The sequence below is a fragment of the Clostridium sp. Ade.TY genome (genome assembly GCF_000498355.1).
Classification (GTDB): domain Bacteria; phylum Bacillota; class Clostridia; order Clostridiales; family Clostridiaceae; genus Clostridium.
The window spans coordinates 1-57,671 of sequence record NZ_AVSV01000011.1; the positions used below are offsets into that span (position 1 = coordinate 1).

Genomic DNA, 57,671 nt, shown 5'->3' on the forward strand with positions numbered 1-57,671 from the left:
ATGATTTATATTAAAAGTCTCGTAACCACTAGGGTATATAACACCAGGTATAATTAAATACCGCGTTTGTTGACGTTATATTTTAAACTACTCCCTTTTAAGAAGCTTATTAACTTGTTATATAAAGGATAATACTTAGATAGTTAAATGTCAATATTATAGTGAAATTTATAATGTTAAATGTACGTAAAAACTAATATATATAATAATATTTATAAGTTTAACTGTTGCTGATTTTATGAAAAATTATTCTTTGCTAGATTCTAGTTCTTTATTTAAAAAGTATGAAATAACAGTTCTAATAATAACTATTGATGCTAAAACTAATATGTCTTGAATAGATGGATTTAATATTGATTCTATAATATCTGCACAAATTAAAATTTCAAGTCCTAATAAAATATATGTACCTAGATAATTTTTTATTGTTGTAATTTTTTTTACTTTATTAAGTCTGTCTTTTTTTGTTAATTCCAATTTTATAAAAGCTACAAAAGCTAAAAGAACTCCCCATACAATAATAAGTATTGAACAACAATTTAATATAAAAGTTAATGTTTCTAATATTTCTTTAAACAAATTAATCCCTTCTTTTGTAAATGTTAGTTATTAAATAGAGTTATATTAATTATATATCATTTATAGTATAAAAAGGTGAATAAATATTTATTTAATAATAAAATAAATATTTTGAATTATAAATATTTTAAATGTTAATAATTAAAATTGATAAATTAATCTAATTTTTATAATTCAGGAGAATATTTTCATGAAATTAAAGAATAAAATAAAAGAATCACCAATAGTTATTTATACAATTATATTTCTAATTTTATTTTTAGCTTTTTACTTAATTTTTATTATATTAAATAAAAATATAATTTGGTTATCTGATGGTATAAATCAACATTATTCCATATTACATGATTTTAATGAGATGATTAGAAAATTTTTAAGTAATCCATCAGTTGGATTTAGTGAGTGGGATTGGTCTATAGGATATGGAAGTGATGTTATTGGGACATATTCTTATTATATAATAGGAGATCCAATTTCATATTTATCATTATTATTTCCTTTAGATAAACTAGATTTAGCTTACGATGTATTAATAGCACTTAGATTATACTTAGCAGGATTAGCTTTTATAATATACGTAAAAAGCTTAAAGTTTTCAAATAAAGGGGGAGTGTTAGGTGGATTATCTTATGCTTTCTCAAGTTTTGTAATGATGACTGCAATTAGACATCCATACTTTATAAATCCATTAATTATATTGCCTATAGTATTCATAACAATAGATAAGTTAATAATAGATAAAAAGAAATATCTATTTTCATTAATGGTAGCAATTTCTATGATATCAAATTTTTATTTTTGTTATATGATTGCAATTATAAGTATAGTTTATGCCTTTATTAGATATTTTGATTATAAAAGATTTAGAGAAATAAAATTTAGTAAGTATTTATTTAATTTAATTATATATTTTTTTATAGGAATATTAATGTCTAGTATTATATTATTTCCAACATTATACTCAATATCTACTTCATCTAGAATAACAAGTGATAATACTCAAACAACAATATTGATATATCCAATTGTATATTATATAAATTTAATATACTCTTCAATATCAAGTGGAAGTTATCCTTTTTGGACAATAATAACAGCGCCTATTTTAACATTTATTTTTTTACCTTTATTTTTTAGAAAAAGAAAAAAATATTTTATATATTTTTATATGTTAATAATTTTTTCTGTTATGACTTTGGTTCCCATATTTGGATCAATAATGAATGGATTTTCATCAATCTCTAATAGGTGGACATTAATATTTGCATTTATAGCTAGTGTAATAATATGCATCGGCTTTGATGAGTTAAAAAATACAAATAAAAAGGATTATTTATATGCAGTTTTTATATTAATATTTTATGGTATATTTGCATTTATAAAGATAGAATTACCTATAATAAAAAATGAAATGTTTCCAGTTTTATTTTGGGGAATGGTAATGATTTTTATAATTTTTTATTATTCAAGTAAGAACACTTCAATAGAGAAAAATAATAAATTTTTCATGTTTATACTTATACTACTTTCAATTAATATAGCTTTTAATAATTACTATAGATATAGTCCAAATGGTCAAAATTTATCAAAGCAATTTATAGAAAAAGGAGAATCTTTAAAATATTATACTGAATCCTTTGGTGGAGCAGAGGAGTATATAAATGAAATGGATAATAGTTTTTATAGAATATCAAAAACTGATGATATATCACGTGCAAAAACAAGAAATAATTCGTTAATATTAAATTATAATGGTATAGATTCTTATCTATCAGTAAATAATGGCTATATTTCTGAATTTTCTAGATCATTAAATAATAGATCTTATACTCCTAATAGTCCAATAATTAATTTTGATAATAGATTTATAGTAAATAATATTATGGGAGTAAAATATTATATTGGATATAAGAATAAAGATGCAAAGTTACATACATCAATCGAAAAAATACAGGATATAGGGAAATTTTCTGTATATAAAAATAAAAATGAAATGCCTTTTGCATATGTTTATAAAAATATATTATCTGAAGATGAATTTAGTAGGTTAAATGGATTAGAAAAGGAAGAATCATTAGTATATGCAGCTTCAGTAAGTGATGGTAATAGAATTAGTAATATAACTAATTTAAAATCAAGTATAGAAAGTTTAAAATTTGATACTAAAGGGACGACAGCAATTATAGAAGATAATAAAATTATAGTTAAATCACTAGAAGATAAAATTGTTTTAAATTTAAAGGATAATAATTTTAGTAGTGGTGAAATTTACCTTGATATAGCTAATTTGAAATATAATCCATTATATAGTGACTTGAAATCTAATAATAATTTAATTCAAAGATTAAAAGAAAAAATAAAACCTTTATTTAAATTTAATAAAGGAGATGAATTTTCTTTAAAAGCAGAATATGATGGTAAACAAAAAAGTTTTAAACAGCCAGATTCTCTGGATGCATCTGGATATTTTAATATAGATTCTGTTCTTATTAATCTTGGATATTATAAAAATATGATAAAAGAAAATAATAAAATAACAATAAAATTTAATAAAATGGGAGAGTATAGTTTTGATTCTTTAAAAGTATTAAATCTACCAATTGATGAATATTTAGATGATCTTAGGAATCTTAAAAATAATAAAATGACTATAGAAAAAATGGATCAAGATATTGTTGTAGGTAATATAAATTCATACGAAGATGGAGTTATAATGTTTCAAATACCTTATTCAAAAGGATGGACTTTAAAAATAGATGGTGATATAGTAGAAACTTTTCCAGTAAATAAAGCTTTCTTAGGGGCTAATTTAAATAGTGGAGAACATAAAATAGAATTAACTTATAAGACTCCATTTTTAAGGATAGGAATAGTATGTACTTTAATAGGGTTAATTATATTTTTAATAACAATAATTTTAGATAAAAAGCAAAAGAAATAAAAAATATCCCCAAAATTTAAACACTAATATTAAAGTTTGGGGATAAATGATTATAAAGGTTCATTTTTCAGTGAATAAATTTGATTACCAAAATCCTCAAGTGCATGAAGTACTGGACATAATGATTTACCAAGTGGAGTTAATGTATATTCTACCTTTGGTGGTATTTCATTATATTGTTTTCTAGAAATTAATTTATTTTTACATAATTCATTTAGACTACGTGAAAGCATTATACTAGATATTCCTTCTAAATTTCTTTGAAGTTCATTAAACCTTACTGTTTTTAACTTAGCAATTTCCCATAAAATTTGTAGTCGCCATTTTCCGTTAAGTATATTTAAAGCATATTTTATTGCAAATTCTCTTTTTGAATAATCCTTATTTAAATAATCGCTCATTAAATACCTCCATTACTAACATTTTTGTTAGTTGCTTAATAATTTTTCAGTACTTGTATTACTTTAATCAAATTACTATAATAGCTTATAGAAAAAAAGTGTCATTGTAAAGCTAGCTATACAACTTTGTTATCTACAAAATAAAAATTATAATATGTTAAGGGAGAAAAAGTTATGATGAATGTGAATAAAGATAAATGTATAGGATGTAGTCTTTGTGCCAAAGATTGTATTGTTAATGATATTGAAATAATAGATGGAAAAGCAAATATAAAAAACAAATCTTGTATAAAATGTGGACATTGTATAGCTATATGCCCAAAGAAGGCTGTATCAACAGATGAGTATGATATGGAAGAAGTAAAAGAGTTTAATAAAGATTCATTTAATATAGATTCAGAAAACTTATTAAACTTTATTAAGTTTAGAAGATCAATTAGAAGTTTTAAAGATAAGGATATAGAAGATGAAAAAATATTAAAAATTATAGAAGCAGGAAGATTTACTCAAACAGGAAGCAATATGCAAAATGTTTCTTATGTAGTAATAAAAGATAAAATAAATGAAATTAGAGAACTGGCTTTAGAAAGTCTTAAAGAAGCTGGAGAACATTTACTTAATAATTTAAGTGAAGAAAATGCTTATTATGAAAGATATGCTAAAATGTGGATAGATATGTACAATGAACATAAAAATAATCCTAATAGCATTGATAGATTGTTTTTTAAAGCACCAGTTGTAATTTTAGTTGTATCAGATTCACAAGTAAATGGAGCACTTGCATCATCAAATATGGAGCTTATGGTTGATTCATTAGGTCTTGGAACTTTTTTTAGTGGATTTTTTATAAGAGCTATTCAAGGAAATAAAAAGATGCTAGATTTACTTGGACTTAAAGAATATGATCAAATAGTTACTTGTATGGTTATTGGATATCCAAATAAAAAATATTTAAGAACTGTACCAAGAAAAAAGCCACAAATAATATGGAAATAAAATCCAATAACTTGTATTAAAAGTTTTAATAAAAATGTATAGCTTAATTTATTTTAAGCTATACATTTTATTTTTATTGTCTTCTTTTCTTTGAAGTTTTTTTGTATAAAAGATATATACAAGCTACAATTATTAATCCTATAACAACAAAACTATAGTCCTTAAGTATTTGGCTAATAAGTGCTGTATTTTCTCCAAGAAAATATCCTATAACTATTAATAATGTATTCCATAAAACTATTCCACCTAATGAATATAAAATAAATGGAACAATATTAAATTTCAATGTTCCAACAACTAATGAAATATAAGTTCTTGTAAGTGGAACTAAACGAGTTAAGAAAACAGATGATTTTTCATATTTCATTATAAAGTGATTTATTTTATTTATACTTTTTCGTGAACTTGGAAATTTTCTTTGAAGTGATTCTAATATTAATGAGCCTCCAAAGTATCCTAGAGCGTAACAAGTAAGAGAACCTAATATACCAGCAATTACACTAACTAATATAGCTGAAATCAAAGAAATATTTCCTGTTGCAGCAAGTAATCCTACAAAAGGAAGTAATACTTCACTAGGTAATGGCAAACAAGCATATTCTAAAAATACTGCTACAAATACTCCTATGTAACCAAAGTTATCTATTAAAGAAACTATAGTATCAACAAAATTATTTAAAATGTCCATAGTTAATCCTCCATATATATATTATGAAAAGTATAGCTTTTATATGTTAAAAATAAGTTAGATTAAGGTTAAGAATAATTAATTTATATTACTATTATTAATATTTTAAACATTTGTAAACATTTTAAAAGAAGATTAAAATATTAAAAAAAATATTGATATAATCTAGTGTGGATAAAATTTATAAAAAGGAGGTATTATAATGAAAATTTTGGTTGTTGATGATGAAATTAGTATATTGAAAATGTTAAAAATAACTTTAGAAGTTGCAGGATATGAAGTTTTATTAGCTGAAAATGCTGTATCTGCGTTAGATGTTATTTTAACTGATTTACCAGATATAATAATTTTAGATGCAATGCTTCCTGATATTGATGGATTTGATTTAATTCCTAAAATTAAAAAAATCAAAGATATTCCTATAATTATGTTAACAGCTAAATGTAATATGAGTGATAAACTTTTAGGATTACAGTTAGGTGCTGATGATTACATAACAAAACCATTTAATAGTACAGAACTTTTATTAAGAATAAACATAATAAAAAAGCGTAGTTTAGATAATAAAGTAAAAAATGAAGATGAGGAATTAATAGTAGGAGATCTTAAGTTATTTTTAAAGGAAAAAAAGCTTTCAATAAATGGAGAATATATTGATTTAACATATAAAGAATTTCAAATATTAAGTTATTTATCTAAAAATCATGGAAAAGTTTTTACTAGAGATGAACTATTAATAAAAATATGGGGATATGATTTTGAGGGAACAACAAGAACTGTAGATATGCTTATACAAAGATTAAGAAAGAAATTAGGCAATTATCAAAGTTATATAAAAACTATTTATGGATTAGGATATAAGATAGATGCAGATTAAGAAATTAAGTATAAAAAGAAAAATAGTTATAACTAGTATTTTTATTTTAGTTCCTATAATTATTTGTATTTGTATAATAACTTTTAGAATATTAACGACTAATTTATTGAATAGTTCAGTAAACTCATTAATTGCTGATAGTAAATCAGCGCAAATATATATAGAAAATATAATTAGGGAAAACAAAGATGAAAATATAGATACTATAATAAAAGATTATGCTCCATACATATGTAATGAATTAAAAGAAAGATTTGGTTTTAGGGTTCAGTTTTTTGATAATTCTAATAAATTAATCTATGATACAACAGATAATAAAGATATTTTAAGGTATTACAATGATATAAATGAAGCATCAAATGGAAATAAGGCATATACTCTAGAAAAAATAGATGGAGTTCCATATATTTTTATATCATCACCAATATTTTATGATGATAATACATGTGGCGTTGTTAGATTTATTTTTAAAGATATTCAAACATATACAATTGTGAGACAAGCATTTTATATTGTTTTAATTGTAGCAGTAGTATTTATGTTAATTGGAATAATATTATTTTATACATTTGCAAAAAAAATAACAAATCCTTTAATTAAGCTTACTGATTATTCAAAAAAAATATCTAAAGGAAATTATGAAGAGAGAATAAATATAGAAAGTGGCGATGAACTTGAAGTGTTGGCAACAACATTTAATGAAATGAGTGAAAATATAAACATATATATAGAAGAAATTAAAAAGGCTTATAAAAATCAAAAAGAATTTTTTGATAATATATCTCATGAGTTTAGAACGCCATTAACTTCTATAATTGGATTTTCATATATATTACCTAAAATACATGATGAGGAACAATTAAAAGAAAGTTCAGACTGTATAAGACAAGAGGGTGAAAGACTTCTTGATTTAGTAAATGAAATATTAGCAATAGCTAAAAATGAAAAGGAATCTTTTCAGATTAATAAAGAGTTTATTAATATAAAAAAAATATTAGATGAATGTGTTTCTATATTAAAGCCTAGATTTGATAATTATCATATAATTGTTGAAAGTAATTATAATATACATTTTGTATATGGAGATTATAATAAGACAAAACAAGTTTTTTTAAATATTTTAGATAATGCTATAAAATATAGTGGCTGTGAAATATTAACAATTAATTCTAAAAATTATAATGATAAATTTGAAGTAGTAATAAGAGATGATGGTATAGGTTTTGATACAAGTAACCCTATAAGTGAAAAGAGTACAGGCTTTGGACTAAATATATGTAAAGATATAATGAAAAATCAAAATGGTGATTTTTATGTAGAAAGTGAAATGTACTCAGGAACAGTATGTAAAATTACATTTTATAAGTACTATTCCAAATAATTTTATGAAGGGATATGAACATGAAAAAATATAGTATATTTTTTATAGTTTCTATTTTTATAGTAACTATAATAACATTAATGTTTTTTAGAACTAATTCTAATACAGTTTATGGGAGAACTTTTGTTGTAGAAGATAAAGAAACTGCAATAAAATCTTTAAATATTTCTATACCAAAACAAATAGTAATACATACAAATTTTTATAGAAATACAATTATTACAAGCAAACTAGAAATAGATGAAATATTAGATTTAATAAATACAATAAAAACTTCTTCATCAAAAGATAATGTAATACTTGAAAGCAAAAATTCATCATATACAATAATGGGAAAAATAATATATAACAATAAAGTAGATGAGTTTTCATTAAATAATAAGCTTGTTTTTGATAATCATATTTATAATTCAAATTCATATTTAATAAATAGCTTACATAAAAAACTTATTAATTATTTTAATACATATGAACATTTAATTGACATATTAAACACAAATGAATCAAATGTACTTTATGAAGGCAATAATAAAAGTTTTTATTTAAACAAAAATGAGCAAAAAAAACTTGCAAGAAGTTTATCAAAGTTAAAATTAATGAATGATGAGACTAAACTAAATAAAGTAAAAATAGAAGATAAAAAGCTTTATACATTAAAAATAAAGATAAATAAAAATATAAATAATAAAACTAATAATTTAATATTCATTGATGTTTATAAAGGATATGTTGCAATTCAGTTTTTAGCTGATGATAATGGTAAGAAAATATATATGGAAGGGAATATATATGAAAATTAAAATAAATAAAAAAAGTAAAATAATAGTTGCCTTTGGTGTGTTGATTTTTATATTAATTATAGGAATAGTTTATTTCGATAATATTAGTAAAAAATCAACTCCAGATCTTAATGGTAAGCATATTGTTGTTTATTCATGTCTTAGAGAAGAGGAAACTAAAGCCATATTAGAATTATTTAAAAGTAAAACAAATTGTTCATATGAGTATATACAACTTCCAACACAAGAGGCTATTTCAAGAATAGAAGATGAAAAAAACTCTCCTAAGGCAGATATATTTTTAAGTGGAACTAAATTAAGCTTACAAAAGTTAGATAAGATAGATTCAATAAAAAGATATGTATCTAAAAATAGTAGAGGATTACCGGATGAATTTAAATCTTCAAATGGTAAATGGGTTGCTTTTGAAGTACATCCTTTTTCAATTGTAATAAATAAAAATGTTTGGGAAAAAGATTTTAAAGATACTCCATTACCAAAAAGTTTTGAAGATTTAAAAAATCCTAAATTTAAAGGGAAAATAGTATTACCAAATCCATTAACATCAGGAACAGGATATAGTTTTATAAATTACTTAAATGAATATTTAGGTGACGAAAAATATAAAGATATAATAAAAAAAATAAAAGATAACACAGGATTATTATCAACTAGAGGGTATAATGTAGTGCAAAATGTTGCATCAGGGGAATATCCTATAGGAATATCATATTTAAGTAATATAAAATTAATGGAAAAGACAGTATCTAATCTAATTGTAATAACTCCTAAAAATGTTGGAGTAGATTTGCATGGGGTTGGAATAATAAATAAAAAAGATAATTTAGATGCAGAAGAAGCATTTGTTGATTTTATTATTTCAAAGGAAACACAGGAAAAACTTAAAGATATTTCTTTTGCATATCCAGTTTTAGATTATAAAAATTTAAATAATTACTCAATTATTAAAAACCAAAATAATGAAGATATTGCAATTGATACATGGAAAAAATCATAAAGAATATATAAAAACATCACAAATTGTTACATTTCTAATATATTTGTGATGTTTTTCTAATATGTTAATCATTTAACATAAACTCATGAAAATAATTTCAAGGAGGTTTATTAAATGATTTCTTTTTTACAACCAGCCAAAGCAATTAATCGTTTACCAAAGGACGAAATTAAAAAGACTTATAAAAGTTATCGTATAAGAGTATTTATTATGATAATGGTTGGCTATATGTCTTTCTACTTAGTAAGAAAGAACTTTGCTATAGCATCACCGCTATTAATACAAAACTTACATTTTTCAAAAACAGAAATAGGACTTATAAGTAGTGCATTTGCAATTTCATATGGACTAAGTAAATTTATATTAGGAACATTAGCAGATAAGTCTAATGTTAAAAATTACTTATGTACAGGGCTTTTAGCATCAGCTGTAATTAATATATGTTTAGGATTTACAAAACATGTTTGGATATTTGTAATCCTTATGATATTAAATGGTATATTCCAAGCAATGGGTGCACCAGCTTGTCATATTGTAATAGGAAAATGGTTCAGAAAAAATGAACGTGGTCTTAAGATGAGTACGTGGAATACTTCACATAATATAGGTGGAGGTCTTGTAGGACCACTTGGAACTTTATCATTATTTATCTTTGGTGCAAATTGCTATCAAAGTATATTCTTATTACCAGCAGTTATATGTATTGGAATAGTTATTTTTATGTTTTTCATTGGAGCAGATACACCAGAATCAGTAGGATTACCTTCAATACAAGAATATTATGGTGAAGAAGTTCTAGAAGAAGAAAAGAATGTTGATAAAAATTCTCTTTCAATGAGAGATATAATGTTTAAATATGTTTTAAGAAATAAATATGTTTGGATATTAGCAATAACAAATATATTTATATATATAGTTAGACAAGGTATGGTTGACTGGATTCCAATTTACTTAACACAATCAAAGCATTTTTCATTAGCAGATGCTAACTGGGCAATGATGTTATTTGAATATTCAGCAATTCCAGCAACTATATTAATAGGTTGGCTATCAGATGTTGTATTTAAAGGAAATAGAGCGCCACTTGGAATAATATGTATGATTGGCGTTTTAGTAGCAGTAGTAATATACTGGAAAACTGATAGTTACTTAGTATCAATGCTTTCAGTTGCATTCGTTGGATGCTTTATATATGGACCAGCAATGTTAATTAATATGAGCTTAATAGATCTTGTTCCTAAATTTGCAGTAGGTTCTGCAGATGGATTTGCAGGATTAACAGCTTATTTAATTGGACAACTTAATGCAGACCTTTTAATTGGTTATTTTGCAGATAAATTTGGATGGAATGGAGCATTCATATTTATGCTAATTGGTGCTGTATGTGCATTAATTGGATTAGTAATTCTTCAAATAACAGTAAAACGTAATAATTACGAAGGTGCTGTAGATTAATAAAATAAAAATAGAAACTAACTAAAAAAACTAACATCCTAAAATACAAACAACAAACAATAAATCTAGTATAAACAAATAAATCGAGATCCTAAAAATAGAATTATAAAAAAGTGAGTCCTAATTATAAAAAATTAGGACTCATTTTACTTTTAATAACCTACATTATCAGCAACAACCAATATAGTAAAGCGGTTTGCAAACTTCCTTCCATTATTAACTACAGACATGTAATTGCATATTCTACCTTTTACATCACAATCTGAACAAGTACCTGTAGTAGTACATGGAGCTTTATGATTTATTCTTTTAGCATTTAATATTGCAATTTTCTTTAAACGTTTAAATGCTTCATCCAAATCTTCAACTATTTTATTTACTCCAACGACTACAATAACTTTTCTTGGACCAAATATCATCCCAGCAGCTCTATTACCTGTTGAATCCATATTTACAAGTTCACCATTTTTAGTTATTGCATTTGTACTTGTAACTAAGAAATCAGCTAGCATTGATTGACGCATTATTTCAACTGTTTCTGAAAAAGGAACATCTTTGTATCTATCAAATAAGTTATAATCACCATTTCTAAATTCATCAATTATATCCATTTGATTTAATGTTACAGAACCACCTAAAGCTATTGAAGAACCTTTTGGAATTAATTCAAGCACCTTCTCTCTAGCATCCATTAAAGTCTCGCAATAATAAGCATCGTAATATTTCATTTTAAGAATTTTTACAATCTCATTAGCATCACATTGTTGTTTCCATTTTATTGTTTTATCCATATAGATCCCCCTCATATGTATAGTTATAATAATTTTAGTAAATATTATACAAATATAGTTTAACACAATAGATTGAATATATTAATATTAAATAGAATTTATTATTAAAAATAATTATAACAATATAGAATAAATGAGGTGTTAAGGTTAATGTATAAAGATAAGGTTGTTTTTGTAACTGGAGCTAGTAATGGAATTGGAAGAAGCATAACAAAAAAGTATGCAGAGGTTGGAGCAAAAGTAATAGCAACAGATATTGTGGAGAGAGAATTTGAAGAAGATAATATAGAATTTTATAAAATGGATTTAAAGGATAAAAATTCAATAGAAGAAGTATTTAAAAAGGTTATAAATAAACATAAAAAGATAGATATATTAATAAATAATGGTGCAATAAGCAAATTTAATAAATCAATATTTGATATAGAAATAGAAGAGTTTGATGAAGTTATAGCAGTAAATTTAAGAGGAGCTTTTATTTGTTCTAAGGAATTTTTAAAAGCAAATAAAGGAGAAAGTTATGGAAGAATAATTAATATAGCATCAACAAGGTGGAATCAAAATGAAGCAGGTTGGGAAGCTTATGGTGCATCAAAAGGTGGATTGGTTTCTCTTACAAATTCTATGGCAATATCATTAAGTGATACAAATATTACAGTAAATGCAATAAGTCCAGGGTGGATTCAAACTACTAATTATGAGAAATTGTCAGATGAAGATCATAAAATTCATCCATCAGGAAGAGTTGGGAAAGCAAGAGATATAGTTAATGCTTGCTTATTTATAACCAATGAAGAAAATGACTTTTTAAATGGAGAAAATATAGTTATAGACGGTGGAATGACAAAGAAAATGATATATTAAATTTAAAGAAAAAAAGCTGTGCTATTTATGTAGTATAGTTTTTTTATTGCACAAAGTATTAAAAAATAACATAGAATACACTATAGTATTACATGGAGTTGAAAAGGTGTGATATACGGGCTTATTTTAGCTGGCGGAAAGGGGAGTAGACTTTATCCTTTGTCAAGAACAGAGAAACCTAAGCAGTTTCTTAAAATAATAAAAGAAAAAAGCTTCTTAGAAAACACTGTTGACAGAATAACTCCTCTAATAGAAAAAAATAATATTTACGTAGTTACAAATCAAGATTATAAAGAAAAAATAGCTGAAGAACTTAAAGATATAAAAAGAGAAAATATTATTACAGAACCTATGAATAAAGAAACTGCTACATGTATAGGGCTTTCAGCAGTTAAATTATTAAAAAAAGATAGAGATGCAGTAATGATAGTTTTACCATCAGATCACTATATAGAAAATGAAAAGGAATATATAGAGACTCTTGCCCAAGCTGTTGAATTAGCAAATAGGAGAAGATGTATAGTAACCTTAGGGATAGATCCAACAAGACCAGAAACTGGGTATGGATATATTGAGATGGGCAATAGAATTGGCGGAAATAGGCCAGCATATAAGGTAGCTAGATTTACTGAAAAACCTAACGTAGAAGTTGCAAAAGACTTCATATATAAAGGAACCTATTTATGGAACTCAGGAATGTTCATATTTAGGGCGGATGTAATACTAAGAGAAATAGAAAAATACCTTCCATTTATGCATAAGTCTTTAATGGAGATATATAAGTATATAGGCGAAGAAAATGAAGAAGAGGTAATCAATGAACAATATAAGCTAATAGATGGTATATCAATAGATTTTGGTGTTATGCAAAAGACTAGAAAAGCTTATGTGATAAAATGCGACTTCACATGGGACGATATAGGCAGTTTTAGTGCTTTAAGTAGATTTTTAGATAAACAAAATAGTAATTCAGTATCTGAAAATGTATATTTAGAAGGCTGTGAAAACTGTTCTGTATTCGGTAAAAAAAGTTTAATAATAGGATTAGGAGTAAAAGATATAGTAATAGTTGATGCAGGAGATGTACTCCTTGTTATGAATAGGGAAAAAGATCAAGAGATAAAACATCTTTTAAATGAACTTGAAGGTGAAAAAGATTATAAAAAGTATTTATAAAAAATATTAAAGAAGGTGTAAAAGCCTTCTTTTATTTATATTAATAAAAAGCAATTAAAGTTTTATTTTTATTATAAGGAATTAAGTTACATTCTGATGAAGGGTTAAAATCAAATTTATTTAATGATTCATTATCAAGATAAACTTTGAATAAATCATATCCACTATCGTCTATAACAACTATAGGTTTAATAATTAAACCATTATCAAAAATATCATAAACTATTCCAAGGTTGTAATCATAGTCATTTTTATAATTATTCATATAATAAATCACCTCATAAAATGAAAATATTTAAAATCAATAAAATATATGTATATATAAAATATAACATTTATTTATAAAAAGTTAAATCATTATTAAAAATAAATTTTAATAAGAAAATACTTATTAGAACAAAATAAAACAATTTGAAAAAATGTAAAAATATTGTATAATATAAATTGATTGTATAACAAAATAAAGATATGGAGGAATTAAAGATGATAAAATTAATTTTATTTGTATTTTTATTTTCAATATTTATTACAAAGTTATTAAAAGATGTAAAAAAAGATTTAGCTTATTTAGAAGAAAAAATTTAAAAATAGTTATAAAACTTTCTTGCGAAGATTCATGTATAAACTGAATCTTCGCTTTTTTTATGAAAAAATACTGAAAATTAAAATCCATTAATTTGAAAATTATTTTCTAAAATGAAAAATAATTTTCAAAAAACTATTGAAATAGTAAAAGAAAATGATTACAATATAATCATAAAGAAAATAATTTTCAGAAAAGGTGATTTGATGTTAGATGTAGTTAAGGGAAAATTGATAGTATCTTGTCAAGCATTAGCGGACGAGCCTTTGCATAGCTCATTTATTATGGGTAGAATGGCTAAAGCTGCAAAAGAAGGCGGGGCAGTAGGGATAAGAGCTCAAGGAGTTAGTGATATTAACGAAATAAAGAAAGTAACAGGATTACCTGTTATTGGGATACTGAAAATAAATTATGATGATTCAGATATTTATATAACACCTACGAAGAAAGAAATTGATGATCTTCTTACTACTGAATGTGAAATGATAGCATTAGATGCAACAGGAAGAAGAAGACCACATGATGAAAAACTTAAAGATTTAGTAGATTATATACACAAAAATAATAGATTAGCGATGGCAGATATATCAACCTTAGAAGAAGGAATAGAAGCAGAAAAGCTTGGGTTTGATTGTATTTCAACAACTCTTTCTGGATATACACCATATTCTAAGCAAAGTGATGAAGCAGATTTTGAATTATTACAAAAGTTAATAAAAACAGTAAAGATTCCTGTTATTTGTGAAGGAAAAATAAATACACCAGAAGATTTGAGACAAGCTTTTGATTTAGGTGCGTACTCAGCTGTAGTTGGTGGAGCTATAACAAGACCACAACAAATAACTAGAAGATTTACAAATGTTTTAAAATAAATTAAAAAGGTTTTATTGGGAGGTTTTATATTATGAAAGGTATTTATTCAGCTTTATTAGTTTCATTTGATAAGGATGGAAACATAAATGAAAAAGGATTAAGAGAAATTATTAGACATAACATTGATGTATGTAAAATTGATGGTCTTTATGTAGGTGGAAGTACTGGTGAAAACTTTATGCTTTCAACTGATGAAAAGAAAAAAATATTTGAAATTGCTATGGATGAAGCAAAAGGACAAGTTAAATTAATAGCTCAAGTAGGATCAGTTAATTTAAAAGAAGCTGTTGAACTTGCAAAATTTACAACAGAATTAGGATATGATGCAATATCAGCAGTTACACCATTCTATTACAAATTTGATTTTAATGAAATTAAACACTACTATGAAACAATAATAAATTCTGTTGATAATAAACTTATTATATATTCAATACCATTCCTAACAGGAGTAAATATGTCAATAGATCAATTTGCAGAGCTTTTTGAAAATGAAAAAATAATAGGTGTTAAGTTTACAGCAGCAGATTTCTATTTATTAGAGCGTATGAGAAAAGCATTCCCAAATAAATTAATTTTTGCAGGATTTGATGAAATGATGTTACCAGCAACAGTACTTGGTGTTGATGGAGCTATAGGTTCAACATTTAATGTTAATGGAGTTCGTGCAAGACAAATTTTTGAAGCTGCTCAAAAGGGTGATATAAAAACAGCATTAGAAATTCAACACGTAACTAATGATTTAATTACTGATATATTAAATAATGGATTATATCAAACAATTAAGTTAATGTTACAAGAACAAGGGGTGGATGCAGGTTACTGTAGACAACCAATGAAAGAAGCAACAGAAGAAATGATTGAAAGAGCAAAGGAAATAAACAAGAAATACTTTTAATATTTAATAATTAAAATAAAATTTTATAGCTTAACTAATTAATTAGTTAAGCTATAAATTAAAAAATCAAAAGGGGAGAAAATGAGATGCAAGGTTTTACAAAAGTTGATTTAGTTGTTTTAGTTGTTTATTTAGGACTTGTACTATTTGCTGGATTAAAATTTTCAAAGAAGGAAATGAAGGGAAAGGAATTCTTTAGAGGTGACGGAACAATTCCTTGGTGGGTTACTTCAGTTTCAATATTTGCAACACTTTTAAGTCCAATTTCTTTCTTGTCATTAGCGGGTAATTCTTATAAAGGTACATGGATAATGTGGTTTGCTCAATTAGGTATGTTTGTAGCAGTACCACTTACAATAAGATATTTCTTACCAGTTTATAGCAGACTAGATATAGATACAGCTTATGAGTATTTAGAAATAAGATATAAAGATAAAGGTCTTAGAATACTTGGAGCTATAATGTTTATTATTTATCAAATAGGTCGTATGGCAATTATAATGTATTTACCATCAATGGTATTAGCAAATCTTACAGGAATAAATGTTTATTTACTTATTATAGCAATGGGTGTTATTGCAATAATTTACTCATATACAGGTGGATTAAAGTCAGTATTATGGACAGACTTTATTCAAGGATGTGTACTTATAGCAGGTATTATATTTTCATTAATATTCTTAATTTCAACAATAAATGGCGGATTTGGAGCTATTATGAATGAATTAACTGAAGGTGGAAAATTCTTGGCTTCAAAAGAACCAATATTTAATCCAAATATATTTAAAACAAGTGTATTCTTATTGATAGTTGGAGGAGGATTAAATACTTTCTCATCATATATTTCAAGTCAGGATATAGTGCAAAGGTTTACTACAACTACTGATATAAAACAATTAAAGAAAATGACTTATGGTAACTTAGTTTTATCATTATTTGTAGCTACTATATTCTACTTAATAGGAACAGCATTATTTGTATTCTATAGACAAAATCCAGAATTATTACAAACTGCTCAACAAGACCAAATTTTTGCATCATATATAGCATTCCAATTACCAGTAGGTATAACAGGTGTAGTTTTAGCAGCTATATATGCAGCAGCTCAATCAACACTTTCAACTGGATTAAACTCAGTTGCAACAAGCTGGACTTTAGATATTCAAAACTTTATTACAAAAGATATGTCAATGGAGAAACAAACAAAGGTTGCTCAATATATATCTTTAGGAGTTGGTATAGCTTCAATTGGGATGGCAATAATACTTGCAAATGGTGGAGTAAATTCAGCTTACGAATGGTTTAATGGATTCATGGGACTTGTTCTTGGAGTTTTAGCAGGAATATTTGTATTAGGTATATTCTTTAGAAAGGCAACAAAGGCTGGAGCATATGCTGGATTTATAGCATCAGCAATAGCTGTTATAGTATGTAAATACGGCGGATTTGATGTAAGTATATGGTCATACTCAATTATTTCAATTGGAGTATCAGTAATAGTTGGAATGATTGTATCATTAATGACTCAATCACAAGTAGTTGATGAAAAGACTCAAAGAGAAGCTACAGTTTACTATAACAAAAAAGATAAAGTAGAAGAAGAAAGAAAAGCAGCTTTATCATAAAATTTTGAAATTAAATTAGTCTCTTTATATTAGGAGGAAGATGAAATGATATTTGGAAATTTAAAAGATATAGAAAAATATGAATTTTTACAAGGTCTTGTAAAGGAAGCATTAGTTCATGCAAAAGAAAATGATGTTATAAATTATGAGGCAGGAAGTCATGAGATTGATGGGGATAGACTTTTCTTAAATAGAGTTAATTATACTACGAAAAATAAAGAGAATAGATTTTGGGAAGGCCATAAAAAATATATAGATGTTCATGTAGTATTTGAAGGTAAAGAAAGAATAGATTTAAATTTTAAAGATAATTTAAATTTTAAAAAATATGTTGAGGAAGATGACTTTCTTGAATTTGAAGGAGATGAAAACTCAACAGTAGTTCTTGAAAAAGGTGACTTTTTAATATGCTATCCAGATGATATTCATATGACTTGTTTAAAGGCAGATGAAACACCTAGTGATGTTAAAAAGGCTATTTATAAAGTTATATTATAAACTTAAATATTAAAGATTTTATATACCCTGTAGTACATTAAATGTGCTATAGGGTATTAAGCTATTTGAATTTAAAAGGAGAGAGTAATATGAATAAACCTTTAATTGATGTGTTTTTGTTGATAGGACAAAGCAATGCCCTTGGAATGGGAGATGCAGATTATGCAAAAACCCCAAATAGCAAATGTTTTGAATATATTGAAATAGATGAAATTATACCTATGAGAAAATTTTTAGAAGTATCTAGGGGAAATGGAACAATAGCACAAAATTTTTCGTTAAAATGGAATGAATTAACAGGTAGATACGTATGTTTTATACATAGTGCTGTGGATGGTTCTATGATAAAAAATTGGGGACATGACCGATATAGTTATTTAGTGAATGCTCTAGATAAATATAAAAGTGGAGTTGAAAAGATAAAAAAAATATATGAAATAAATAGTCAAAATGCTATTTGGATCCAAGGAGAAAGTGATGCTAAATATGGAACTGATCCTATATACTATAGAGAAAAATTAAAGGGATTAGTAAAAGGTTTAGAATATGTAGGAATTGAAAAAGTATTTTTGAGTCTTACAGGATATTGGGAGGGTGTTGATGATGAAAAAGTTTATAATATTGCAGCTACACAAAGTATTACAGCAGAAGAGTGTGAAAATTTAATTGTAGCTTCAAATTTAGCCTTATCATTTAGAGAGAGAAATCTCTTAATTGATGAAGTTCATTATTCACAAGAAGCTTTAAATGAACTCGGAGAAGAGTTAGCTAATAATATTTATAATTATTGTTATAAGGGAGAAAATCCTAAATTTAAATATGAATTTGATTTAGGAAAAAATAAAAAGTATGTAAAAGAAATAATTAATTTATATGAGAGTTTATAGGAGGGGATTTTTATGAAGTTATTTGTAGGAATAGATATTGGAGGAACTAATATTAAATATGGAGTTATAGATGAAAATGGTAATATGTTAGAAACCTCAGAGAGACCAACAGAAGCTTATAAAGGCGGACTCAGTATAATGGATAAAGTTAAGGAGATAGTTTATAGTTTAAAAGGAAATTATAAGATAGAAGGTATATGTGTATCAACTGCTGGAATGGTATGTCCTAAAGAAGGAAAAATATTATATGCTGGACCTACAATTCCAAATTATATTGGCGTTGAAATTAAAAAGATTTTAGAAGAAGAATTTAATATACCATGTATGGTTGAAAATGATGTTAATAGTGCAGCACTTGGTGAATTATGGCTTGGTGCAGGTCAAGGTAAAAAATCAATGGCTTGCATAACTGTTGGTACTGGTATTGGTGGAGCTATTGTATTGGATGGAAAAGTTATGCATGGATTTACTAATTCAGCAGGGGAAATTGGATATATGATAGTTGATGGAAATGAAATTCAAAAAGTTGCATCAACAACTGCTTTAGTAAATAATGTAGCAAATAGAAAAGGCGTAGATCCTTCAAATTTAAATGGAAAAGAAATAATTAAAGGATATGAAAATGGAGATGTTATTTGCATTGAAGAAGTAATTAAAATAGCAGATGTAATAGCGCATGGTATATCAAATATAGTGTATTTATTTAATCCAGAAGTTGTAGTTTTAGGTGGAGGAATTATGGCTAGAGAAGATATTCTAAAGCCGTTAATAGAAAAGTCTTTAAAAAAATATTTAATAGAATCAGTATATAAAAATACAAATATACAATTTGCAAAACTTAAGAATACAGCTGGTATGATTGGGGCAGTTTATAATTTCAAAAATAATATATAACTTAGAATAAGAGCTAAATAAAAATTTATTTAGCTCTTATAATATATTTAAAAATACTAAAATCCTGTATGGCCAAATCCACCACCGCGATTAACACCTTTAATTTTTGCAACATTATCAGTATGAATAAAATTTGCTTTATAATATTTAGCAAGAACCATTTGAGCTATTCTATTACCTTTTTTAATGTATATAGTTCCATATGGATTACCGTTTTTATCTAAATAAATATATGTTTTTAAAAGTTTTCTATAAGCTTTCTCACAATCACGGTAATTGCTTAAATCTTCGCCTTTTTGTTCTAAGTAATCTTTAAGACTTACTTCTTCATAATTAGATTTTAAATCTTTTAATATATTTATATCATTTGCAATTTCATATGGTAGGTTTGCAATATTGTAGTTATTTTCAAGTATAACTGAAATATTACTAACTGAATCAGCATCGATTGTACCTATTGAATTTGATATCTTTAAGTAAGTTTTTAAAGATAATCCACTTCTAGCTCTTATTTGTATTTCCATGTTATCTGGAATTGCAAATTTTAAATTTAAAGGTAAAGCTACTTTTTCAAATGGTCTTATAATCATATCTTCAGCTGCGAATAGATCTGCTCCAGCTGCCAATGGTGTTTCATATTTTGGTGTGATTGCATTACTATCATATTCTATAAATACGTCTCTTATATTAGTTTTTTGCATTTAAATATCCTCCTTGAAATAGTATCATTTTTAGATTAGTTATAGTATAATTCAAAAAGTTTTTATAATTATATATTGAGTAAAAAATTAACAAAAAATAAAGTTTATTCATAATTGATACGTATATTTTGTAATGATATTACTAATGATGATATACTTGTTGTAAGTATTAAGCGAAATAAAATTAAAAGAGGTATATCAAATATGGGAATATTAAATCAGTTAGAAAAGCCTAGATTTAGGGCTACAAAATCAGATAAAGCATTAATTGAGTATATAAAGTCAGATTTAGATAATTTTATATACAAGTCAATATCAGTAATAGCAAAGGAATCAAATGTTGGAGAAGCAACTATAACTAGATTCACAAAGAAAATGGGGTTTAGTGGGTTCCAGGATTTTAAGGTTACGTTAGCCAAAGAGCTTTCAGTAAAAAAGAATACAAGTGTTATAAGCTCTCATGTTCATAAGGACGAAGGAGTTATAGAAACTGCAAATAAGCTTTTAAAATCAGCTATTGATATACTAGAAGGAACTACATCAAAGATTGATTCAAATACAATAAGTGAATGTAAAAATATTATAATGAATTCTAATAGAATTTATTTTGTTGGAATTGGATATTCAGGGGTTGTTGCTACTGATATAAATTATAAATTTATGAGAATTGGTTTTAATAGTATACCAATAACAGACAGTCATACTATGGTTATAATGTCTTCAATTATGAATAGTGATGATGTAATGATAGCTGTATCTCATTCAGGTGTAACTAAAGAGATTGTAAAGACTGTTCAGCAGGCAAAGGAAAATGGAGTCAAAATAATTACATTAACTGAAGATACAGATAATCCATTAAGAAGACTTGCTGATTATCAGCTTACTTATGTTTCAGGAGAGACTATACTTGAAACAGGATCAATATCATCAAAAATACCACAAATATTCTTATTGGATTTGGTTTATACTGAAGTTATAAAGGAAATGTTTAATGAGGCGGTTGAAAGAAAAATTAAAACTACAAATGCTATCGAAGTATATAATGATAGTATATAAACAAAAGATTATTATTGAAGAAGTTGCTATTAATACTATTAACAGTTAAAATAGTGACTTTTTTAATACATAATAATTGATTAAAATGGTAAAAATGTAAAAAGTGCTTTTAAATTCAATATATTTTAATTAAAATGTAATAATATATTAGTAATATTAATATAACTTTTCTATACAATAGATATGAGGACTTTTTTGGAGTGATGTTTAATAAATGACAGCATATCCAAAAGAATAATATATATTTTGATTAAATTTTGTAGTAGCATATAACTAAGTGATTTTTTTAAGGAAGTGATGTTTAAATGATGATGAACAATCACAAAATGATAGCAGATTATATATTGAATAATATGAGAGAAGATAGATTACATTTAATAAATAGAAAGAGATTTATTTGGGGAAATATAAAACCTGATTGTGTTTCAAGATATAAGTTTAAAAAACATTATTATGATGAAAGTATAGATATGATTCTTGAAATGATTGATAAACTATCATCTCTTACAGTAACAGAAATTATGAATGATAGTAGTGTTGGAAAGTTTAGCGGAGCTTTAGGGGTTGTGTGTCACTTTTTAACTGATTATTATTGTTTACCTCATTATGAAAGATGGGAATTTAAAAATTCAATAAAGCCTCATGTTTTATATGAAAGAGAACTTGCTAAAGTTTCTAAAAATTATAAAATAAACGTAATTAGAAACAATAGACTAAATAGAGGAAATGTAAAAGAGTTTATTGAAGAAACTTTAGAGCTTTATAGATTCGAAGAAAGTTATGAAAATGACTTAAACTTTGCATATTATGTATGTACTAATGTATTTAATATGATTATAGAATCTGTAGTAGCGAACGAGCAAAGAGGAAAATTAGCAATGTAAAATTAATGTGGATATAGATTATATGTATGTAATATACATATAAAGTCTATATCCTTTTTTTATTACCATAAATTTTTTTATGTAATATTTGCAATATATCTTTTAGAAAAAAGTTGTTAATTATAAATTAAAAAATAATTCTTAGCAAAAAGGTTGAATATTTCAAAATAAAATCATATAATGAACATATGAACAATCGCTCATATGTAAGGAGGAACTTTTATGCAAGAAGTTTATATAGACAAGTGCTCAGCTAACATAACACATCCTGATGGAATTGAATATGTTAAAGAGAGATTACCAAAGGAAGAAACATTATATGATTTAGCAGAACTTTTTAAAGTTTTTGGAGATACAACAAGAATTAAAATAATATGTGCTCTTTATGAGAAGGAGTTATGTGTTTGTGATATAGCAACACTTTTAAATATGACACAATCAGCTGTATCACATCAATTAAGAACTCTTAAAGCAGCAAGACTTGTTAAGTTTAGAAGAGAAGGAAAATCAGTTTTTTATTCATTAGATGATGAGCATATTATGAGAATATTTAATGAGGGATTAAATCACGTTAACGAATAAAAGAGAGGGGGACATGTATATGGAAAGTAAAAGATTGAAATTATCTTTAAATGGATTAGATTGTGCTAATTGTGCAGGGAAAATTGAAAAGATAGTAAGTGAATTTCCAGAAGTTAAAGAAGCTAGTTTAAATTTTTCATTTAAATTATTAATAGTAAAATATGATGGAAATATTGAAGAAAGTTATATGATTGACAAAATAACAAAGGTTGTTAAAGATTTAGAGCCTCAAGTTGAAGTAGTTAAGTATTCAATTAGTCAATCAAATAGTAAGTTTAGAAATACAGCATCAGTTTGTAAAGATGCTTGTTGCACTACTGATGGTAGTCATGGATGTTCTGATGGACATGAACATCATCATAATAATAAAAGTACTAAAGATGGACAAGATGATAAAAGAAAAGAAGAGAGTAAATTTGTAGTTTTTTTCAAAGAAAATTTTAGACTTATATTTGGTATAGTATTTTTTATAGTTGGAATGATATTTGATGAAAATGCACCATTGCTTTTAGTATCATATATATTAGTTGGGGGTGAAGTTTTATTAAGTGCATTTAGAAATATTATAAAAGGTAAAATATTTGATGAAAACTTCTTAATGAGTATAGCAACAATTGGAGCAATTGCTATAGGTCAATATCCAGAAGGGGTAGCAGTTATGCTTTTCTATGAAATAGGAGAGTTATTCCAAAGTTATGCTGTAAATAGGTCAAGAAAATCTATATCAGAACTTATGGATATAAAAGCAGAATATGCTAACTTAGAAAAGGATAATAAAATAGTACAAGTATCACCAGAAGAAGTTAATGTTGGTGATATTATAGTTATTAAACCAGGAGAAAGAGTTCCTCTTGATGGAATAATATTATCAGGTAAGACTTCTGTAGATTCATCAGCTCTTACAGGTGAGTCAGTTCCAGTAAGTAAAGGGGAAGGGGATGAACTTTTAGCTGGTTGTATAAATAATAGTGGAATTATAAAAGTAAAAGTAACAAAAGTATTTGAAGAATCAACAGTTGCGAGAATATTAGAACTTGTTCAAAATGCAAGTAGTAAAAAAGCTTCAACAGAAAAGTTTATAACAAAATTTGCAAGATACTATACTCCAATAGTAGTATTCTCAGCAGTAGCATTAGCTTTAATACCTCCATTAGTAACAGGAGATAGTTTTAATGAATGGGTATATAGAGCATTAATATTCTTAGTTGTTTCTTGTCCTTGTGCATTAGTTGTATCAGTTCCTTTAGGATTATTTGCAGGAATTGGTGGAGCTTCAAAAAAAGGAATATTAATTAAAGGTGGAAATTATTTAGAAGCACTTAAAGATGTTGATACTGTTATATTTGATAAAACAGGAACTTTAACAAAAGGTGTATTTAAAGTAACTAAAATAAATAATGTAGATATATCCAAAACAGATCTTTTAAAATATGCAGCAACTTGTGAAAAATTTTCTAATCATCCAATAGCTAAATCAATTGTTGATGAATACAATTTATCAAGTGGCAGTGAGATTGATGATAATGTAGTTAAGAGTCAAGAAGAGGTCTCAGGTAAAGGTGTAATAGTTAAAGCTTATAATAAAGAAATATTAGCAGGAAATAAAAAGCTTATGGACTTAAAAGGTATTAAAGTTCCAGAAGTTGATGAAATAGGTACAATAGTATATATTGCTATAGATAATGAATATAAAGGAAATATAATTATTGCAGATCAAGTTAAAGATGATGCAAAAGATGCAATAAAAAATCTTAAGGTAATTGGTGTAAATAAAATAGTAATGTTAACTGGAGATAGTAAAAAGGTTGCAGATAAAGTTTCAAAAGAATTAGGAATAACAGAATGCTATTCAGAATTACTACCAGATAACAAAGTAGAAAAGGTTGAAGAAATACTAAAAAATAAAAATACAGGAAAGCTTGCCTTTGTTGGAGATGGTATAAATGATGCTCCAGTACTTGCAAGAGCAGACGTTGGAGTTGCAATGGGAGGAATAGGTTCAGATGCAGCCATAGAAGCTGCAGATGTTGTTTTAATGAAAGATGAACCTTCAACATTAGTAGATTCAATTAAAATAGCAAGAAAAACAAATAAGATATTATGGCAAAATATAATATTCTCATTAGGAGTAAAATTATTAGTATTAATACTTGCAACAATTGGAGATGCAAATATGTGGGAAGCAGTTTTTGCAGATGTTGGGGTAACATTAATTGCAGTATTAAATTCAATGAGAGCACTTAAATTATAATATAAATAAAAAAAGTCTAACATTTAAATGTTAGACTTTTTTGCTAAATTTAATTTAATAAAAAGATATGGTGATATAAACATAATCCAAAAAACTATAAGAAAATATTTTAAAAATGTAAAAATATCATTATTTAAAAATATTTTAAATCGAATATATATAATTAAAGCTCCAGATAAGCCTATTATACATTTAATAATATTTTGATTTAATGTTCCTTTAGGATCAAAGTTTATAAATTTACTTTCTAAAACAATAGAAATAATTAATCCTAAAAATGCTCCAAGAGATTTATTAAAATCATTACTATGAACAACAAAAATCCCAAGTAATAAAAATACTATAAATGAAAGTATTATAAGTGATTTTGAATTATCAAATGATTTTTCAAATAATTTATCAGCAAAAAGAGCAGATAAAATACCTATTATAGTTCCGAATATAACATCTCTTGGCCAATGAACTCCAAGATAAAGTCTTGATATAGGAATCATAAGCATCATAAATACACTAAATATAAAAACAAATTTATTTTTATATTGCTTAATTAATAATGTAAAAGTAGTTCCACTAAATTGAGAATGTCCAGATGGAAAGGAACTTCCTGTAGCAGTATTAACAGCATTACTTTTAATTACTTCTATTCCTATAGGTCTTTTAAAGTTAAATATACACTTTAAGAAATTATTTAAAGTAAAAGAAAATAAAAGAGCATATAGAAATTTATAACCTAATCTTTTATCTTTACACCAAAACATAAACAGTGAAAAAGCTATTCCAAATATAGTTCCACCTATGTAAGTTATAAAAGTAAAGAAATAATCGAGAAATGGATTTGAAAAAGATTGTATAAATTTAATTACTTCCATATTAAAATCAACTCCATAAAAATATTCATAAAAAACAATTATATCCTATCTAACCCTTTAAATACAAGTAATTCCATTGACAAAGGTAGGAAAGGAAAGTATAATCTACTACGGTAAATCTTTCAGGCAAAACAAGATGGGTAGCATACAGGAATTTTTCCTGTTGTAAAGTTATAAACTTTACATCTTATTCAGGCAAAGTTTATATATAAGATAGGCGTCTTATATATAAACTTTATTTTTTATAATAAAATTGGATTATTTTATTTAACTTATGGTAATATATATAATGATAGTTAAAAATTTAACTCTAAATAATAGGGTTTTACATAATTGTGTTTAGTGAAACAGAAAAAAATTAATAAGGAGATACAGTATGGAAAAAAAGAAACCTATTTCTATGGCTGTTATTAAAAGACTGCCTAAATATCACAGATATTTAAATGAATTATTAAAAAATGATGTAGACAGAATATCTTCAAAAGAATTAGGAGAGAAGATTGGATTTACAGCTTCTCAAATACGTCAAGATTTAAACTGCTTTGGTGACTTTGGACAACAGGGATATGGATACAACGTACGTGAATTAGCTAGTCAAATAAGTACTATACTTGGATTAGATAAAGAGTATAATGCAGTAATAATTGGAGCTGGTAACATTGGTCAAGCAATAGCAAATTATACTAGATTTGGAAAGATGAGTTTTAATTTAGAAGGTATATTTGATGCTAACCCTAAGCTTCTTGGTATGAAGATAAGAGATGTAGGAATACAAGACATTGACAATTTAGAAGGATTCTTAAAAGACAACAAAATAGATGTTGGTGTTATATGTGTACCTAGAATAAATGCGCAAAAAGTTTGTGATACTTTAGTCGAAGGTGGAGTAAAAGGAATATGGAATTTTGCACCTGTAGACTTAAGTGTTCCAGAAGATGTTACTGTTGAAAATGTACATTTAAGTGAAAGTTTATTAACATTAATATATTTACTACATGATAAAAATAACAATAGAAAATAAGCTCTAAGCGTGGTAAATACACGCTTTGTTAAATATTATCAAAAAAAATCTACAAAATTTTAGTTTGATATTGCAAAAAATTTAACAAAGTATTATAATTGTAATTGAAGTTGAAAGACTTCAATTATTTTTTATTTTAATTTGTTATAATATTAACAAAGAGTTGATAAATTATTATAAAAATTTTAAATTTTACCGTTTGATAAAGTGTAAATTAGAAAAAGAAAATATTCAAATAATATATATTAATTCGGTTGTGAAAAAAAGGGAGGCTTTATTAATGGAATTAAAAAATGTACTTCTTGAAAAAGAAGGTAATTTAGCTATCGTAACTATCAATAGACCAAAAGCATTAAATGCTTTAAATTCAGAAACATTAAAAGATATTGATGCAGTTGTTACAGATTTAGAAAAGGATAACAACATAACTTGCGTTATATTAACTGGAGCTGGAGAAAAATCTTTCGTTGCAGGAGCTGACATTTCAGAAATGAAAGACTTAAATGAAGAGCAAGGAAGAGAGTTTGGTATCTTAGGTAATAACGTATTCAGAAGATTAGAAAAGTTAGGTAAGCCAGTTATTGCTGCAATCTCAGGATTTGCACTAGGTGGTGGATGTGAACTTGCAATGTCATGTGATATAAGAATAGCTTCAGAAAAAGCTAAATTTGCTCAACCAGAAGCAGGTCTTGGAATTACTCCAGGATTTGGTGGAACTCAAAGATTAGCAAGACTAGTTGGAGAGGGAAAAGCAAAAGAACTTATTTATACATGTGACATGATAAAAGCTGATGAAGCATTAAGAATAGGTTTAGTTAATAAAGTAGTTCCTTTAGAAAGTTTAATGGACGAAGCAAGAGCTATGGCTGAAAAAATAATGGCTAATGCTCCAATCGCTGTTAAGTTATGTAAAGATGCAATCGGAAGAGGAATGCAAGTAAGCATAGACGAAGGAATAATGATAGAAGCAGAAGACTTCGGTAAATGCTTTAGCACAGAAGACCAAGTTGAAGGTATGACTGCTTTCATGGAAAGAAGAGCTAAAAACTTCCAAAACAAATAATGAAATATAATATATAAATTCACTAATAGATTTAGGGTGTATTATTAGGAGGGTAATTTAAATGAATTTCCAATTAACTAGAGAACAAGAATTAGTAAAACAAATGGTTAGAGAATTCGCTATAAACGAAGTAAAACCAATTGCAGCTGAAATTGATGAAACAGAAAGATTCCCAATGGAAAACGTAGAAAAAATGGCTAAGCTTGGTATGATGGGAATACCTTTTAGTAAAGAACTTGGCGGAGCTGGTGGAGATGTACTTTCATACATCTTAGCAGTTGAAGAATTATCAAAAGTATGTGGTACAACAGGAGTTATACTTTCAGCTCATACTTCATTATGTGCTTCATTAATAAATGAATTTGGTAAGCCAGCACAAAAAGAAAAATATTTAGTACCTCTTGCAAAAGGAGAAAAAATCGGAGCATTCGGTTTAACTGAACCAGGAGCTGGTACTGATGCAGCTGGACAACAAACAACTGCAGTTCTAGATGGAGATAACTACATCTTAAATGGATCAAAAATATTCATAACAAATGGTGGAGTTGCTGAAACTTTCATAATATTTGCTATGACAGATAAATCAAAAGGAACAAAAGGAATATCAGCATTCATAGTTGAAAAAGATTTCCCAGGATTCTCAATTGGTAAAGTAGAAGATAAGATGGGTATTAGAGCATCATCAACTACTGAATTAATTATGGAAAACTGTATAGTTCCAAAAGAAAACCTAATCGGACAAGAAGGTAGAGGATTCGGAATAGCAATGAAGACTCTAGACGGTGGTAGAATAGGTATCGCAGCTCAAGCATTAGGAATTGCAGAAGGTGCTTTAGATGAAGCTGTTAACTATATGAAAGAAAGAAAACAATTCGGAAGATCATTAACAGCATTCCAAGGATTACAATGGATGGTTGCTGAAATGGATACAAAAATAGAAGCTGCAAGAAATTTAGTATATAAAGCAGCATGCAAGAAGCAAGCAGGACTTCCATATTCAGTTGATGCTGCAAGAGCAAAATTATTTGCTGCAGATGTAGCTATGGAAGTAACAACTAAAGCAGTTCAATTATTCGGAGGATACGGATACACTAAAGAATATCCAGTTGAAAGAATGATGAGAGACGCTAAGATAACAGAAATCTACGAAGGAACTTCAGAAGTTCAAAAGATGGTTATTGCAGGAAGCAAGTTAAGATAAGGGAGGCCTTTTAATAATGAATATAGTAGTTTGTTTAAAACAAGTTCCAGATACAACAGCAGTAAAAATAGATCCTAAAACAGGAACACTTATAAGAGATGGTGTACCATCAATAATAAACCCAGAAGATAAGCATGCTTTAGAAGCAGCGCTTCAAATAAAAGAAAACAACGGAGCAAAGGTTACTGTAGTAAGTATGGGACCTCCACAAGCAGAAAGTGCTTTAAGAGAAGCTTTATGTATGGGAGCTGATGAAGCAGTACTTATAACAGATAGAGCTTTCGCAGGGGCTGATACATTAGCAACTTCAAAAGCATTAGCAGGAGCTATTAAGAAGTTAGAGTACGATATAATCTTCGCTGGAAGACAAGCAATCGATGGAGATACAGCTCAAGTTGGACCAGAAATAGCAGAACATTTAAATATTCCTCAAGTAACTTACGTTCAAGACGTAAAAGTTGAAGAAGATGGATTATTAATAAATAGAGCATTAGAAGATGGATATGAATTAATAAAAGTTAATGCACCATGTCTTTTAACTGCAATAGAAGAATTAAATCAACCAAGATATATGAATGTTGGATTAATATTCGATACAAAGGATTCAAAAATCACAATCTGGTCAGCAGACGATATAGATGTAGATAAGGCAGAATTAGGTCTTAAAGGATCACCAACAAAGGTTAAGAAGTCAATGACTAAAGAAATGAAGGGTGCTGGCGAATTAATCAAAGAAGGTCCAAAAGACGCAGCTAAATACGTTATCGGAAAATTAAAAGAAAAACACTACATCTAAATTTGGGAGGTAATTTAACAATGAATATAGCAGATTACAATGGCGTTTGGGTATTTGCTGAACAAAGAGAAGGCGAATTACAAAAAGTATCATTAGAATTATTAGGTGAAGGTAGAAAAATTGCAAATAAATTAGGAGTTAAACTTACAGCTTTATTATTAGGTAAAGATATAAAAGGTTTAGCAAATACATTAGGAGAAAATGGTGCTGATGAAGTTATCGTATGTGATAATGCTTTATTAGAACATTATACAACTGATGGATATACAAAAGTTATCTGTGACTTAGCTAATGAAAGAAAACCTGGAATATTATTCATAGGAGCTACTTTCATAGGAAGAGATTTAGGTCCAAGAGTTGCAGCTAGATTATCAACAGGATTAACTGCTGACTGTACACAATTAGATGTTGTAGTTGAAAACGGAGACCTTTTAGCTACAAGACCAGCATTTGGTGGAAACTTAATGGCAACAATCGCTTGTCCAGATCATAGACCACAAATGGCTACAGTAAGACCTGGAGTTTTCTCAAAAGTAGAAGAAAAGAATTCAAACTTTGAAATTGAAGAAGTTGAAGTTAAATTAACTGAAGCTGATATCAGAACAAAAGTTGTTGAAATAGTTAAAGAAACTAAAGAAGTTGTAGATATAAGTGAAGCTGACTTTATCGTAGCTGGCGGTAGAGGAATGGGAAGCAAAGAAAACTTCGATAAATTATATGAATTAGCAGAAGTTTTAGAAGGATCAGTAGCTGCATCAAGAGGAGCTATTGATAAAGGATGGATAGAAAGAGATTACCAAGTTGGTCAAACTGGTAAAACTGTAAGACCAAACATCTATATTGCTTGTGGTATTTCAGGAGCTATCCAACACGCAGCTGGTATGCAAGATTCAGATATGATTATAGCAATCAATAAAGATGAAACTGCTCCAATAATGAAAATTGCTGATTATGCAATTGTTGGAGATGTAAATAAAGTATTACCTGAGCTTATAGCAGAGTTCAAAGAAGTAAAATAATAACTTTCAACTTGAATTTTAGGAGGGTACGAAAATGAAAAAAATATTTGTTTTAGGTGCTGGAACAATGGGAGCTGGAATAGTTCAAGCTTTCGCACAAAAAGGTTATGAAGTAATAGTTAGAGACATAAAAGATGAGTTTGTTGAAAGAGGATTATCAGGAATCAACAAAAATCTTACTAGATTAGTTACTAAAGGAAAAATGACTGAAGAAGCTAAAGAAGAAATCTTAAGCAGAATTTCAGGAACAACTGATATGGCTTTAGCTGCAGATTGCGATTTAGTAGTAGAAGCTGCTATCGAAAACATGAAAATTAAGAAAGAAATATTTGCAGAATTAGATAGAATCTGTAAGCCAGAAACTATCTTAGCTTCAAATACTTCATCATTATCAATAACAGAAGTTGCATCAGCTACAGGAAGAGCTGATAAAGTTATCGGAATGCACTTCTTCAACCCAGCTCCAATCATGAAGCTAGTTGAAATCATCAGAGGAATAGCTACAAGCCAAGAAACTTTTGATGCTGTTAAAGAATTATCAGTAGCAATCGGAAAAGAGCCTGTAGAAGTAGCAGAAGCTCCAGGATTCGTAGTAAACAGAATCTTAATTCCAATGATTAACGAAGCAACATTCATTCTTCAAGAAGGAATAGCTTCACCAGAAGATATAGATACAGCTATGAAATATGGTGCTAACCACCCAATGGGACCTTTAGCATTAGGAGATTTAATAGGATTAGATGTATGTCTTGCTATTATGGATGTTTTATACACAGAAACAGGAGACAGCAAATACAGAGCATCAAGCCTTTTAAGAAAATATGTTAGAGCTGGATGGCTTGGAAGAAAAACAGGAAAAGGTTTCTTCGATTACAGCAGATAATCGCTAATTTTTATACACAATTAAAAACTACACTTGTATATAAGGAGATAATTTAATTATTATCTCCTTAATTTATATAAACTATTTTACATATAATAGAAAGTATTTAATTGTTATTATAATTAAATAATAATTTAAACTAATGAAGAAAGATGGTGCAAAAATTGAATAAAGGATTATTTAAGGGGTTAACATTTATTTTACTCACTAGTTTTGTTTGGATAGGAAGCACAACTAAAGCCTATGCATGGGATGGAAAAGCTGATGGGACAGGCACTCATTCTATGATAGTTACTCAAGGTGTTAAGGTTTTAGAAAATGATTTATCTAATAATGAACCTGAAGTAATAAGACAAAACTTAAATATACTAAAGAGTAATTTGCATGAATTTCAATTAGGTTCTACATATCCAGATTATGACCCAAATGAATATGATTTATATCAAGATCACTTTTGGGATCCAGATACAGAAAATAACTTTACAAAAGATAATAAATGGTATTTAGCTTATTCAATACCAGATACAGGGGAATCACAATTAAGAAAATGTTCTGCTTTAGCAAGAAATGAGTGGAAAAAAGGGAATTATAAAAAAGCTGCTTTTTATTTAGGAGAAACTATGCATTATTTTGGGGATATAGATACACCATATCATCCATCAAATGTTACTGCAGTTGATAGTTTAGGTCATGTTAAATTTGAAACTTTTGCAGAGGAAAGAAAAGAAAAGTATAAAATAGAAACTACAGGAAGCAAAACAAGTGAAGATTTTTATCAAAATATTATAAAAGATAAAGATTTTAACCTTTGGTCTAAGGAATATTGTAGAGGTTTTGCTAAAAAAGCAAAAGCATTATATTATAGCCATGCTAATATGAGCTGTAGTTGGGATGATTGGGATTATGCAGCTAAAGTTACTTTAGCTAACACTCAAAAAGGAACAGCAGGATACATATATAGATTTTTACATGATGTAGCTTTTAATAATGAGCCAATTGATAAAAATTTAAGTGAACTAGTTGTGATAATAAAGACAGCTAATGAAAAGGATGCTGGAACTGATGACTATATGTATTTTGGTATAGAAACAAAAGATGGAAAGAAGCAAGAGTGGAAATTAGATAATCCAGGAAATGATTTTGTTAAAGGTGCTGAAGATACATATACAGTAAAAATTAAAGATAAGAATATAAAATATAATGATATAAATAAAATGTGGATTAGAAAAAGTAAGTTTACAAAAATAACTGATCAGTGGAAACCTGAATATATAAAAATAATAGCTAATCAAAATGTTGAACTTGAAAAAAACATTAATGAATGGATTTCAGGAAGTACAACATATTTTTTAAACTAAAAATATTTTAAGTAATAAAAAGAAATAATCTTAATTTTATTTGCTTTTGAGTGTTGAAAAATTCGACACTCTTTTGTTTTATATATAATTAAGTCATAGAGTATACTTGCATACATGTTTTAGAATAAAATATATTAAAATAATTCGTCTAAATATTACAAAATATTTTGCAGATACATGTTAAAATTTGGTTGTTATAAAAATTAAAGAGGGAAAAGCAATGAAAGGTAAAATAATTGCAATGACCTTACTAGCAACTATAGCTTCTAGTATTAGTGTATCTGCAATGCAAAATGCAAATGATAATGCAAGAGGAGGCACATATTATAAATATGAAAGTTATGCACCGGCTTATATGGGAACAGTGAATACTGACATAGTGACAAAACAGGTAGCTCGTGATTATGCAACCTTTAGATATTGGTCAGGACCAACTATAAATATTTCAGCAAGAGATACGAATAACAAGCAAATAAGTAATAATGTAAGTGTTGCCTCTAATCAAAGTGTATACCATTCTAGATATTATTCAGACAAGCCATCAACTAAGGTTTATATGAAGTTTAATGCAAAAACTAGCTCAGGTTCATCACAAAAAATGAATTTAAGTTGGTCACCAGATGATCCAAGCTAATATTATGAAAATAGATATTAAGAAATGTTTAAATAAAAGATTTCTTATATCTATAACAGGACTAACAATATTTTTATTAATAGGACTTTTTCAATATTATAATGGAAAAACCTTGGGATATAGTGATAATAATGCTATTCACGCTTTTTTAGCAGTTATTGAAAATAACCATACAATATTGCCTAGTATGGCAATATTACTTTCAACAATAGTATGTGGCGATTCTTTATACAATGAATATAGAAGTGGACATCTTAGGAATATAGTTAGCAGATTTAGCTTAAAACAATATATACTTATAAAAGCTATAGTTAATATTATTATATCAGCTATAGTAGTGATGATTCCTATGATAATAATGATGATAACTTCATTATTATTTTTGATTTAGATAAAAGTATTTTATCAGATCCATCTTATTACGGTCCAACTGGAAAGTTAGTAGAGATATATGTAAACTATCCTATATTTTATATGATAATATCAATAGCTCTAATGGGAGTTTTTGTTGCTATGTATTCTACATTATCAATTGGAATAGCTTTTTATGCAAAATTTAGAAGTGTATCAATTATAATTCCAGTTTTAGCTTACAATATTTTTCAATTTATTAGTGAATTAGTAGGTCATGAAATTGCACTAAATGATTACCAAAGACCAATGATAGGAATGCTTTTTACTATACTTATGTTTGATTATCAAATGTTCTTATGGTATATACTAATTTTAATTATAGCATCTTCATTAGTTTATTTTAAATTAAAGAAAGGATTAATCATTTAATGAAAGATAAGTTTCTTAGATATAATAGTGATATAATAAATACTAGAAATTTTATTATAATAGGCTTAATAGCAATTAGATTATGTAGTGAAAGTTCATATTTATTTTATAATGAAAATGTATACAAATTATCTTATGCAGAGTATTTAATTAAAATAATTTCAGCTAAGGGATTTAACATAATAAGTATTATGGTTTTTTTGGGAGTTATTTACTATTAAATATTTTATAAAGATGTTAAAGAGTATGAATTTATAAGATATGGAACTTTAGATATATATTATAAAAAGACGTTAATTAAATCCATAATATTTACTATCATGTATATGGGAATGATAATATTAAACATCATTATAAATTTAATGATTAAAGCAGGTGGAAATTTTAAATTTAGTAATATAGTTGAAGAGGTACATCAAACCGAAATAAGTAGTATGTTAATCTTTATGAATAAAGATTTATTTGATTATAACCCAATAATTATTAGTTGCTTGTACTTTATGGTATTTATAGTATTTTTAATAACAATATCTAATTTATTATGTTTGATAAATGTATTAACACAAAATAAAATAATAGTAGCAGGAATAGCAATTATAATATTTGCATTTATAATGTATGATGGAAATTTTGGAGAAGGAAAAACATTGACATCCTATTTAGCTTTTAATCATATTGAAATATCATATAGTGGTTTCGGGATATCAGATAACAGATATATAAATATAATACATAGTCTTATATATTTGATTAGTAGTAATATAATTTTATTTTATATTGGAATTAGATTTTCTAAGGTTAGAGAAATATTTGCATATAAACGCAATTTGGGAGAGGTAAAATGAATTATTTTTTAAAAGTAAATAATTATAATAAAAAAATTAAAAATAATGAAATACTTAAAGATATAAATCTTAATTTATCTAAAGGGAAAATATATGGACTAAAAGGGCACAATGGATCGGGGAAGAGCATGCTTATGAGAGCTATGGCTGGAATTATGTTTCCTACAAGTGGAGAAGTTATAATTAATGGAGAAAATATAACAAAAGAAAAGAGAGTTTATGAAAATATTGGTATTTTAATAGAATCGCCAGGCTTTATAGATAGTTTGACAGGATATGATAATTTGATGATGTTAGCTGATATTAAAGAAAAAATAGGGGCTACAGAAATAAGAGAGTGGATGAAGAAATTTGACTTAAATTCTGAAGATAAAAGAAAAGTAAAAGAATACTCACTAGGAATGAAACAAAAATTAGGAATAATTCAAGCATTAATGGAAAATCCAGATATTATATTTTTAGATGAACCCATAAATGCATTAGATGAAAAAAGTATTGAGATATTTAATAAAGAAATTATTAATTTAAGAGAGTTAGGAAAATTAATAGTAATCTCAAATCATAATAAAGATGAATTAGAAAATATTTGCGATGAAATAATTGAATTAGAAGAAGGTCGTATAAAAAATAAAAGGACTATATAGCAAGTAAAATAGCAATAGATTAAAAACCAAGGAATAATATTATTTCTTGGTTTTTATTTTGACTTTGACTTTAAGAGGGCATATTATATATAACTTTTAAGGATGAAATTAAAATGCTAAAAGAAAAGGGAAGTTAATTACAAATTTAAATTAGGTTATGTTTAAGTTGATATTGATTTTTCATATGACTTTTAGGATATTTAATTTACGAAAATATTTCTATTATATAATTAAGAATTATAAACTATACATAATAAAACTAATGTAAGTTTTTATTGAAAGATAAAATTAACAAGTTATAAAAGATAAAATAGAAAATAAACTAGAATTCCATGTTATAATTAATAAATAAAATTAAAAGATAATAATTAGTAGGTGAGTAAATGTTAATTGATAAAGCGTTAAAGTTTTGGAATATGGAACATGATTTAAATTGTGCAGAATGTATATTATATGCTGCAAATGAAGAATATAATTTAGGACTTAATAAAGATTCATTTAAAATGATGGCATCTTTTGGTGGAGGAATGGGAATTGGTTCTTCATGTGGTGCTGCAACAGGAGCAATATCTGTTATTGGGATTATGTTTACTAATGAAAGAGGACATGAAAGTCCAATAGTTAGAGAACTTTCAGCAGATTTTATGAATAGATTTTATAAAAAATTTGAAAGTTTAAATTGTATAGATATAAAACATAAAAGAGAAGAAGATGATAGAAGTTGTAAGTTTATTATAGAAACAGCAGCAACTATTTTGGATGATATAGTAAGGGAAAACAATAGATAAGAAAAGGAGATCATAATATGGATGTTAAAGAAGTAATTTTTGAAGATAACAAAGTTATATTAGAAGGAGTTAAAAATTTTAATATAAAACAAATATTAGAGTGTGGACAATGTTTTAGATGGGAAAAAAAATCAGAACTTGATTACATAGTAATAGCTTACGGAAGAGTTATAGAAGTAGTGCAAGATGGGGATAAAGTTACTATTTTAAATTCAAATAAAGAAGATTTTGATAATATATGGTTTACATATTTTGACTTAGAAAGAGATTATAGCAAAATAAAAGAAGAACTTTCAAAAGATGAAATATTAAAAAAATCAGTAGATTTTGGTTATGGAATAAGACTTTTAAACCAAGATCCATTTGAACTTGTAATAAGTTTTATAATATCAGCTAGAAATAGTATTCCTTCAATTAAAAAGACTATAAAGAAAATAAGTGAAAGATGGGGAGAAAAGGTTGAATACAATGGAGAAGTTTTTTATACTTTTCCAACTCCACAAATGTTAAAGGATGCTACAGAAGATGAAATAAGAGAAACAGGAGCTTCATTTAGAAGTAAATATATTGTTGATACTGTTGCTAGAATAAATGAAGACTTAGAAAATAATGAAGGTATATATAATTTAGATAGAATAACATCATTAGCTGATGATGATTGCCATACTGCTCTTCAAGAATTTAAAGGGGTAGGAGCAAAAGTAGCTGATTGTATAATGTTATTTTCAATGAGTAAATATTCAGCTTTCCCAGTTGATGTTTGGGTTAAGAGAGCAATGATGCATTTTTATAATGCAGAAGAAGGTTCTTTAAATAAAATAAGAATATTTGCAAGAGATAAGTTTAAGAATTTATCAGGATTTGCACAACAATATCTTTTCTATTATGCAAGAGAGAACAATATAAAAATAGATTAGTAAGTTAAAAGGACTAATCATAAATTGATTAGTCCTTTTTATATTGTAACGTTAAGCACGTTTTCTTTTATTTTTACATTTTTTTATTGGAATTACTGTATCCCCAGGAATTTTAACTATGAAATTAAGATACTTCTTAATATTTTCATCATCTCTAAGCCTAGTAATTGAGAAAAGTCTTGCTGCAAGCTCTCTATTTGTATATAGAGCATGTATTTGTTTATGACACATAGTACAAAGCATGGCTGTGTCTAGATGTTTGCCTCCCTTTTCCTTAGGTATTAGATGATGTTCTGTTAATTCTGGAACTATTCTATCACATAGTTCACAAGTTAATCTACTTATCAAATAAATACCCCCTTTTATAAAGAAAGTTATACTAATATCTTTAATTTTATTATATCAATAAAAATTATTCTAATCAAAAGAAGATATTAGAAGCAAAAGAAAAATACTATTTATTTAATTTACAAAATATGGTAAAATATTATAGCAATAATAATTTGGGGGTTAAGTTATGTTTCAATTTGAAACTCAATTAAATAATTTAAAACATAAAGTATTAACTGAAGTAGCTATACTTGCAAAGGAAGATATGTTAACTAAAGAAGAAATAGAAAAGGTTCCTTATAAAATTATAAAGGGAGACAAAGCCCTTTATAGATGCTGTGTATATAAAGAACGAGCTATAGTTCATGAAAGAGCAAAGCTTGCGGCAGGATTTCTTGCTAATGGTGACTTAGAAGATGTTGAGCTTATTGATATAAGACCTGATGAACAAATAATATATGTAATTGAGGCAGCTTGTGATAGATGTCCAATAAATAAATACAATATTACAGATTCATGCAGAAATTGTATAGCTCACAAATGTAAAGAAGCTTGTAATTTTGGGGCAATAACAGTTATAGGTGGAAGGGCATATATAAATCAGGAACTTTGTAAAGAATGTGGAATGTGTAAAAAAGCATGTCCTTATGATGCTGTATCAGAGGTTATGAGGCCTTGTAGGAAAGCTTGTCCAACTGGAGCAGTAACTATGATGGGAGAAGATAGAAAAGCCACTATAAAGGAAGAATTATGCGTAAATTGTGGTTCATGTATGCAAGCATGTCCTTTTGGAGCTATATCAGATAAAAGCTTAATAGTTCCAGTTGCAAAAAGACTTGCAAAAAAAAGAAAAATGTATGCAGTAGTTGCACCTGCAATTACTGGACAATTTGGTCCTAAAATAACTTATGGGCAAATAAAAAATGCTATAAAAAAATTAGGATTTACTGATATGATAGAAGCTGCTTGTGGAGCGGATGGGGTTACAATTCATGAATGTGCTGAGTTTAAAGAAAGAATGGATGAAGGCAAAAATTATATGACTAACTCTTGTTGTCCTGCATTTTTAAAATATATAGAAAAGCTTTATGGAGATCAAAAAGAAAATATATCAAATACTGTATCACCTATGATTGCTACGGGAAGATTAATAAAAAATAGAGAAAAAGATGCGAAAGTTGTATTCATAGGACCGTGCACTGCTAAAAAAAGTGAAGCAGTAAAAGAAGGGGTTAAGGATGCTATAGACTATGTATTAACTTTTGAAGAACTTATAGCTTTATTTGATGCATTTGATATTAATCCTTGGGAGTGTGAAGAGGATGAAGTATGCGATGCTTCTATATTTGGTAGGGGATTTGGAGCCCATGGTGGACTTACTGCATCAATAGAAAGTTATATAAGAGATAAGCGTATAGATATAGATTTTAAACCTATAAAAGTATCTGGCGGAAATGAAATTAAAAAGACTATGGCTATGGCTAAAATAGGAAGATTAAATGGAAATTTCATTGAAGGTATGATGTGTGAAGGTGGATGTATAAATGGAGCAGGGACAATTGTACCATCTATTAGAGCTAAAACTATATTTAATAAATTAAATAGTTCTGGTTGTAAAAAATCAATTATAGATAATGATACAATAAATGAATTTGAAAATATAAATTTAAATAGGAAGTAACTATTTATAAAATTATGAAATTTAAAGAAAATTAGAGTAAAATAAAATTAAATAGATATAATGAAGAATAAATAATAAAATTTGGATAAAAATATTTCAAGTAGAATTTGAATTTCTTTCATATAAAATATATTATATTATTAGAATTAGCACTCAAGAGGTAAGAGTGCTAATAAAAAATAATTTAAATTAAAAGGAGGGTTTTTAATGGCTATAAAACCATTAGGAGATAGAGTTGTTATAAAAAGACTAGAAGCAGAAGAAAAAACAAAGAGTGGAATAGTTTTAACAGGTGCTGCTAAAGAAAGACCACAAGAAGCTGAAGTTATTGCAGTTGGTCCTGGAGCTATTTGTGATGGAAAAAGGGTTGATATGGAAGTAAAGGTTGGAGATAAAGTACTTTACTCAAAATATGCAGGAACAGAAGTTAAGTTAGATGGAGAAGAATATATAATTTTAAAGCAAGACGATATACTTGCAGTAGTTGAATAGGAGGGATATTTTATGGCTAAGATGATAAAATTTGGAGAAGAGTCAAGAAGATCAATGCAAAGAGGTGTTGATAAATTAGCGGATACTGTTAAAGTAACACTTGGACCAAAAGGAAGAAATGTAGTTTTAGATAAAAAGTTTGGATCACCTCTTATAACTAATGATGGTGTTTCAATAGCTAGAGAAATTGAACTTGAAGATCCATATGAAAACATGGGTGCACAACTTGTAAAAGAAGTTGCTACAAAAACTAATGATGTAGCTGGAGACGGAACTACAACAGCTACACTTTTAGCTCAAGCAATTATAAGAGAAGGATTGAAAAATGTAACAGCAGGGGCTAACCCAATGCTTATAAGAACAGGAATTAATATGGCTGTTGAAAAAGCAGTTTCAGAAATAAAAGCAATTTCAAAGCCTGTAGATGGAAAAGAAGATATTGCAAGAGTTGCAGCTATATCAGCAGCAGATGAAACAATAGGAACACTTATTGCTGATGCTATGGAAAAAGTAGGCAACGAGGGAGTTATAACTGTTGAAGAATCAAAATCAATGGGAACAGAATTAAATGTTGTTGAAGGTATGCAATTTGATAGAGGATATGTATCAGCATACATGGTTACTGATACAGAAAAGATGGAAGCAGTTCTTGATAATCCATATGTTTTAATTACAGATAAGAAAATTACAAACATACAAGAAATACTTCCTATATTAGAACAAATAGTTCAAAATGGAAGAAAACTTTTAATTATAGCTGAAGATATAGAAGGCGAAGCTATGGCTACATTAGTAGTTAATAAATTAAGAGGAACATTTACTTGTGTAGCAGTTAAAGCACCAGGTTTTGGAGACAGAAGAAAAGAAATGCTACAAGATATAGCTATTCTTACAGGTGGAGAAGTTATTTCAGAAGAACTTGGAAGAGATTTAAAAGAAGTAACTGTAGATATGCTAGGAGAAGCAGAAAGTATTAAGGTTACTAAAGATAATACTACAATAGTAAATGGAAAAGGTAACTCAAAGGAAATAAAAGCAAGAGTTAATCAAATAAGAGCTCAACTTGAAGAAACAACTTCAGAATTTGATAAAGAAAAATTACAAGAAAGACTTGCAAAATTAGCTGGTGGTGTAGCTGTAATTAAAGTTGGAGCAGCAACTGAAACAGAATTAAAAGAAAGAAAGCTTAGAATAGAAGATGCTTTAAATGCAACAAAAGCAGCTGTTGAAGAAGGTATAGTTGCAGGTGGTGGTACTGCTTATGTTAATGTATTAAATAAAGTAGCTGAATTAACATCAGATGTTTATGATACTAAAGTTGGTATTGATATAATAGTAAGATCACTTGAAGAACCAATGAGACAAATTGCAACTAATGCTGGTGTTGAAGGTTCAGTAATAATAGATAAAGTTAGAAATAGCGAAGTTGGAATTGGATATGATGCATTAAGAGGAGAATATAAAGAAATGATTAAAGCTGGTATAGTTGACCCAACTAAGGTTACAAGATCAGCACTTCAAAATGCAGCTTCAGTAGCTTCAACATTCTTAACAACAGAAGCAGCTGTAGTTGATATTCCACAAAAAGAGGAGCCAGTAGGAGCACCAGGTGGAATGGGAATGGATGGAATGTATTAAAAAATAAATTATTAAAAAAGGTATAACTTTAAAAGTTATACCTTTTTATTTAAAGAAAAAATTAAAGAATAACACTCTTGTGTATATGTTTTGAGTTGAAGTAGGAATTATTTTATTATAAATAGCTTATTGACTTTAGAAAAAATGTAATTTATAATAAGTTTAATTTAAAACTAGAAAGCGCAAATAAAACTCGTATATACCCTGAATATGGCAGGGAGTATCTACCGGGAACCTTAAATTTCCGACTATGAGTGGATTTAATATACCATGTTAGTATATTTATTTATACTAACTAAATGTGGCATATTAACTTCACTTAAGGAAGTTAATGTGTTTTTTTTATACATAAAATTAGTAAAAGTTAAATGGGGAGGCAATAAATATGGCTAGAATATTAAAACAAGCATACACTTTTGATGATGTATTATTAGTTCCAAATAAATCAGAGGTGTTACCAAACGAAGTATCACTAAAGACAAATTTAACAAAGAAGATTACATTAAATATACCATTATTAAGTGCTAGTATGGATACAGTAACTGAGTCAAAGATGGCAATAGCAATGGCTAGAGAAGGTGGAATCGGAATAGTTCACAAAAACATGAGTATTGAAGCTCAAGCTAAAGAAGTTGATAAGGTAAAAAGACAAGAAAATGGAGTAATAACAGATCCAATCTTTTTATCACCAGAACATACACTTGAAGATGCTGAAGAATTAATGAGTCAATACAGAATATCAGGAGTTCCAATAACAGTTGACGGAAAACTAGTTGGAATTCTTACAAATAGAGATATAACATTTGAAGAAGATTATTCAAAAAAAATAAAAGATGTTATGACTTCAGAAGATTTAATTACAGCAAAAGAAGGAACAACAATAGATGAAGCAAAAGAACTTTTAAAGAAACATAAAATAGAAAAACTTCCCCTAGTTGATGAAGAAGGTAATTTAAAAGGACTTATTACAATTAAAGATATAGAAAAAGCAAAAATATTCCCAAATGCAGCAAAGGATAGCCAAGGAAGATTATTATGTGGTGCAGCTGTTGGTGTTACGGCAGATATGATGGATAGAGTAGATGCTTTAGTTAAAGCTAAAGTAGATGTAATAACTATTGATACAGCTCATGGACACTCAAGAGGCGTATTAGAAGGTGTAAGAAGAGTTAAAGAAAAATATCCAGAACTTCAAATTATAGCAGGAAATGTTGCTACACCAGAAGCTACAGAAGATTTAATAAAGGCTGGAGCAGATTGTGTTAAGGTTGGTATAGGACCTGGATCAATATGTACAACAAGAGTTGTTGCAGGGGTTGGAGTACCTCAACTTACAGCTGTTATGGATTGTGTTGAAGTAGCAAAAAGACATGGAGTATCAGTAATTGCAGATGGTGGAATAAAGTATTCAGGAGATATAGTTAAAGCGTTAGCTGCAGGAGCTTGTGCAGCAATGATGGGATCATTATTTGCTGGATGTGATGAAGCACCAGGTGAAGTAGAAATATATCAAGGAAGAAGCTATAAAGTTTATAGAGGAATGGGATCACTTGGAGCTATGGCTTGTGGATCAAAAGATAGATATTTCCAATCAGGAAATAAAAAATTAGTTCCAGAAGGAATTGAAGGTAGAGTAGCTTATAAGGGATTTGTTGCTGATACAATATTCCAAATGCTTGGAGGAATAAGAGCTGGAATGGGATATTTAGGATCAAAAGACTTAAATACTTTATATGAAACAGCAACTTTTGTTGTTCAAACATCAGCGGGACTTAGAGAAAGTCATCCACATGATATAAACATGACAAAAGAAGCACCGAATTATAGTATTTCTAAATAGAAACAATATAAATATTAAAAATAGGGGTTTTTATAAGCGGTAATAAAGACACGGGAGTTTATATAAACAATAGAATACTCGAAAAATAATTTAAAAACTTTAATAAATGTTCGCATTAATGGAGAGTTTTCTCTATTAATATGATATAATTTATTTATAAAAAACACATAATATAGAAAAATTAAAAAAGTATCTAGGAGGAGCACATGAAGAAAGATTTAGTTTTAGTTGTTGATTTTGGCGGACAATATAATCAGCTAATAGCAAGAAGAGTAAGAGAATGTGGAGTTTATTGCGAAATAATACAATATAATTATACAATTGAAAAAATAAAAGAAAAAAATCCTAAGGGAATAATATTTACTGGTGGACCAAATAGTGTATATGGAGATGGTGCTCCAAGAGTTTCAGAGGAAATATTTGAATTAGGAGTTCCTGTACTTGGAATATGTTATGGAGATCAGCTTATGGCTCATACTTTAGGTGGAAAAGTATCAACAGCTCCAGTTAGAGAATACGGAAAAACAGAAATAAACCTAGATAATTCATCAAGATTATTTAATGGAATAAGTGAAAAAGATATTTGCTGGATGAGTCATACAGATTATATAAGTGAAGCACCAAAAGGATTCAAAGTAATAGCACATACAGAAGTTTGTCCAATTGCAGCCATGGAAAATGAAGAAAAAAATTTTTATGGAGTTCAATTCCATCCAGAAGTTGAACATACTCCATTTGGACAAAAAATGCTTCAAAATTTCTTACATGAAATTTGTGGGTTAGAAAGTCTTTGGACAATGGCTTCATTTGCAGAAGATAAAATAAAAGAAATAAAAGAGTTAGTTGGAGATAAAAAAGTTTTATGTGCATTATCAGGTGGAGTTGATTCATCAGTTGCAGCAATGTTAGTTCATAAAGCTATAGGACATAATTTAACTTGTATATTTGTAGACCACGGTCTTTTAAGAAAAGATGAAGGGGATACAGTTGAAAGAGTATTTAAGAAAGAATTTGATATGAACATTATAAGAGTTAATGCTCAAGATAGATTCTTAGGAAAACTTAAAGGAGTTTCAGATCCAGAAACTAAGAGAAAGATTATTGGAGAAGAATTCATTAGAGTATTTGAAGAAGAAGCTAAAAAAGTTGGAGATATTGACTACTTAGTTCAAGGAACAATTTATCCAGATATAGTTGAAAGTGGAACAGATACTTCAGCAGTAATTAAATCACACCACAATGTTGGAGGACTTCCAGAAGATATGGAATTTGATTTAATTGAGCCTTTAAGAGAATTATTTAAAGATGAAGTTAGAGCTGTTGGAGAAGAGCTTGGAATTCCTCACAAATTAGTATGGAGACAGCCATTCCCAGGTCCAGGACTTGCAATTAGAGTTCTTGGTGATATAACAGAAGAAAAACTTGAAATAGTAAGAGAAGCAGATGCAATTTTCAGAGAAGAAATAGCTAATGCAAATCTTGATGAAGCTATATGGCAATACTTCGCATGTCTTCCAAATATAAAATCAGTTGGAGTTATGGGAGATGAAAGAACTTACTGTCATACAATAGCACTTAGAGCTGTTACTTCAAGTGATGCTATGACTTCAGAATGGGCAAGAATACCATATGAATTATTAGACTTAGTATCAAGAAGAATTGTAAATGAAGTTAAAGGAGTAAACAGAATTGTTTATGATATAACTTCAAAACCACCAGCAACTATTGAGTGGGAATAGAATGTTTAAATAGGTTATGGTATAACCTCTAAAAATAAATATCAGTTTCTAAAAAGGTATCTATAATTTTATAGATACCTTTTTGTTATAAATATTTATAAAAGATATAAAATGAATTATAAACTTTAAAGCATAAAAGAAAATAAAAATATTATTAATAATTATATATGAATATAGTAATGAAAAATGTAGTATATATTTAATAATATTAATTAAATAATACTAGTTTTTTATTGTTATTTTATTATAATGAAATTATAGGGTTTATTAGTTAAAAAATATATTATGTAGAAGAAGGGATAATATGAGATTAAAAAATAAAGTTGCATTAATTACCGCGTCAACAAGAGGAATTGGTCTTGCTTGTGTAAAACGTTTTGCAGAAGAAGGAGCAACTGTTTATATGGCAGCAAGGAACCTAGAACGTGCTAATGATAGAGCAAAGGAATTAAATGATAAAGGTTTTAATGTAAAGGTTGTTTATAATGATGCTTTTGAAAAAGAAACTTATGTTTCTATGGTAGATGAAGTTATTAAAAAAGAAGGAAAAATTGATATTTTAGTTAACAACTTTGGAACTTCAAATCCTAAAAAGGATTTGGATATTAAACATACAAATTACGAAGATTTTATATCAACTATTGATATGAATCTTGCAAGTGTGTTTATGACTGCTCAAGCTGTTATACCACATATGGCTTCAAATGGTGGTGGAAGTATTATAAACATATCTTCTATTGGAGGATTACGTCCAGATATTTCACAAATTGCCTATGGAACAAGTAAAGCTTCAATTAATTATTTAACAAAATTAATTGCTGTACAATGTGCTAGGGATAATATTCGTTGCAATGCAGTATTACCTGGAATGACAGCAACAGATGCAGTAAATGATAATTTAACTGATGAGTTTAAGGAGTTTTTCTTAAAGCATACTCCAATTAGGAGAATGGGAAAACCAGAAGAAATTGCAGGAACTGTATTATATTTTGCAAGTGATGATTCAGCATTTACTACAGGACAAATAGTTGATGTTTCTGGTGGGTTTGGTATGCCAACTCCTGTATATGGAGACATGATTCAAATGAAAAATAAAAGATAAAATATTGTTTTTATTAAATTAAAAAGCTACTTACAATAAAAATGTAAGTAGCTTTTATTTTTTATTATAAGTTTAGAATAAATTAAAAATTAATAATGATTATTTAAAAGAATTAATTGCATTTAATCTATCTTGAATTTTTTCAGATGATGATTTTTTATAATTGTAATTATAAAGTGCACCTTCAAAATCTCCATAAGATGAGTTTGGTAACATTATATATTTAGTACCAAAGAAAGCTTTTTCTTTTTCAACAATTGCACGTCTTTCTTCGTTAGACTTTCCATCATATCCATTTGGGAAATCACCTAAGTTATCTCCACAATACATGGCAAGGTTATATTTATCTTTAATTTTGTCCCATCTTCCTTGCTTTTTATTTGTATCTGTTTTTAAAAGTATATGTTCTTTGTCAGAATTTACAAAACCTAAATTTTTCATATTTTTAATTGTAGCAGCCATTTCAGTTTTTTCATCTCTATTGGATACATAGAAAACTTCAAATCCTTTACTTTTTGCATAAGCAGTAAATTCTTTAGAGCCAGCTATAGCTTTAGCATCAGCTTTTTCAATCCACTCATGAAAATTTTGTGGAGTATAAACTTCACCATGCTTTATTTCATATCCAGCATGAGGAGAGTTATCAAGAATAGTTTCATCAATGTCTAAAGTGACAGCATAAGGCTTTTTACTTTTTTCTTTAGAAAGTTTATCCACATATGATTTAGCAGAATTATAGGCTTCATATCTTAAAGCATTTACTTCACCAGAATTTTGTTGCCAGTCAACTGCTAATACGTTTTCATTAACTAGGTTTTGAGTTGCGTTATCTTGAGTTTTTTGTTCTATTTTAGTTGTTTCTTTTGAATGTACTTCTGAGTCAACTAAATAAGTTGCACCTGTTCCTACTCCTACTCCAACTATTAGAGATAAAACAATTGTAGTAATTTTAGTTTTTTTCATAAAAATTCCCCCCTATATTTAAACTGAAAATAATTTCAAATTAATTATATTTCCTAAATATAGTAGCGATATTAATCGCATGTTAATAAAGAAAAAATTTTGTTTTTAAATTTGTGAAATTATACAAAAATTTAAATGTTTACATGAATTTTATTGTAAATATTATGCTTTTATAAGAAGTTTATATGTAGTAAAATATAACTAGATAACATTTTCATTAATAAAGTAAAGTATTTTTTTAATGAAAATGAATTATCCGTTTAAAATATATAGTGTAATGCATAAGATAAACTATGTCTTAATAATATTAGTTACACAAATAAGGAGGACTCGATTATGACTAAAGCACTATCATTAGATTTATCAAAAGCAGCTCCATATTTAAATATGGAAGAAATTGACTTCATGGATGATTTAGTACAATCAGCTCATAAGAAATTACATGAAGGAACTGGAGCAGGAAATGACTTTTTAGGATGGATTGATTTACCTGTAAATTACGATAAAGTAGAATTTGCAAGAATTCAAGAAGCAGCAAAAAGAATTCAAGAAACTTCAGAAGTTCTTATAGTTATAGGAATTGGTGGATCATACTTAGGAGCTAGAGCAGCAATAGAAATGCTTACAAATAACTTCTATAATGTATTACCAAGAGAAGAAAGAAAAGCTCCACAAATATTCTACGTTGGAAATAATATAAGTGCAACATATATGAATCAATTATTAAAAGCTGTAGAAGGAAAAGAAATATCAGTTAACGTAATATCAAAATCAGGTACTACAACTGAGCCTGCAATAGCATTTAGAATATTCAAAGATCTTCTTGAAAAGAAATATGGAAAAGAAGAAGCTAAGAAAAGAATTTATGCAACTACAGATGCTTCAAAGGGAGCTCTTAAATCATTAGCAGATGCAGAAGGATATGAAACTTTTGTAATTCCTGATGATGTTGGTGGAAGATTCTCAGTTTTAACTGCAGTTGGATTACTTCCAATAGCAGCAGCTGGAGTTGATATAGCAGAAATGATGAAGGGTGCAGCTGATGCTAGAGAATTATATTCAAATCCTTCAGTTAAAGAAAATGACTGTTACAAATATGCAGCAGCAAGAAATGCTTTATACAACAAAGGTAAAGAAATTGAAATATTAGTTAACTATGAACCATCAGTTCATTACTTCAATGAATGGTGGAAACAATTATACGGAGAATCAGAAGGAAAAGATAACAAGGGAATATTCCCAGCTGCTGTTGATTTCTCAACTGACCTTCACTCAATGGGACAATTTATCCAAGAAGGTAGAAGAAATATGTTTGAAACAGTTCTTCATGTAGAAAAAGCAGAAGAATCAGTTATCATTGAAGCTACAGAAGATAACATAGATGGATTAAACTTCTTAGCAGGAAAAGATATGAACTTCGTAAATCAAAAAGCTTTCGAAGGAACACTATTAGCTCATAATGATGGTGGAGTTCCAAATATGGTTCTTAATGTACCAGAATTAACTCCTTATTACTTTGGTCAATTAGTTTACTTCTTTGAAAAAGCATGTGGAATTAGTGGATACCTTTTAGGTGTAAATCCATTTAACCAACCTGGAGTTGAAGCATACAAGAAAAACATGTTTGCTTTACTTGGAAAACCAGGATATGAAGATATGAAAGCTGAATTAGAAGCTAAATTAAAATAGTATATGAAAATTATAATAGATGGAGATGCTTGTCCAAGCATCTCCGAAATTGAAGATTTAGCAAAAGAATATGCTATAGAAGTAAATATTTTTGTTGATATACATCATGTTATAAGAAGTGATTATTCTAAGGTAATAGTTGTGGATAGTGGATTTCAAAGTGTGGATATGTATGTTGTTAATAATTCAAAAATTAATGATATTGTAGTAACACAAGATTATGGAGTGGCATCTATGTGTTTAGGAAGAGGAGCCAAAGTAATAAATCCAAAGGGTACATTATATACTGAAGACAATATAGATATGTTGCTTGAGCAAAGGTATATGGCGCAAAAGTTTAGAAAAGCTGGTGGAAGACTTAAAGGTCATAAAAAGAGAACTTCAGAAGATGAAGAAAGGCTTATAAAAAATTTAAAAGCTTTAATAGAATATATCATAAAAAATTAAAGGCTAATGGAAATATAATTATTTCTTGAAGCCTTTTTTATTTATAGTTTAAATATAATGTTGTATAATATATTTAGAGAAATATGGAATTTTTATTTGTAAAAAATGGGTTATAATATAATGTGTTAATACATTGGTTAGTATGGGGTGAAGTTTATGGGATCTATGAACATTTTATTTGGCAAAAGAAGTCCTCAAGCACCTAAAGAAAATATAGAAATAGGAGTTGACTTCGAGGAAGCTATCGATTTTAAAGTTTTAATTGGTAGTGATGGAATATGGAATACAATAAAAGAATTCAATAGTAGTAAAAAGTCATGTGTATGGACACCGAAAAAAGAGGGTAATTATATGGTTATGGTACAAGGAAAGAGAAAGGGTTCTAAAAAACCATATGAATTTTTAGCAAAAGAGGCATATATTATAAGAAAGAGCATAGGTGAAGAAAAATTGATTAGGGATATTTTACTAGAAAAAGAAGAATATTTTATTGGAGAAAAAGTTAATATAGAAGTTATTTCTGAAGAAAGAACATTACTTTATAGATTTTGGAGAAAAGGTGACAATGGTTGGGAGCCAGTTAGAGATTATTCAACAGACTGTAAGTTATCTTATGCTTTAACAAAAGAAGGCATAGAAGAATTACTTATAGAATGTAAGAGACCAGATTCAAAAGAAAATGTGGATGATTATAGAACTATAAAGTTTAGTGTTAAAGAGAAAAACAAGGTTGAAATAATAGATTTTAAATGCTTAACAGATGAATTATTATTAAATGAGGAACTTGTATTTAAAGTAAAAGCATCATGTGAAGATGCAAGACCTTTGTTATTTAAGTTTGTAAAAATGGACAAGTATGGAAGGTCTATATGTGTACAAGATTATTCATCAAGAAGAATAGTAAGCTTTCAAGAAAATGAAGAAGGTGAATACAAATTACTTTGTTTAATGAAAGATATTTTTTCAAATAAAGAATATGATGATAGAGCTGTTATGGTATATGAAGTAAAGCCATATAAAGCTATAAGAATAAATAGTTTTAAGGCTGATGTAAAAAGTCCTCAAGTTTCAGGAACAGATATAACTTTTAAGGTTGATGCATCAGGTGGCAGAGAATTAGTATATAGATATATTATTGATGGACCAATAGCAGAAGATTCTTGTTATACAAGAAGTAAAGAGTTTTATTGGAATCCTAGAGAAAAGGGTTCATACAAAATAACATTATATGTTAAAGATATTTCATATGAAGGTGATTATGAAGAAAAGAAAACAATACTTTTTGATATAGACAAAAGAGGAGATAGACCTATAAGAATTGTTGATGTAATATCAGATCAACGTAAAGAGGTTCTTATAAATACTCCTATAAATGTTAGGGCTATAGCAGAAGGCGGTAGCATACTTTTATATTCTTTTGTAATTTTAAAAGATGGAGTTGAAATAGATAGAAGAGATTTTACTAGAACAAATTGGTTTAATTATGTTCCTAAAGAAAAGGGAGAATATGAAATAAGTATTAGAGTTAAAGATAAATATTCTTTAAATGAGTATGATGTTGAATCAAGCCTATTTTTTAAAGGTAAAGATTATTTACCTGGAACTATAGATTATATATTACTTCCATGTAAAGAAACTTTTTTAGTTGGAGATAATTTTGAAATAGAAGCAGTAGTACAAAATACTAAAAATATATTAGTTAACTTTGTTACAAAAATAAATGGACATGAAGTTGAAGAAACAGGTTTTGTTAAGGATAAAAAATTATCTATTACACCAAAATGTTCAGGAAAATATACTTTTGAAGTGTATGCTAAAAATGTGAAATGTGAAACTGATTTTGATACAAAAAAAGAAGTAACTATTTATATTTATGATGCAACTCCTGTTACAGATACTAAAATAACAATAGATAAAGAGCCTATAAAGATAAATAAAGAAGTTAACTTTTGGGCTGAAAGTAACGGTGGAAAAGATGTATGCTATGAGTTTTATGTAATGGAAAGAGGAAATTGGGTAAAAGCTCAAAGTTATAGTAAAAAAAGATATTATACATTTATACCATTTTCAAAGGGAAAATATAGAGTAATGGTTCTTGCAAAGAGTTTTTATAAGAGAGTTAATTATGAAGATTATTGTGAAATTGAATTTATTGTTTAGCATAAAAAGCCTTTCGGGGCTTTTTTCTTATGCAAAGAATTGCTTTTTAATTGAATTAATAATACAATAAGATGAACTTAATTAAAAAGTATAAAAAGATTGTTTAAATTAAAAGATACATAATAATGAATTAGTATATTTAATATAAAAAAATTAAATTTAAGGATAAGAGGTGTTTTTTATAGTGCAAAGATTAGATAAAATAATTTCAAATTTAGGATACGGAAGTAGAAAAGAAATAAAAAAAATTGCTAAAAAAGGTGTAATTGAAGTTGACGGTGAAATAGTAAAAGATAGTTCTATGTTAGTTGATCCAGATAAATCAGTTATAAAAATAAATGGTGAGCAAATTTTCTATAGAGAATTTATATACCTTATGATGAATAAACCAGATGGAGTTATTTCAGCTACATATGATTCAAGAGAAGAAACTGTAATAGATTTATTAGAAGTTGAACATCAAGCTTTTGAACCATTTCCAGTTGGTAGATTAGATAAAGATACAGTAGGATTATTATTTTTAACTAATGATGGTGAATTAAATCATAGATTAATATCACCAAAATGGAAGGTTGATAAAGTTTATTTTGCAAAGATAGATAAAAAAGTTACAGAAAAAGATATAGAAGCATTTAAAAATGGAATAACATTAGATGACGGATACAAGTGTAAAGAGGCTACTCTTGAAATTTTAAGTGCTACAGATGAAGGATCAGAAGTAAATATAACAATTCAAGAAGGAAAATTCCATCAAGTTAAAAGAATGTTTGAAGCTGTAGATAAAAATGTTGTTTATTTACAAAGAATAGAATTTGGTGGAATTGGATTAGATTATGAGTTAAATGAAGGCGAATATAGAGAATTAACAGAGGAAGAAATTGCACATTTAAAAAGCTTTTAACGAATAATAATTTTAATATGCAAGAAAAGTATTCATATATACGTCATAATTAAATAAAAATATCAAATTTACTTGCATTTTATAATGCGTTAACATATAATACTAATGCGAGGATAAATAAAAGGAATAAATAGCCCCCTTTTTATTTATTGCTTATTGCTAAGACGCAACCGAGCCCCAATGGTTGCGTCTTTTTTTGTATAAAAAAAGAATAATTGTAAATAATTACATTATTGATTGTTTTTTATAAATGAAGTTATTGATTCATAATTATATGCAATAAAAAAATCATTTTTAATATATTATGAAATTAAAATTGCATTTTAAATTTGAATAATTAAAGGCACTTATTCAAAAATTATAATAGAATAAATTTTGATGTGTTTACAATAGTATTCAATAACTGTATAATTAGAGAAGCTAGAATAAGACATAGATTTATATATTAATTAAATAATTTAAAGTGCGTTGAAGAAGAAGAGTATATGAATATTTGCTTTTCAGAGAGTTAAGTATTTTGGTGTGAGCTTAATAAGTAAAATCATAGAAAGAAGCTTTGGAGCATATTAATTTTGGGTTCTCCCATTACAGAGAAATGAGTGAGTTTAAATTTAATTTAAGCTAATTTAGGTGGTACCGCGTGAAGTTATAGTCTTTTCGTCCTAATTTTAGGAGGAGAAGGCTTTTTTTAATATATAGAAAATAAATTTTGAAAGGTGATGTAAAAATGAGCAGAGAAACATTAGCAAATTTAATATTTAAAAATGAACTAAAAACTCCAGAATATTACTTGGAAAAGTATCCAAAAAGAAACTTAAAAGAGGGAGCTAAGGTAGTAAGATATGCTCCAAGTCCAACAGGATTCCAACATATTGGAGGAGTTTATGCAGCTCTTATAAATGAAAGACTTGCACATCAAAGTGAAGGTATTTTCTATTTAAGAATAGAGGATACAGACCAAAAGAGAGAAGTTGAAGGTGCAATAGAAGATACTATACAAACTATGCATAACTTCGGAATGGATTTTGATGAAGGAATGACAGGAGAAGAAACTTCAAAGGGAGAATATGGCCCATATAGACAAAGTCAAAGAAGAGAAATATATCATGCTTTTGCTAAAGAATTACTTTTAAAAGGATTAGCTTATCCATGTTTCTGTACACCAGAAGAATTAAATGAAATAAGAGAAAAACAAATGGATGAAAAAATAACTCCAGGATATTATGGAGAATATGCTGTATATAGAAATCTTCCAGTAGAAGAAGCTATAAAGAAAATAGAAGCTGGGGAAGAGTACATATTAAGATTAAAGTCACCAGGAAAAGAAGATAATAGAATAGAATTCCATGATTTAATAAAAGGTGATATATCATTCCCAGAAAATGTTCAAGATATAGTTATAATTAAATCTGATGGATTACCAACTTATCACTTTGCACATGCTATAGATGATGCTTTAATGCATACTACAGATGTTATAAGAGGAGAAGAATGGTTATCATCACTTCCTATACATCTTCAATTATTTGATGTATTAGGTTTTGAAAGACCAAACTATGCTCATGTTCCAACAATAATGAAATCAGAAAATGGATCAAAAAGAAAACTTTCAAAGAGAAAAGACCCAGAAAGTGCTGTAAGTTATTATAGAGAAGAAGGATATCCAGCAGTATCAGTTATTGAATATCTTTTAAATATAATAAATTCAAGCTTTGAAGATTGGAGATCAGAAAATCCAGATGCTGATTACCATGATTTTAAAGTTGAATTAGATAAAATGAGTAAATCAGGAGCTTTATTTGATATAGTTAAGCTTCATGATGTAAGCAAAAATGTTATATGTAAAATGAAAGCACCAGTAGTTTATGATTATTATATAACTTGGGCAAAAGATTTTGATAAAGAAATGTATAATCTTGTAACTTCAAATGAAGCTATGATGAAAGAAGTATTTAATATAGATAAAGAAGGTCCAAAGCCAAGAAAAGACTTTGGAAAATGGAATGAAGTTAAAGAAAAAATATTCTACTTCTTTGATGAATTATTTGATAATGAAACAGCAGAAGATGTTGAACTTCCAAAAACATTAAACTTAGAAGATGCAAAAAGTATAATAGAAAGCTATGCTAAAGTATATAACTTTGATACAGATCAAGAAACTTGGTTTGAAGAGCTTAAAGCATTAGCAGTAGAACTTGGATATGCAACAAATAGAAAAGAATATAAGAAAAACCCAGAAAACTTTAAAGGAATGGTTTCTGATGTAGCTGGTGCAGTAAGAGCAGCACTTACTCATAGAACTAATACTCCTGATCTTTATACTATAATGCAAATAATGGGTGAAGATAAAGTTAGAGAAAGATTTAATAAGTTTATTAATCTTTAATAGATAGAAAAGAGATGCTTTTATTAAAAGCATCTCTTTTATCTTTAATGAAGTTTTAAATTATATAGTTTGAAAGTAATTAAAATAAATAAAAAACAGTGGCTTTAATTCCACTGTTTTTTATTTTAATATTACTTTAATTTAAATGAACTCTTTAAAGGAACGATTCTATTAAAGATTAATTTATCATCTGTAGAGTTTTTATCTACTGAGAAGAATCCATTTCTAACCATTTGGAATTTATCAAGATTCTTTGCATCCTTAACAGCAACTGGTTCTATAAATCCTTCTAAAACTTCTAATGAGTTTGGATTTATTTGTTCTAAGAAATGCTTACCTTCATTTTCAGGAGCATCATCTAATATTAAAGGTTCATATAATCTAAATTCACAAGGTAAAGCATGTTTTGCATCAACCCAGTGAATTGTACCTTTAACTTTTCTTCCAGTAAATCCTGATCCGCTCTTAGTTTCTGGATCATAAGTACAATGAAGTTCTACAACATTTCCTTCAGCATCTTTTATTACATCATTACATGTTATAAAGTATGCTCCCATAAGTCTAACTTCGTTTCCAGGGAACAATCTAAAGTATTTCTTTACTGGAACTTCCATGAAGTCGTCTTGTTCAACATATATTTCTCTTGAGAAAGGAACTTCTCTAGTTCCAAGCTCTGGATTCTTTGGATTATTTGGAATAGGTAACATTTCAGTTTTACCTTCTGGGTAGTTAGTTATAATAACTTTAAGTGGTTTTGTAACTGCCATTGCAGTTGGAGCCTTAGTTTGAAGATCTTCTCTTAAGAAGTAATCAAGCATTTGAGCATCAACAATTGAATTGTTTTTAGCAACACCAATTGCTTGACAGAAATTTCTTATAGAATCTGGAGTATATCCTCTTCTTCTAAGACCTGATATAGTTGGCATTCTTGGATCATCCCATCCATCAACTATATTTTCATCAACTAATTGTTTAAGTTTTCTTTTACTCATAACAGTATTAGTCATATTAAGTCTTGCAAACTCTATTTGCTGAGGTACGCTTTCCATTTCACATTCTTTTACGAACCAATCATATAAAGGTCTGTGATCTGCAAATTCTAAAGTACATATTGAATGAGTTATACCTTCAATAGCATCTTCAAGTGGATGAGCAAAATCGTACATTGGGTATATGCACCATTTGTCTCCAGTATTATGGTGAGATGCATGAGCTATTCTATAAATGATTGGATCTCTCATATTCATGTTAGGAGAAGCCATATCAATTTTTGCTCTTAAAACTTTCTCTCCATCTTTAAATTCACCTTTTCTCATTCTTTCAAACAATTCAAGGTTTTCAGAAATGCTTCTATTTCTATAAGGGCTTTCTTTTCCAGGCTCTGTTAATGTTCCTCTATATTCCTTCATTTCTTCAGGTGTTAAGTCACAAACATATGCTAAACCTTTATTTATTAAAAGAATAGCTCTTTTATACATTTCATCAAAATAGTTTGAAGCAAAGTGAAGTTCGTTCCATTGACATCCAAGCCACTGAACATCTTCCTTTATTGATTCAACATATTCTGTATCTTCTTTAACCGGATTTGTGTCATCAAATCTTAAATTAGTTCTTCCTTTAAATTCAGCACCAAGACCGAAGTTTAAAAGAATAGATTTTGCATGACCTATATGTAGATAGCCATTTGGTTCTGGTGGAAATCTAGTAATTATAGAATCATGTTTACCGCTCTCTAAATCTTCAATAATTATATTTCTAATGAAGTTAGATGAATTCGTATCATTTGACATAAAGATTACCCTCC

Annotated in this window: 55 protein-coding genes, 1 riboswitch and 1 other annotated feature; of the genes, 45 read left to right on the forward strand and 10 right to left on the reverse strand. The window is 27.4% G+C overall.

Annotated elements, in window-relative coordinates:
* Positions 1–246 precede the first annotated feature (246 nt).
* Positions 247–579, reverse strand: a complete 333-nt coding sequence (locus O212_RS0103890; RefSeq protein ID WP_024613848.1) for a DUF1622 domain-containing protein — start codon at positions 577–579, stop codon at positions 247–249.
* 190 nt (positions 580–769) lie between these two features.
* Here O212_RS0103890 and O212_RS0103895 point away from each other — a divergent pair, with 190 nt between their 5' ends.
* Positions 770–3,520 (forward strand): YfhO family protein, encoded by a 2,751-nt coding sequence (locus tag O212_RS0103895; RefSeq protein ID WP_024613849.1) that lies wholly within the window; start codon positions 770–772, stop codon positions 3,518–3,520.
* 50 nt (positions 3,521–3,570) lie between these two features.
* Here the strand turns inward: O212_RS0103895 and O212_RS0103900 are convergent, their stop codons facing one another.
* Positions 3,571–3,921 carry a helix-turn-helix domain-containing protein gene (locus tag O212_RS0103900; protein WP_024613850.1) on the reverse strand — a complete coding sequence of 117 codons (351 nt, stop codon included), beginning with the start codon at positions 3,919–3,921 and terminating at the stop codon, positions 3,571–3,573.
* A 174-nt stretch (positions 3,922–4,095) separates the two neighbouring features.
* Between O212_RS0103900 and O212_RS0103905 the strand changes: the two genes are divergently transcribed.
* Positions 4,096–4,917 (forward strand): nitroreductase family protein, encoded by an 822-nt coding sequence (locus O212_RS0103905; protein WP_024613851.1) that lies wholly within the window; start codon positions 4,096–4,098, stop codon positions 4,915–4,917.
* Positions 4,918–4,990: 73 nt separating this feature from the next.
* On the opposite strand, the gene O212_RS0103910 is transcribed toward O212_RS0103905, so the two are convergent.
* Positions 4,991–5,605 carry a DedA family protein gene (locus O212_RS0103910; RefSeq protein WP_024613852.1) on the reverse strand — a complete coding sequence of 205 codons (615 nt, stop codon included), beginning with the start codon at positions 5,603–5,605 and terminating at the stop codon, positions 4,991–4,993.
* A 202-nt stretch (positions 5,606–5,807) separates the two neighbouring features.
* Between O212_RS0103910 and O212_RS0103915 the strand changes: the two genes are divergently transcribed.
* The 5 genes from O212_RS0103915 to O212_RS0103935 all read left to right on the forward strand — a co-directional run bounded on the left by O212_RS0103915 (position 5,808) and on the right by O212_RS0103935 (position 11,115).
* Positions 5,808–6,482, forward strand: a complete 675-nt coding sequence (locus tag O212_RS0103915) for a response regulator transcription factor (RefSeq protein ID WP_024613853.1) — start codon at positions 5,808–5,810, stop codon at positions 6,480–6,482.
* On the forward strand, positions 6,472–7,863 hold the full coding sequence (locus tag O212_RS0103920) for a HAMP domain-containing sensor histidine kinase (protein ID WP_024613854.1): 1,392 nt from the start codon (positions 6,472–6,474) through the stop codon (positions 7,861–7,863). Before O212_RS0103915 ends, O212_RS0103920 begins: the two co-directional genes overlap by 11 nt.
* A gap of 20 nt (positions 7,864–7,883) precedes the next feature.
* A complete protein-coding gene (locus tag O212_RS0103925) occupies positions 7,884–8,663 on the forward strand; it encodes a DUF3919 family protein (RefSeq protein ID WP_024613855.1) in 780 nt (259 codons plus the stop codon).
* Complete coding sequence (locus O212_RS0103930; RefSeq protein ID WP_024613856.1) at positions 8,653–9,660, forward strand: extracellular solute-binding protein; 1,008 nt, start codon at positions 8,653–8,655, stop codon at positions 9,658–9,660. The genes O212_RS0103925 and O212_RS0103930 overlap by 11 nt, the downstream gene beginning before the upstream one ends.
* Before the next feature lie 114 nt (positions 9,661–9,774).
* Positions 9,775–11,115: an MFS transporter gene (locus O212_RS0103935; RefSeq protein WP_024613857.1), complete on the forward strand. Its 1,341-nt coding sequence runs from the start codon at positions 9,775–9,777 to the stop codon at positions 11,113–11,115.
* Positions 11,116–11,267: 152 nt separating this feature from the next.
* Here O212_RS0103935 and O212_RS0103940 read toward each other — a convergent pair whose 3' ends face one another.
* On the reverse strand, positions 11,268–11,906 hold the full coding sequence (locus O212_RS0103940) for a lactate utilization protein (RefSeq protein WP_024613858.1): 639 nt from the start codon (positions 11,904–11,906) through the stop codon (positions 11,268–11,270).
* A 150-nt stretch (positions 11,907–12,056) separates the two neighbouring features.
* Here O212_RS0103940 and O212_RS0103945 point away from each other — a divergent pair, with 150 nt between their 5' ends.
* A complete protein-coding gene (locus tag O212_RS0103945) occupies positions 12,057–12,770 on the forward strand; it encodes an SDR family oxidoreductase (RefSeq protein ID WP_024613859.1) in 714 nt (237 codons plus the stop codon).
* A gap of 108 nt (positions 12,771–12,878) precedes the next feature.
* On the forward strand, positions 12,879–13,946 hold the full coding sequence (locus O212_RS0103950) for a mannose-1-phosphate guanylyltransferase (protein WP_024613860.1): 1,068 nt from the start codon (positions 12,879–12,881) through the stop codon (positions 13,944–13,946).
* Between the two features lie 40 nt (positions 13,947–13,986).
* On the opposite strand, the gene O212_RS0103955 is transcribed toward O212_RS0103950, so the two are convergent.
* Positions 13,987–14,211: a hypothetical protein gene (locus tag O212_RS0103955; RefSeq protein WP_024613861.1), complete on the reverse strand. Its 225-nt coding sequence runs from the start codon at positions 14,209–14,211 to the stop codon at positions 13,987–13,989.
* Positions 14,212–14,735: 524 nt separating this feature from the next.
* On the opposite strand from O212_RS0103955, the gene O212_RS0103965 reads away from it, so the two are divergent.
* The 6 genes from O212_RS0103965 (at position 14,736) to O212_RS0103990 (ending at position 20,204) form a co-directional block, all read left to right on the forward strand.
* Positions 14,736–15,401, forward strand: a complete 666-nt coding sequence (locus O212_RS0103965; protein ID WP_024613862.1) for an N-acetylmannosamine-6-phosphate 2-epimerase — start codon at positions 14,736–14,738, stop codon at positions 15,399–15,401.
* A 32-nt stretch (positions 15,402–15,433) separates the two neighbouring features.
* On the forward strand, positions 15,434–16,300 hold the full coding sequence (locus O212_RS0103970; RefSeq protein ID WP_024613863.1) for an N-acetylneuraminate lyase: 867 nt from the start codon (positions 15,434–15,436) through the stop codon (positions 16,298–16,300).
* 86 nt (positions 16,301–16,386) lie between these two features.
* The gene (locus O212_RS0103975) at positions 16,387–17,925 is read left to right on the forward strand and encodes a sodium:solute symporter (protein WP_024613864.1); all 1,539 of its coding nucleotides are present in this window, start codon (positions 16,387–16,389) and stop codon (positions 17,923–17,925) included.
* A gap of 45 nt (positions 17,926–17,970) precedes the next feature.
* Entirely contained in the window at positions 17,971–18,423 is a 453-nt protein-coding gene (locus O212_RS0103980; RefSeq protein ID WP_024613865.1) for a YhcH/YjgK/YiaL family protein, read from the forward strand.
* Positions 18,424–18,512: 89 nt separating this feature from the next.
* Positions 18,513–19,310 carry a sialate O-acetylesterase gene (locus O212_RS0103985; RefSeq protein ID WP_024613866.1) on the forward strand — a complete coding sequence of 266 codons (798 nt, stop codon included), beginning with the start codon at positions 18,513–18,515 and terminating at the stop codon, positions 19,308–19,310.
* A 12-nt stretch (positions 19,311–19,322) separates the two neighbouring features.
* Positions 19,323–20,204, forward strand: a complete 882-nt coding sequence (locus O212_RS0103990; RefSeq protein WP_024613867.1) for an ROK family protein — start codon at positions 19,323–19,325, stop codon at positions 20,202–20,204.
* 56 nt (positions 20,205–20,260) lie between these two features.
* Here the strand turns inward: O212_RS0103990 and O212_RS0103995 are convergent, their stop codons facing one another.
* Positions 20,261–20,905 (reverse strand): aminotransferase, encoded by a 645-nt coding sequence (locus tag O212_RS0103995; protein ID WP_024613868.1) that lies wholly within the window; start codon positions 20,903–20,905, stop codon positions 20,261–20,263.
* Between the two features lie 204 nt (positions 20,906–21,109).
* Here O212_RS0103995 and O212_RS0104000 point away from each other — a divergent pair, with 204 nt between their 5' ends.
* The 4 genes from O212_RS0104000 to O212_RS0104015 all read left to right on the forward strand — a co-directional run bounded on the left by O212_RS0104000 (position 21,110) and on the right by O212_RS0104015 (position 25,678).
* Positions 21,110–21,961 carry a MurR/RpiR family transcriptional regulator gene (locus tag O212_RS0104000; RefSeq protein WP_024613869.1) on the forward strand — a complete coding sequence of 284 codons (852 nt, stop codon included), beginning with the start codon at positions 21,110–21,112 and terminating at the stop codon, positions 21,959–21,961.
* 305 nt (positions 21,962–22,266) lie between these two features.
* Positions 22,267–22,845 carry a zinc dependent phospholipase C family protein gene (locus O212_RS0104005; RefSeq protein WP_242829554.1) on the forward strand — a complete coding sequence of 193 codons (579 nt, stop codon included), beginning with the start codon at positions 22,267–22,269 and terminating at the stop codon, positions 22,843–22,845.
* 222 nt (positions 22,846–23,067) lie between these two features.
* Positions 23,068–23,427, forward strand: a complete 360-nt coding sequence (locus O212_RS0104010) for a metalloregulator ArsR/SmtB family transcription factor (RefSeq protein ID WP_024613871.1) — start codon at positions 23,068–23,070, stop codon at positions 23,425–23,427.
* A gap of 19 nt (positions 23,428–23,446) precedes the next feature.
* Complete coding sequence (locus tag O212_RS0104015) at positions 23,447–25,678, forward strand: heavy metal translocating P-type ATPase (RefSeq protein ID WP_024613872.1); 2,232 nt, start codon at positions 23,447–23,449, stop codon at positions 25,676–25,678.
* Between the two features lie 23 nt (positions 25,679–25,701).
* On the opposite strand, the gene O212_RS0104020 is transcribed toward O212_RS0104015, so the two are convergent.
* On the reverse strand, positions 25,702–26,547 hold the full coding sequence (locus O212_RS0104020; RefSeq protein WP_024613873.1) for a phosphatase PAP2 family protein: 846 nt from the start codon (positions 26,545–26,547) through the stop codon (positions 25,702–25,704).
* Between the two features lie 376 nt (positions 26,548–26,923).
* Here O212_RS0104020 and O212_RS0104025 point away from each other — a divergent pair, with 376 nt between their 5' ends.
* The 15 genes from O212_RS0104025 (at position 26,924) to O212_RS0104095 (ending at position 38,499) form a co-directional block, all read left to right on the forward strand.
* Positions 26,924–27,568 (forward strand): redox-sensing transcriptional repressor Rex, encoded by a 645-nt coding sequence (locus O212_RS0104025; protein ID WP_024613874.1) that lies wholly within the window; start codon positions 26,924–26,926, stop codon positions 27,566–27,568.
* A 280-nt stretch (positions 27,569–27,848) separates the two neighbouring features.
* Entirely contained in the window at positions 27,849–28,631 is a 783-nt protein-coding gene (locus O212_RS0104030; protein ID WP_024613875.1) for a short-chain-enoyl-CoA hydratase, read from the forward strand.
* A 61-nt stretch (positions 28,632–28,692) separates the two neighbouring features.
* Positions 28,693–29,832 (forward strand): acyl-CoA dehydrogenase, encoded by a 1,140-nt coding sequence (locus O212_RS0104035; protein WP_024613876.1) that lies wholly within the window; start codon positions 28,693–28,695, stop codon positions 29,830–29,832.
* Between the two features lie 16 nt (positions 29,833–29,848).
* Positions 29,849–30,628 (forward strand): electron transfer flavoprotein subunit beta/FixA family protein, encoded by a 780-nt coding sequence (locus O212_RS0104040; RefSeq protein ID WP_024613877.1) that lies wholly within the window; start codon positions 29,849–29,851, stop codon positions 30,626–30,628.
* 20 nt (positions 30,629–30,648) lie between these two features.
* On the forward strand, positions 30,649–31,647 hold the full coding sequence (locus O212_RS0104045) for an electron transfer flavoprotein subunit alpha/FixB family protein (RefSeq protein ID WP_024613878.1): 999 nt from the start codon (positions 30,649–30,651) through the stop codon (positions 31,645–31,647).
* Between the two features lie 34 nt (positions 31,648–31,681).
* On the forward strand, positions 31,682–32,530 hold the full coding sequence (locus O212_RS0104050; protein WP_024613879.1) for a 3-hydroxybutyryl-CoA dehydrogenase: 849 nt from the start codon (positions 31,682–31,684) through the stop codon (positions 32,528–32,530).
* Positions 32,531–32,694: 164 nt separating this feature from the next.
* Complete coding sequence (locus O212_RS0104055) at positions 32,695–33,888, forward strand: phospholipase C (RefSeq protein ID WP_024613880.1); 1,194 nt, start codon at positions 32,695–32,697, stop codon at positions 33,886–33,888.
* Positions 33,889–34,108: 220 nt separating this feature from the next.
* Positions 34,109–34,522: a hypothetical protein gene (locus O212_RS0104060; protein WP_024613881.1), complete on the forward strand. Its 414-nt coding sequence runs from the start codon at positions 34,109–34,111 to the stop codon at positions 34,520–34,522.
* Complete coding sequence (locus tag O212_RS0104065) at positions 34,509–34,913, forward strand: hypothetical protein (RefSeq protein WP_024613882.1); 405 nt, start codon at positions 34,509–34,511, stop codon at positions 34,911–34,913. The genes O212_RS0104060 and O212_RS0104065 overlap by 14 nt, the downstream gene beginning before the upstream one ends.
* 122 nt (positions 34,914–35,035) lie before the next feature.
* Positions 35,036–35,305: a hypothetical protein gene (locus tag O212_RS0104070; RefSeq protein WP_152524850.1), complete on the forward strand. Its 270-nt coding sequence runs from the start codon at positions 35,036–35,038 to the stop codon at positions 35,303–35,305.
* Positions 35,305–35,526 (forward strand): hypothetical protein, encoded by a 222-nt coding sequence (locus O212_RS0104075; protein ID WP_024613884.1) that lies wholly within the window; start codon positions 35,305–35,307, stop codon positions 35,524–35,526. The genes O212_RS0104070 and O212_RS0104075 overlap by 1 nt, the downstream gene beginning before the upstream one ends.
* 111 nt (positions 35,527–35,637) lie before the next feature.
* Entirely contained in the window at positions 35,638–36,150 is a 513-nt protein-coding gene (locus tag O212_RS0104080) for a hypothetical protein (protein ID WP_152524851.1), read from the forward strand.
* On the forward strand, positions 36,147–36,794 hold the full coding sequence (locus O212_RS0104085; RefSeq protein WP_024613886.1) for an ABC transporter ATP-binding protein: 648 nt from the start codon (positions 36,147–36,149) through the stop codon (positions 36,792–36,794). The genes O212_RS0104080 and O212_RS0104085 overlap by 4 nt, the downstream gene beginning before the upstream one ends.
* A 383-nt stretch (positions 36,795–37,177) precedes the next feature.
* On the forward strand, positions 37,178–37,582 hold the full coding sequence (locus O212_RS0104090) for a C-GCAxxG-C-C family (seleno)protein (RefSeq protein WP_024613887.1): 405 nt from the start codon (positions 37,178–37,180) through the stop codon (positions 37,580–37,582).
* A gap of 17 nt (positions 37,583–37,599) precedes the next feature.
* Entirely contained in the window at positions 37,600–38,499 is a 900-nt protein-coding gene (locus O212_RS0104095; RefSeq protein WP_024613888.1) for a DNA glycosylase, read from the forward strand.
* Between the two features lie 51 nt (positions 38,500–38,550).
* On the opposite strand, the gene O212_RS0104100 is transcribed toward O212_RS0104095, so the two are convergent.
* Complete coding sequence (locus O212_RS0104100; protein WP_029699164.1) at positions 38,551–38,844, reverse strand: HNH endonuclease; 294 nt, start codon at positions 38,842–38,844, stop codon at positions 38,551–38,553.
* Between the two features lie 172 nt (positions 38,845–39,016).
* On the opposite strand from O212_RS0104100, the gene O212_RS0104105 reads away from it, so the two are divergent.
* The 6 genes from O212_RS0104105 to O212_RS0104130 all read left to right on the forward strand — a co-directional run bounded on the left by O212_RS0104105 (position 39,017) and on the right by O212_RS0104130 (position 47,321).
* Positions 39,017–40,510, forward strand: a complete 1,494-nt coding sequence (locus tag O212_RS0104105) for a 4Fe-4S dicluster domain-containing protein (protein WP_024613890.1) — start codon at positions 39,017–39,019, stop codon at positions 40,508–40,510.
* 207 nt (positions 40,511–40,717) lie between these two features.
* Positions 40,718–41,002: a co-chaperone GroES gene (gene groES, locus O212_RS0104110; RefSeq protein WP_024613891.1), complete on the forward strand. Its 285-nt coding sequence runs from the start codon at positions 40,718–40,720 to the stop codon at positions 41,000–41,002.
* Between the two features lie 12 nt (positions 41,003–41,014).
* Positions 41,015–42,640 carry a chaperonin GroEL gene (gene groL, locus O212_RS0104115; protein WP_024613892.1) on the forward strand — a complete coding sequence of 542 codons (1,626 nt, stop codon included), beginning with the start codon at positions 41,015–41,017 and terminating at the stop codon, positions 42,638–42,640.
* A 173-nt stretch (positions 42,641–42,813) separates the two neighbouring features.
* Positions 42,814–42,911, forward strand: a riboswitch (purine riboswitch).
* Between the two features lie 114 nt (positions 42,912–43,025).
* Positions 43,026–44,480, forward strand: a complete 1,455-nt coding sequence (gene guaB, locus O212_RS0104120; RefSeq protein WP_024613893.1) for an IMP dehydrogenase — start codon at positions 43,026–43,028, stop codon at positions 44,478–44,480.
* Positions 44,481–44,686: 206 nt separating this feature from the next.
* Positions 44,687–46,219: a glutamine-hydrolyzing GMP synthase gene (gene guaA, locus O212_RS0104125; RefSeq protein WP_024613894.1), complete on the forward strand. Its 1,533-nt coding sequence runs from the start codon at positions 44,687–44,689 to the stop codon at positions 46,217–46,219.
* 304 nt (positions 46,220–46,523) lie between these two features.
* The gene (locus O212_RS0104130) at positions 46,524–47,321 is read left to right on the forward strand and encodes an SDR family oxidoreductase (RefSeq protein ID WP_024613895.1); all 798 of its coding nucleotides are present in this window, start codon (positions 46,524–46,526) and stop codon (positions 47,319–47,321) included.
* 99 nt (positions 47,322–47,420) lie between these two features.
* On the opposite strand, the gene O212_RS0104135 is transcribed toward O212_RS0104130, so the two are convergent.
* On the reverse strand, positions 47,421–48,284 hold the full coding sequence (locus tag O212_RS0104135) for a 5'-nucleotidase, lipoprotein e(P4) family (protein WP_024613896.1): 864 nt from the start codon (positions 48,282–48,284) through the stop codon (positions 47,421–47,423).
* A gap of 336 nt (positions 48,285–48,620) precedes the next feature.
* On the opposite strand from O212_RS0104135, the gene O212_RS0104140 reads away from it, so the two are divergent.
* The 5 genes from O212_RS0104140 (at position 48,621) to gltX (ending at position 55,867) form a co-directional block, all read left to right on the forward strand.
* Complete coding sequence (locus tag O212_RS0104140) at positions 48,621–49,973, forward strand: glucose-6-phosphate isomerase (RefSeq protein ID WP_024613897.1); 1,353 nt, start codon at positions 48,621–48,623, stop codon at positions 49,971–49,973.
* Positions 49,974–49,976: 3 nt separating this feature from the next.
* Positions 49,977–50,420: a YaiI/YqxD family protein gene (locus O212_RS0104145; RefSeq protein WP_029699165.1), complete on the forward strand. Its 444-nt coding sequence runs from the start codon at positions 49,977–49,979 to the stop codon at positions 50,418–50,420.
* A gap of 156 nt (positions 50,421–50,576) precedes the next feature.
* The gene (locus O212_RS0104150) at positions 50,577–52,580 is read left to right on the forward strand and encodes a triple tyrosine motif-containing protein (protein ID WP_024613898.1); all 2,004 of its coding nucleotides are present in this window, start codon (positions 50,577–50,579) and stop codon (positions 52,578–52,580) included.
* A gap of 184 nt (positions 52,581–52,764) precedes the next feature.
* The gene (locus O212_RS0104155) at positions 52,765–53,481 is read left to right on the forward strand and encodes a pseudouridine synthase (protein WP_024613899.1); all 717 of its coding nucleotides are present in this window, start codon (positions 52,765–52,767) and stop codon (positions 53,479–53,481) included.
* Positions 53,482–53,940: 459 nt separating this feature from the next.
* Positions 53,941–54,149: a binding site (T-box leader), on the forward strand.
* A 59-nt stretch (positions 54,150–54,208) separates the two neighbouring features.
* Positions 54,209–55,867: a glutamate--tRNA ligase gene (gltX, locus tag O212_RS0104160; protein WP_024613900.1), complete on the forward strand. Its 1,659-nt coding sequence runs from the start codon at positions 54,209–54,211 to the stop codon at positions 55,865–55,867.
* Between the two features lie 131 nt (positions 55,868–55,998).
* On the opposite strand, the gene O212_RS0104165 is transcribed toward gltX, so the two are convergent.
* Positions 55,999–57,657 carry a glutamine--tRNA ligase/YqeY domain fusion protein gene (locus O212_RS0104165; protein ID WP_024613901.1) on the reverse strand — a complete coding sequence of 553 codons (1,659 nt, stop codon included), beginning with the start codon at positions 57,655–57,657 and terminating at the stop codon, positions 55,999–56,001.
* Positions 57,658–57,671 lie beyond the last annotated feature (14 nt).

Coding starts and splice junctions, on each gene's coding strand:
- O212_RS0103970 (WP_024613863.1), top strand. CDS start 15,434: ATGAAAGGTATTTATTCAGCTTTATTAGTTTCATTTGATAAGGATGGA.
- O212_RS0103905 (WP_024613851.1), top strand. CDS start 4,096: ATGATGAATGTGAATAAAGATAAATGTATAGGATGTAGTCTTTGTGCC.
- O212_RS0104135 (WP_024613896.1), bottom strand. CDS start 48,284: ATGAAAAAAACTAAAATTACTACAATTGTTTTATCTCTAATAGTTGGA.
- O212_RS0103910 (WP_024613852.1), bottom strand. CDS start 5,605: ATGGACATTTTAAATAATTTTGTTGATACTATAGTTTCTTTAATAGAT.
- O212_RS0104050 (WP_024613879.1), top strand. CDS start 31,682: ATGAAAAAAATATTTGTTTTAGGTGCTGGAACAATGGGAGCTGGAATA.
- guaA (WP_024613894.1), top strand. CDS start 44,687: ATGAAGAAAGATTTAGTTTTAGTTGTTGATTTTGGCGGACAATATAAT.
- O212_RS0104010 (WP_024613871.1), top strand. CDS start 23,068: ATGCAAGAAGTTTATATAGACAAGTGCTCAGCTAACATAACACATCCT.
- O212_RS0103975 (WP_024613864.1), top strand. CDS start 16,387: ATGCAAGGTTTTACAAAAGTTGATTTAGTTGTTTTAGTTGTTTATTTA.
- O212_RS0104060 (WP_024613881.1), top strand. CDS start 34,109: ATGAAAGGTAAAATAATTGCAATGACCTTACTAGCAACTATAGCTTCT.
- guaB (WP_024613893.1), top strand. CDS start 43,026: ATGGCTAGAATATTAAAACAAGCATACACTTTTGATGATGTATTATTA.
- O212_RS0103935 (WP_024613857.1), top strand. CDS start 9,775: ATGATTTCTTTTTTACAACCAGCCAAAGCAATTAATCGTTTACCAAAG.
- O212_RS0104015 (WP_024613872.1), top strand. CDS start 23,447: ATGGAAAGTAAAAGATTGAAATTATCTTTAAATGGATTAGATTGTGCT.
- O212_RS0103945 (WP_024613859.1), top strand. CDS start 12,057: ATGTATAAAGATAAGGTTGTTTTTGTAACTGGAGCTAGTAATGGAATT.
- O212_RS0103995 (WP_024613868.1), bottom strand. CDS start 20,905: ATGCAAAAAACTAATATAAGAGACGTATTTATAGAATATGATAGTAAT.
- O212_RS0104020 (WP_024613873.1), bottom strand. CDS start 26,547: ATGGAAGTAATTAAATTTATACAATCTTTTTCAAATCCATTTCTCGAT.
- groES (WP_024613891.1), top strand. CDS start 40,718: ATGGCTATAAAACCATTAGGAGATAGAGTTGTTATAAAAAGACTAGAA.
- O212_RS0104085 (WP_024613886.1), top strand. CDS start 36,147: ATGAATTATTTTTTAAAAGTAAATAATTATAATAAAAAAATTAAAAAT.
- gltX (WP_024613900.1), top strand. CDS start 54,209: ATGAGCAGAGAAACATTAGCAAATTTAATATTTAAAAATGAACTAAAA.
- O212_RS0103965 (WP_024613862.1), top strand. CDS start 14,736: ATGTTAGATGTAGTTAAGGGAAAATTGATAGTATCTTGTCAAGCATTA.
- O212_RS0103895 (WP_024613849.1), top strand. CDS start 770: ATGAAATTAAAGAATAAAATAAAAGAATCACCAATAGTTATTTATACA.
- O212_RS0104070 (WP_152524850.1), top strand. CDS start 35,036: ATGTATTCTACATTATCAATTGGAATAGCTTTTTATGCAAAATTTAGA.
- O212_RS0103955 (WP_024613861.1), bottom strand. CDS start 14,211: ATGAATAATTATAAAAATGACTATGATTACAACCTTGGAATAGTTTAT.
- O212_RS0104145 (WP_029699165.1), top strand. CDS start 49,977: ATGAAAATTATAATAGATGGAGATGCTTGTCCAAGCATCTCCGAAATT.
- O212_RS0103930 (WP_024613856.1), top strand. CDS start 8,653: ATGAAAATTAAAATAAATAAAAAAAGTAAAATAATAGTTGCCTTTGGT.
- O212_RS0104150 (WP_024613898.1), top strand. CDS start 50,577: ATGGGATCTATGAACATTTTATTTGGCAAAAGAAGTCCTCAAGCACCT.
- O212_RS0104040 (WP_024613877.1), top strand. CDS start 29,849: ATGAATATAGTAGTTTGTTTAAAACAAGTTCCAGATACAACAGCAGTA.
- O212_RS0103900 (WP_024613850.1), bottom strand. CDS start 3,921: ATGAGCGATTATTTAAATAAGGATTATTCAAAAAGAGAATTTGCAATA.
- O212_RS0104140 (WP_024613897.1), top strand. CDS start 48,621: ATGACTAAAGCACTATCATTAGATTTATCAAAAGCAGCTCCATATTTA.
- O212_RS0104000 (WP_024613869.1), top strand. CDS start 21,110: ATGGGAATATTAAATCAGTTAGAAAAGCCTAGATTTAGGGCTACAAAA.
- O212_RS0104075 (WP_024613884.1), top strand. CDS start 35,305: ATGAAAGATAAGTTTCTTAGATATAATAGTGATATAATAAATACTAGA.
- groL (WP_024613892.1), top strand. CDS start 41,015: ATGGCTAAGATGATAAAATTTGGAGAAGAGTCAAGAAGATCAATGCAA.
- O212_RS0103915 (WP_024613853.1), top strand. CDS start 5,808: ATGAAAATTTTGGTTGTTGATGATGAAATTAGTATATTGAAAATGTTA.
- O212_RS0104105 (WP_024613890.1), top strand. CDS start 39,017: ATGTTTCAATTTGAAACTCAATTAAATAATTTAAAACATAAAGTATTA.
- O212_RS0104045 (WP_024613878.1), top strand. CDS start 30,649: ATGAATATAGCAGATTACAATGGCGTTTGGGTATTTGCTGAACAAAGA.
- O212_RS0103920 (WP_024613854.1), top strand. CDS start 6,472: ATGCAGATTAAGAAATTAAGTATAAAAAGAAAAATAGTTATAACTAGT.
- O212_RS0104030 (WP_024613875.1), top strand. CDS start 27,849: ATGGAATTAAAAAATGTACTTCTTGAAAAAGAAGGTAATTTAGCTATC.
- O212_RS0104095 (WP_024613888.1), top strand. CDS start 37,600: ATGGATGTTAAAGAAGTAATTTTTGAAGATAACAAAGTTATATTAGAA.
- O212_RS0103940 (WP_024613858.1), bottom strand. CDS start 11,906: ATGGATAAAACAATAAAATGGAAACAACAATGTGATGCTAATGAGATT.
- O212_RS0103980 (WP_024613865.1), top strand. CDS start 17,971: ATGATATTTGGAAATTTAAAAGATATAGAAAAATATGAATTTTTACAA.
- O212_RS0104065 (WP_024613882.1), top strand. CDS start 34,509: ATGATCCAAGCTAATATTATGAAAATAGATATTAAGAAATGTTTAAAT.
- O212_RS0103985 (WP_024613866.1), top strand. CDS start 18,513: ATGAATAAACCTTTAATTGATGTGTTTTTGTTGATAGGACAAAGCAAT.
- O212_RS0103990 (WP_024613867.1), top strand. CDS start 19,323: ATGAAGTTATTTGTAGGAATAGATATTGGAGGAACTAATATTAAATAT.
- O212_RS0103925 (WP_024613855.1), top strand. CDS start 7,884: ATGAAAAAATATAGTATATTTTTTATAGTTTCTATTTTTATAGTAACT.
- O212_RS0104025 (WP_024613874.1), top strand. CDS start 26,924: ATGGAAAAAAAGAAACCTATTTCTATGGCTGTTATTAAAAGACTGCCT.
- O212_RS0104165 (WP_024613901.1), bottom strand. CDS start 57,657: ATGTCAAATGATACGAATTCATCTAACTTCATTAGAAATATAATTATT.
- O212_RS0104090 (WP_024613887.1), top strand. CDS start 37,178: ATGTTAATTGATAAAGCGTTAAAGTTTTGGAATATGGAACATGATTTA.
- O212_RS0104080 (WP_152524851.1), top strand. CDS start 35,638: ATGATAATATTAAACATCATTATAAATTTAATGATTAAAGCAGGTGGA.
- O212_RS0104130 (WP_024613895.1), top strand. CDS start 46,524: ATGAGATTAAAAAATAAAGTTGCATTAATTACCGCGTCAACAAGAGGA.
- O212_RS0104005 (WP_242829554.1), top strand. CDS start 22,267: ATGATGATGAACAATCACAAAATGATAGCAGATTATATATTGAATAAT.
- O212_RS0104035 (WP_024613876.1), top strand. CDS start 28,693: ATGAATTTCCAATTAACTAGAGAACAAGAATTAGTAAAACAAATGGTT.